This window comes from Stenotrophomonas sp. AG209, assembly GCF_003550055.1.
Lineage (GTDB): Bacteria > Pseudomonadota > Gammaproteobacteria > Xanthomonadales > Xanthomonadaceae > Stenotrophomonas.
The window spans coordinates 108441-166111 of sequence record NZ_QXDB01000006.1; the positions used below are offsets into that span (position 1 = coordinate 108441).

The window sequence follows — 57671 nt, forward strand, 5'->3', positions numbered from 1 at the left end:
GTTCGTTTGAACTGCCGGCCTCGCGCGGTGAAACCGCCCTGCTGCAACAGCTGGTGGACACCTGCATCGCCCGTGATTTCCCCGAGCTGGAGGGTCAGGGCGAGGCGCTGTACGGCGACTGGTTTGCGCAGGTCGCGGTGCGCACCGCCGAGATGATCGCGCACTGGATGCGCGTCGGCTTCGTGCATGGCGTGATGAACACCGACAACCTGTCCGTGCTCGGCCTGACGCTGGATTACGGCCCCTATGGCTGGGTCGAGGACTTCGATCCGGACTGGACACCGAACACCACCGACGCACAAGGTCGTCGCTACCGCTTCGGTACCCAGCCGCAGGTGGCGTACTGGAACCTGAGCCGACTGGCGCAGGCGTTGTCGCCATTGTTTGCCGATGTCGCACCGCTGCAGGCGGGCCTGGCGGCGTACCAGTCCACCTTCGTGGCCTGCACGCGCCGCGACGCTGCAGCGAAGCTGGGGCTGGGTGCGGCCGACGATGACGACCTGCAGCTCTACCAGCGCTGGCAGCAGCTGATGCAGGAGGGTGCGATGGACATGACCCTGGCCTGGCGCGCGCTGATGCGTATCGATCCGGCGGCACCGGATGCAGCGCTGCTGGACGCGGTGTACTACGACCAGGCGCGCCAGCAGGCGGTGCAGGCGCCGTTGCAGCACTGGCTGCAGGATTACGCGGCGCGCCTGCGCCGCGATCCGCTGTCGGCCAGCGAACGCCAGGCGAAGATGGCCGCGGCCAATCCGCTGTATGTGTTGCGCAACTGGCTGGCGCAGGAAGCCATCGATCGTGCAGAGCAGGGCGACCTCGATGGCGTTCACGCACTGCAGGACGTGCTGCGCGACCCGTACACCGAGCGCGCCGGGCTGGAGCACTTCGCCGGCAAGCGCCCGGCGTGGGCGGACAATCGGGCCGGTTGCTCGATGCTGTCCTGCAGCTCCTGAGGGTGGGTTTCGGCAGGGCTGCGCCCTGCACCCGCAGAGGCCAGGTCAACGACCAGAGCAAAAGCTGGATTCCGTGGTTTGGCGGGGCGGTGTCGGAGTGCGGGGACGCCGCAAGTACGTCCCTGTAGGCTTGGCAGCCGCATCCATGCGGCTGACACCCCGCACTCCGACACCACCCCACCTCCGACAGATTCCCGCTGCTGTGGGTGGGTGTCGACCTTGGTCGACACGGTAGATCCACGCCATGCGTGGATGCTTTTCGTTCAATTCTCGAAATATTTGATTTCGATAGAGACCCATCCACGCATGGCGTGGATCTACGACAGATCGCAGAAAACTGTCGAAGGCGGGGTGGGTCCGGTTGCGGGGGCGTGAGCCGCATGGATGCGGCGACCGAGCCTACATGGATGTATTTACGGCGTCCCCCGCAACCGGACCCACCCCGCCATCCCTCAGGAAACCTGCTCTTGCCGTTGCCGTTGCCTTGGCTTGAAGCCTCTGCAGGCGCCGGGCGCAGCCCGGCAGACACCCCCCATCAGGCAGGCGGCGCCCGGAACAGGTACCCTATGCCGCCATCAGATAGCCAATGTGACATGACCGACGCCATCGTCGCTCCGCAGTGGGCCTCCCGCCTGCGCGACATCGCCGACTTCCCCAAGCCCGGCATCCTGTTCAAGGACATCATGCCGCTGCTCGCCCACGGCGAGGACTTCCGCGGCGCGATCACCGCGATGGCCGACCGCTGGCGCGACCAGAAGCTGGACGCAGTGGTCGGCATCGAATCGCGTGGGTTCATCCTCGGTGCCGCGATGGCGCTGGAGCTGGGCGTGGGCTTCGTGCCGGTGCGCAAGCCGGGCAAGCTGCCGGGCCAGGTGCTGCGCGAGGAATACACGCTGGAATACCGCAGCGACTGCATCGAAGTGCATGCCGATGCGCTGCCGGCCGGTGCCCGCGTCGCGATCATCGATGACGTGCTGGCCACCGGCGGCACGCTGGTCGCTGCGCTGTCGCTGGTGCGCCGCCTGGGCGTTGAGGTGGTCGGTGCCGGCGTGCTGGTCGAGCTCGACGGCCTCGGCGGCCGCGCCCGCTGGGAAGCGGAACTGCCGCTGCATACCGAACTGGTGTTCTGATCGAAGGGCGGGTGCCAACCAAGGTTGGCATCTACCAGAGCGAATGGCCGGGAGCCGGTGGTTGCCAACCTTGGTTGGCATCGCCTTTCGCAACCGACGCCATGGACGGGCCAGCCAAGGTTGGCCGCTACCAGGCCAGGTCGTTGCCAGCCGTGGCTGGCAACGCTGCTTCAATCACATCATCCGCACGCGGAAACGACGGCCCTTGATCTTGCCGGCTTCCAGTTTCGCCACGGCCTTGTTGGCCTGCTCACGCGCGATCGCCACATAGGAGCGGGTCGGGAAGATCGCGATCTTGCCGATGAACTTGCTCGACAGCCCGGCGTCGCCGGTCAGTGCGCCGAGGATGTCGCCCGGGCGCAGCTTGTCGGTCTTGCCGCCGTCGATGCGCAGGGTGCGCATCGCCGCCTGCGGCAGCTCGGCCGGGCGCGAGGTCGCCAGCGGCGTCTTCTGCCAGTCCAGCGGCTGCCCCATCTGCGCTTCGATGGCTTCGGCGCGGGTCTTCTCGCGGCCGGCCACCAGGCTGATCGCCAGGCCACTGGCACCGGCACGACCGGTACGGCCGACGCGGTGCTGGTAGCTCTCCACATCGGTCGGCAGCTCGTAGTTGATCACCGCCGCCAGCTCTTCCACGTCCAGGCCGCGTGCGGCGACGTCGCTGGCCACCAGCACGTTGCAGCTGCGGTTGGCCAGCAGCAACAGCACTTCCTCGCGGTCGCGCTGTTCCATGTCGCCATGCAGGGCCAGTGCCGAGAAGCCGAACTGCTGCAGCGAGTTGGCCACTTCGTCCACGTCCTTGCGGGTGTTGCAGAACACCACCGCCGATTCCGGCGTGTACTTCAGCAGCAGGCCAGCCAGCGCCTTCTGGCGGTGCGCCGGTTCCACCTCGCAGAACAGATGGCGGATGGCCGGGGCCTGGTCGGCACCCTCCACGGTCACTTCCACTGCGTCGCGCAGCAGGTCACGCGCCATGGCGCGGATGCTGTCGGGGAAGGTGGCGGAGAACAGCAGGCTCTGGCGATCCTTGTGGGTGCGGCCGGCGATCTCGCGGATCGGCTCTTCGAAGCCCATGTCGAGCATGCGGTCGGCCTCATCCAGCACCAGCGTGCGCACCGCGCCCAGGTTCAGCGCGCGCTTGCGTGCCAGTTCCTGCACGCGGCCGGGCGTGCCGACCACCACATGCGGATCGTGGCCTTCCAGCGACGCCAGCTGCGGGCCCAGCGGCACGCCGCCAACCAGCAGCAGCAGCTTCAGGTTGGGAATGCCGGTGGCCAGCTTGCGGATCTGCTTGCCGACCTGGTCGGCCAGTTCGCGGGTCGGGCACAGCACCAGCGCCTGCACGCGGATCAGGCTGGGGTCGATGGCCTGCAGCAGGCCCAGGCCGAAGGCGGCGGTCTTGCCGCTGCCGGTCGGCGCCTGTGCGATCACATCGCGGCCATCGAGGATGGCCGGCAGGCTCTGCGCCTGCACGGGGGTGAGGGTGGTGTAGCCGAGGGCATCCAGGCCGGGCTGCAGGGCCGGGCTCAGCGGCAGGGTCGAGAAGTCAGTCATGGCGCATTGTACCCGTCCGGAAGGCTGGTCCCCTCGGCCTTTTTCACCCGCTCAGGGCGTGCGATCCAGTAGATCCACGCCATGCGTGGATGACACTGTCCATCCTTCAGTGCAGCCCGAGGGCCACCAGCCGTACGGCCATCGCCTGCAGCTGCTCCTGGGTGGCCGGTTTTCCGGCGACCCGGGGTTCCAGCAGCAGCTGATGGAACCACGGGTTGGCGTGCCGCGTGTCGAAGTCGAACGAACAGGTTGCCTGCTCGCCCATCTCCGCCTGCACGATCCCGATCAGCATGTCTTCGGCTTCATCGACATTGCCTGGCCCGTAGCGGTCATCCAGCAGGCGCAAGGGGATCTGCAGCAGGGCGGCGGAGGCGGGCATGCCTCAAGTCTAGCGGCCCATGTCGGGCCTGCGCAGGAGAAGGTTCAGGCCGAGTCAACATGGAACTGAACCAGGCCACAGTGCAGGCACTCGAACATATAGAAGCCGATATCTGCACCGGGCGTGTAGTCGCTGGCCAGATCCCACCAGGCCGCCTCGTCGGCGTCGTTGATCGCGCACCATGCCGCGATGCTCGCTGCCGAGGCCTGAGTCACCTGCTCCAGGGTGGCGTCGCCCAGGAATCGGCAGACATCGCTGCAATGTGCCAGCCACGTTTCCCCCTGGAAACTGGCATAGCCCGGCGTGCGCAGGGACAGCTCTTCCAGCGCGGCTTCAGGGACGCTTTCGTCGATATCCAGGCGGCAGGCAAACGCCACATGCAACGCCGACGCGGCGCGGCCATCGGCAATGCACCAAGGGCAGATCTGCTCTGAGTAATCTACGCGCCCTGCGTGGATGGCATCGTGCAGATACACATACCCACGCGCCTGCTGGCAGACCCTGCAGGTGGTAGTGGAGGGCGCCACGTTGCCCGTCGCAACCGGGTCCGGATGGTAACGGAAGCTCGGAAGGTGATGGATGGTCATGTCGTCCGTGTCGACCAGCGCAGGGTGCGTTCTTTTACGATCTGCGGATGGATTCGGCAAGCGGGGAGTGGCGATCAGCCAAGCACCGCCAACACACCCTGATGGGTCGCCAGGCCACCGAACAGCAGCCAGGCGAACAGGATCAGCGCCAGCAGCAGCGGCTTCAGCCCGGCCTGGCGCAGCGCCGAGACGTGGGTGGTCAGGCCCAGCGCGGCCATCGCCATCGCCAGCAGCACGGTATCCAGCTGCACCAGCCCCGCCTGCAGGCCGGCCGGCAGCAGGTGCAGCGAGTTGAACCCGGCCACCGCCACGAAACCGAACGCGAACCACGGCACCACGATGCGCGCCTTGCTGCCATCGGCACTGGCCTTGCCGCCACGCGCCAGCCACAGCGACAGCGCGACCAGGAACGGCGCCAGCAGCATCACCCGCACCATCTTGGTGATCACCGCGGTATCGGCCGCCGTTTCGTTGACCGCGCGGCCGGCCGCCACCACCTGTGCCACTTCATGCACCGTCGCACCGGTGAACAGGCCGTACTGCTGCGCGTCCATCGCCAGCCAGCCGTGCGATTGCACCAGCGCATACAAGGCGGGGTACAGGAACATCGCCAGCGTGCCGAACACCACTACCGTAGAGACCGCGACGGTGACCTGCGCAGCGCGGCCGCGCACCACCGGTTCGGCGGCCATCACCGCCGCCGCGCCGCAGATCGCACTGCCGGCGCCGATCAGCATGGCCGCTTCGCGCTCCATCTTGAACACGCGCATGCCCAGCCAGCAGGCCAGGCCGAAGGTGCTGGCGACCACCAATACGTCCATCAGCACGCCTGTGACGCCGACATGGCCGATGTCCTGGAAGGTCAGGCGCAGGCCGTACAGCACGATGCCGGCGCGCAGCAGCCAGTGCTTGGAGAAGCCGACACCGGCCGCGCTGCTCGGTGCCAGCCGCGGGTAGAAGGTGTTGCCGACCACGATGCCGGCGACGATGGCCACGGTCAGCGCGCTCAGGCCGTGCGCCTGAAGCCAGGGAAGCTCGGCCAGGTACAGCGACGCCGCGGCGATCAGGCCCACCAGCAGCAGGCCGGGCAGGCGCGGCTGCCAGCGTTGGCGCAGGGCGGGCAGGGACCAGGAGGAGAGAGCGGGGGCGTTCATGGCAAGGGTAGGGCTGGAGTGATAGGGCAAGCGTGCACCTGGGACGATGACCTGTAAAACGAATAATATGGGTGAAACCTACCCATCAAGAAGGTAAGCGCCATGCGCCTGACCTTGCGCCAGTTGCAGGTCTTCGTCGCTATCGCCGACCACGGCAGCACCACTGCCGCCGGCCAGGCCATCGCCCTCTCGCAGTCGGCCAGCAGCGCCGCCCTGCAGGAGCTGGAGGCGCACTTCGGCACGCCGTTGTTCGACCGCATCGGTCGCCGCCTGGCCCTGAACGGCCACGGCCGCGCGCTGCTGGAACCGGCGCGCACGTTGCTGGTCAATGCTGCCGACCTGGAGCGGCAGCTGGCCGCTGGCGGCGACCCGTCGCAGGGTGCACCGCTGCGGCTGGTGCTGGCGGCCAGTACCACCATCGGCAACTACCTGTTGCCGCCGCGCATCGCCGATCTGCTGCGGCAGGCGCCGCAGGCCGAAGTCGACCTGCGCATCGACAACAGTGCCGGCGTGGTTGCCGCCGTGCAGCGCCTGGACGTCGACGCCGGCCTGATCGAAGGCCCGTGCCATGAACGTGGCCTGCAGGTGACCGCCTGGCAGCAGGATCCTCTGGTGATCGTCGGCGCCGCCGACGCTGCCGCGCGCTGGTCGCTGGACGAACTGCGCCGCGCCCGCTGGCTGCTGCGCGAGCCCGGCTCCGGCACCCGCGAAGCCGTGGAGCAGGCGCTGTTGCCGCACCTGCGCGGCTTCGCCCAGACCCTGCAGCTGGGCAATACCGAAGCGATCAAGCAGGCCGCCATCGCCGGCCTCGGCCTGGCCTGCCTCTCCCGCCACGCGCTGGAAGAGCCCCTGGCCCTCGGCCGCCTGCGCGTGTTGGAGACCCCGCTGCCCGCCCTGCAGCGCACCCTGTGGCTGGTACGCCACCCCGGCAAGCAATGGCTGCCGGGGTTGCAGGCGTTGCTGGGGGAGGTGGGGTAAGCCATCAGATTCCCAGTCGATTCCCTCCATCGACCCTTCTTGTAGCGCTCATCCACGCATGGCGTGGATCTACCGTGTCGACCAAGGTCGACACCCACCAGAGCAGAATGCCGTTCCGACAGACCAGCTTCTGCCGTTGCCGTTGAGGTTGCCGGCCAGCGGCCGGCACTACCGCGGGTGCCGGGTGCAACCCGGCCGACGCCCCCAACCCGTACAATATCCGGATGCCTCTGATTACCCTACAGAACGTCGACTTCAGCGTCGGCGGCCCGTTGTTGCTGGAAAAGGCCGAACTGTCGATCGAGCCGGGCGAACGCATCGCCCTGATCGGCCGCAACGGCGCCGGCAAATCCACCCTGCTCAAGCTGCTGTCCGGCGACCACAAGCCCGATGACGGCGAAGTCCGCGTGCAGCAGGGCGTGCGCGTCACCCGCCTGGAGCAGGAAGTGCCACACGGCGCCGCCGGCTCGGTGTTCGACGTCGTCGCCGATGGCCTCGGCGAACTGGGCCAGTGGCTGGCCGAGTTCCACCACCTCAGCCATGCCGAGGTCTTCGACGGCGAAGCGCTCGGCAACGTGCAGGCCAAGATCGACGCCGCCAACGGCTGGGGCCTGGACCAGCGCGTCAGCGAAACCCTGACCAAGCTCGACCTCGACGGCGAGGCCGAGTTCGGCCGCCTGTCCGGCGGCATGAAGCGCCGCGTGCTGCTGGCCCGTGCGCTGGTGTCCAGCCCCGACGTGCTGCTGCTGGACGAACCGACCAACCACCTGGACATCGAGGCCATCGACTGGCTCGAGGCGTTCCTGAAGGGCTGGAGCGGCAGCGTGGTGTTCGTCACCCACGACCGTCGCTTCCTGCGTGCACTGGCCACCCGCATCGTCGAGATCGACCGCGGCCAGGTCACCAGCTGGCCGGGCGACTGGGCTAACTACGAGCGCCGCCGCGAGGAACGCCTCAATGCGCAGGCGCAGGAAAACGCCCGCTTCGACAAGCTGCTGGCGCAGGAAGAAGTCTGGATCCGCCAGGGCATCAAGGCGCGCCGTACCCGCGACGAAGGCCGCGTACGTCGCCTGAAGGCGATGCGCACTGAACGTTCGCAGCGCCGTGACCTCAGCGGCAACGTCAAGATGGAAGCCGCGCAGGGCGTCAGCTCCGGCAAGAAGGTCATCGACGTCAAGGACATTTCGTTCGCCTTCGGCGAGCGCACCATGGTCCGCGATTTCACTACCACCATCCTGCGTGGCGACCGCATCGGCCTGATCGGTCCCAACGGCAGTGGCAAGACCACGCTGCTGAAGCTGCTGCTGGGCGAACTGCAGCCGGCCAAGGGTGAGGTCAACGCCGGTACCAACCTGCAGATCGCGTATTTCGATCAGTACCGCGCGGTGCTGCGCGAAGACTGGAGCGCGATCGAGAACGTTGCCGAAGGCCGTGATTTCCTCGAGTTCAACGGCAAGCGCAAGCACGTGCATGCCTACCTGCAGGACTTCATGTTCACCCCCGAGCGCGCGCGCGCGCCGATCACCCGCCTGTCCGGCGGCGAGCGCAACCGCCTGCTGCTGGCCAAGCTGTTCGCGCAGCCGTCCAACCTGCTGGTGATGGACGAACCGACCAACGACCTCGACGTGGAAACCCTGGAGCTGCTGGAAGAGCTGCTGGGCGAGTACACCGGCACCCTGCTGCTGGTCAGCCACGACCGTGACTTCATCGACAACGTGGTGACGTCCACGCTGGTGATGGAAGGCGACGGCGTGATCGGTGAGTACGTCGGTGGCTACAGCGACTGGCAGCGCTATGCAGCCAGCGTGGCTGCGCCTGCCGCGGCCCCGGCAGCCAAGCCGGCGGCTGCTGCACCGGCCGCCACGGCCGCTGCTCCGGCTGCGCCCAAGCGCAAGCTGGCCTACAAGGAAGCGCGCGAACTGGAGCAGCTGCCGAAGACCATCGAGAAGCTGGAAGGCGATGTCGAAGGGCTGACCTCGGCGATGAACGACCCGTCGTTCTACACCCGCAGCAGTGCCGAAGTGACCGCGCACACCCAGCAGCTGGCCAAGGTGCAGGCCGAGCTGGATGCCGCGTACGCGCGCTGGGAAGAACTGGAAGGCTGAGCGTCTGCCACGGCCGTCTCGCCCGGCGGGCGGCTGTGGCTTTTGATCTGATTCCGCCTTGAAGCGAGCCGAGCACCGCAGGTCCGGCGAGGGCGAAGAGGCGCGGGTGTCTGAGCGCAGCGAGTTCCCGCGGCGTTTCTCGGTGGGCCGAGGAGCGCAGGGTACCGGTGCGTAGCATCGGCTCGCGGGCGGCGGAGCGTTTCTTTTGGTTACTTTTCTTTGCGCGCACCGCACTGCAGGAGCAGGGTGGAACGGCATAGCCGGCCCGCAGGGTGACGCACAAGGATGTGCGTCATCAAGAAAAGTAACGCCCATGAACGCATCAGATTGCAGCAGTCATGATCCGCGCAGAGCGGTCATTTGACCCCGTGCAGATCCCGCAGCTGGCTCGGCCGGCTGCCGAAATACGCGGCCAGATCGGCGATGTCCTGATCACTCAGGTCCTTCGCCTGCGGCGTCATCAGCGCATGCTGGCGGTCACCGGCGCGGTAGGCCTGCAGCGCATGCGCCAGATAATCGCCGTACTGGCCACCCAGTTTCGGATAGGTCGGATCGATCGGCGCATTGCCGTCGGCCCCGTGGCAGTCGATGCAGCTCTGGTTGGTGGCCTTGCCCTTCACCTTGGCGCGGGCTTCACCGGCGGCTTCGCGGCCTGCCGGCAGGCCAGCGGAGGACGAAGAACCGTGTTCGCCGCTGGCATGGCCCGGGTCGGCGGCGGATTTCTCGCTGTTTTCCACCTGCGACTGTGAACAGGCCGCCAGCAGCAGGGCAACGGACAGGGCGATGGCGTGACGCATCGGATGCGCGGCTTTCGACATGGGCGGGCCTTACTTGACGGTGGACAGGTAAACAGAGAGATCGGCGATCTCCTGTTCGCTGAAACTCATCGACTGCGCCTGCATCGTCGGATGCCGGCGCTTGCCCTGGCGGTACTCGGTCAGGGCCTGGGCCAGGTACTGCTGGGTCTGGCCGCCGATCTTCGGCACCCGGTAACTGGGGTAGGCGTTCTTGTAGCCGGTGATGCCGTGGCAGCCCTGGCAGGTGTAGGCCAGCACGCGGCCATTGTCGAAGTTGCCGGTGGGTGCGACGGGCGCCGGCGCAGCGGCGGGAGCCGGGGCCGGGGAGGGTGTGGCAGGAGCAGGAGCGGGCTGTGCGGCGGCCCCAAGGGGCAGGAGGACGGCCAGAGCGAGACAAGCGGCGAGCGGCTGCGGGCGCATGGTGTCGTTTCCGGGGATTCGGGTCTGGTCGTTCCGGCGTGGGGTACGGAACGCCCCGAGTATAGCCTCAGGTTTCATCTAGCTGAAATGGGGGTGGGCCGACCAGCGGCGTGAAGACACCATGACCTTTGGGATATGGTGTTGCCGTGAAGTGGTGCATTACTTTGCTACCACACCTGTCCACGCATCCTCCAGGGATCTGACGATGTCGCACCCAACCTTCCTGTCCGGCCGTCGCAGCGGAATCTGCGCTGCCGCACTGCTGATCTCCACCTCCCTGCTGCTGGGCGGTTGCGCCGCAGGGCCCAATTCCGAAGCCAAGGCTGCCGAGACCAAGGAGGAGAAGAAGGTCGACGCCGTCCCGGTCGAAGTCGCGGTGGCCAGCCATCGTGCCGTCGCGGCCAGCTACACCGGTACTGCGGCGCTGGAGCCACGCGCCGAGTCGCAGGTGGTCGCCAAGACCTCCGGCGTAGCCCTGGCGGTGCTGGTCGAGGAAGGGCAGCGGGTCACCGCCGGCCAGCCGCTGGTGCGGTTGGACCCGGACCGCGCGCGCCTGGCCGTGGCACAGAGCGAAGCGCAGATGCGCAAGCTGGAAAACAACTACCAGCGCGCACAGAAGCTGGTTGGCCAGCAGATGGTCAGCGCCGCCGATGTCGACCAGCTGCGCTACGACCTGGAAAACGTCCGCGCGCAGTACCGCCTGGCCACGCTGGAGCTGTCCTACACCACGGTGGTGGCGCCGATCTCCGGCGTGATCGCTTCGCGCTCGATCAAGACCGGCAACTTCGTGCAGATCAACACGCCGATCTTCCGCATCGTCGACAACTCGCGGCTGGAAGCCACCCTCAACGTACCCGAGCGCGAGCTGGCCACCCTGCGCGCCGGCCAGCCGGTGACGCTGGCGGCCGATGCGCTGCCGGGGCAGAGTTTCACCGGCACCGTCGATCGCATCGCGCCGGTGGTGGATTCGGGCAGCGGCACGTTTCGCGTGGTCAGCGCCTTCGACGGCGCCGCACACGCGCTGCAGCCCGGCATGTTCGGTCGCATCCGCATCGACTACGACCAGCGTGCCGATGCGCTGGTCGTACCGCGCCTGGCGTTGCTCGACGACGGTGAGCCGGCGGTGTTCCGCGTGCGCGAAGGCAAGGTCGCACGCGTTCCGGTCAAGCTGGGTTACGCCGAGGGCCCGTGGGTGGAGATCCGTGATGGCCTGGCGGCCGGTGATCAGGTGGTCACCGCCGGCAAGGTCGCCCTGCGCGACGGCACCACGGTGCAGGTGATTGCCGACCCGAAGGCGAAGACGGTCGCTGCGGCCGCCAAGCCGGCAGACAAGGCCGGGAGCAAGCAATGACCGCGCCGGGCCACGACCACGGTGCCTCGCCGGCGAGCGACGGCGCCGCCGCCAGCATGCGCGGCGGCCTGGTGGAATTCGCCACCCGCCGCCGCGTGACCATCGCCATGTGCACGGTCACGCTGCTGCTGTTCGGCCTGATCGCGCTGGGCAACCTCAAGGTCAACCTGCTGCCCGACCTGAGCTATCCGACGCTGACCGTGCGCACCGAATACACCGGTGCAGCGCCGACTGAAATCGAAACCCTGATCACCCAGCCGGTCGAAGAGGCGGTTGGCGTGGTCAAGAACCTGCGCAAGCTGAAGTCGGTCTCGCGCACCGGCCAGAGCGATGTGGTGCTGGAATTCGCCTGGGGCACCAACATGGACCAGGCCAGCCTGGAGGTGCGCGACAAGATGGAAGCGCTGAACCTGCCGCTGGAGGCCAAGGCCCCGGTGCTGCTGCGCTTCAATCCGTCCACCGAGCCGATCATGCGCCTGGTGTTGTCGAACAAGGCGGCGCCGACCAGCGATGCCGATGCGGTGCGCGAGCTGACCGGCCTGCGCCGCTATGCCGATGAAGACCTGAAGAAGAAACTGGAGCCGGTCACTGGCGTGGCAGCAGTGAAGGTCGGCGGTGGCCTGGAGGACGAGATCCAGGTCGACATCGACCAGCAGAAGCTGGCCCAGCTGAACCTGCCGATCGACACCGTCATCAAGCGCCTGAAGGACGAGAACATCAATATTTCCGGTGGCCGCCTGGAGGAGGGTTCGCAGCGCTTCCTGGTGCGTACCGTCAATCAGTTCGCCGACCTGGAGGAAATCCGCAACCTGCTGGTCACCACCCAGGCCGCCAATGGCAGCGCGGCGGACTCGGCGCTGCAGCAGATGTTCAACATCGCCGCGTCGACCGGTTCGGCGGCCGCCATCGCGGCGGCGTCGGCGGCACAGAGCGCATCGTCCGGTGGTGGCTCCAGCGTGGTTGCCAACGGCGTGCCGGTGCGCCTGAAGGACGTGGCCACGGTGCGCCAGGGCTACAAGGAGCGTGAAGCGATCATCCGCCTGGGCGGCAAGGAATCGGTCGAGCTGGCCATCTACAAGGAAGGCGACGCCAACACCGTGTCCACCGCCGAAGCGCTGCGCAAGCGCCTGGAGCAGATCAAGGGCACGTTCCCGTCGGACGTCGAGCTGACAACCATCGAGGACCAGTCGCGCTTCATCGAGCACGCCATCGCCGACGTCAAGAAGGATGCCGTGATCGGTGGCCTGCTGGCGATCCTGATCATCTTCCTGTTCCTGCGCGATGGCTGGAGCACGTTCGTGATCAGCCTGTCGTTGCCGGTCTCGATCATCGCCACGTTCTTCTTCATGGGCCAGCTCGGCCTCAGCTTGAACGTGATGTCGCTGGGTGGCCTGGCATTGGCCACCGGCCTGGTCGTGGATGACTCGATCGTGGTGCTGGAGAGCATCGCCAAGGCCCGCGAGCGTGGCCTGGGCATCCTGCAGGCGGCGATTGCCGGCACCCGCGAAGTGAGCATGGCCGTGGTCGCCTCGACCCTGACCACCATCGCGGTGTTCCTGCCGCTGGTGTTCGTCGACGGCATCGCCGGGCAGTTGTTCCGCGACCAGGCGCTGACCGTCGCGATCGCCATCGCGATCTCGCTGCTGGTGTCGATGACCCTGATCCCGATGTTGAGCTCGCTGAAGGGACGGCCGCCGCTGGCGTTCCCGGAAGAAGCGCCGAACGCAGCGTGGCAGCCGCAGAAGCGCTGGCAGAAGCCGGTGGCGCTGGGTCGCCGTGGCGTGGTCGCCAGCGTGCGCTGGAGCTTCTATGCGCTGGCCTGGCTGGTGGTGCGCCTGTGGCGCGGCGTGGTCGCGGTGATCGGCCCGGTGATGCGCAAGGCCAGCGACCTGGCGATGAAGCCCTATGCCGGCGCCGAGCGTGGCTACCTGCGCCTGCTGCCGAGTGCGCTCGCGCATCCGGGCAAGGTGCTGGGCGTGGCCGCCATCATTTTCGTAGCGACCATGGCGCTGGTGCCGATGCTTGGTGCGGACCTGATCCCGCAGCTGGCGCAGGACCGTTTCGAAATGACGGTGAAGCTGCCGGCCGGCACGCCGCTCAAGCAGACCGATGCGCTGGTGCGCGAGCTGCAGCTGGCACACGGCAAGGGCGAAGGCGTGGCCTCGCTGTATGGCGTAAGCGGCAGCGGCACCCGGCTGGATGCCAGCCCGACCGAAAGCGGTGAGAACATCGGCAAGCTGACCGTGGTGATGGAAGGCGGCGGCAATGCGCACACGGAAGCGGCGATCACCGAGCGCCTGCGCGGTACCATGAGCCAGCACCCGGGTGCCCAGGTCGACTTCGCGCGGCCGGCATTGTTCAGTTTCTCCACGCCGCTGGAAATCGAGCTGCGCGGGCAGGACATGGCCACCCTGGAAGTGGCCGGCCAGCGCCTGGCAGCGATGCTGCGCGGCAATGCCCACTACGCCGACGTGAAGTCGACGGTGGAAGAGGGCTTCCCGGAAATCCAGATCCGCTTCGACCAGGAGCGTGCCGGTGCACTGGGCCTGACCACCCGCCAGATCGCCGACGTGGTGGTGAAGAAGGTACGCGGCGACGTCGCCACCCGCTACAGCTTCCGTGATCGCAAGATCGACGTGCTGGTGCGGGCCCAGGAAGGTGATCGTGCCAGCGTGGAGAGCATCCGCCGGCTGATCGTCAACCCGGGCAGCACCCGTCCTGTCACCCTGGACGCGGTGGCCGACGTGGTCGCCACTACTGGCCCCAGCGAGATCCATCGTGCCGACCAGACCCGGGTGGCGGTAGTGTCGGCCAACCTGCGCGACATCGACCTCGGCGCAGCCATGCGCGAAGTGCAGCAGATGGTCGCCGAGCAGCCACTGGGCGCGGGCGTCGGCCTGCACATCGGCGGCCAGGGCGAGGAGCTGGCGCAGGCGGCGAAGTCGCTGATCTTCGCCTTCGGCCTGGCGATCTTCCTGGTCTACCTGGTGATGGCCTCGCAGTTCGAATCGCTGCTGCACCCGTTCGTGATCCTGTTCACCATCCCGCTGGCGCTGGTCGGCGCGATCCTGGCGCTGATGCTGACCGGCAAGCCCATCTCGGTGGTGGTGTTCATTGGCCTGATCCTGCTGGTCGGCCTGGTGACCAAGAACGCGATCATCCTGATCGACAAGGTCAACCAGCTGCGCGAGGCCGGCGTGGCCAAGCACGAGGCGCTGGTGGAAGGTGCGCGCTCGCGCCTGCGCCCGATCATCATGACCACCCTGTGCACGCTGTTCGGCTTCCTGCCGCTGGCGGTGGCGATGGGCGAGGGCGCCGAAGTGCGTGCGCCGATGGCGATCACCGTGATCGGTGGCCTGCTGGTGTCGACGCTGCTGACGCTGCTGGTGATCCCGGTGGTGTACGACCTGATGGACCGTCGTGGCGATGCGTATTACCGCGAACGTGGCCGCAAGCATGCCGGCGAAGGCCTGCACGGCGACGAGGGCGGCACGGCAGGTGTGGAGGAACCGGCATGAGTGTTGCCGAGTTCTCCATCCGCCGCCCGGTCACCACCATCATGTGCTTCGTGTCGCTGGTGGTGATCGGCCTGATCGCTTCGTTCCGGCTGCCGCTGGAGGCGCTGCCGGACATCTCCGCGCCGTTCCTGTTCGTGCAGATTCCGTACACCGGCTCGACCCCGGAAGAAGTGGAACGAACCATCATCCGCCCGGTCGAGGAATCGCTGGCGACGATGACCGGCATCAAGCGCATGCGCTCGTCGGCCACCTCCGAGGCGGCGCTGATCTACATCGAGTTCAGCGACTGGGACCGCGACATTGCGATTGCCGCGTCCGACGCGCGCGAGCGTATCGATGCGATCCGCAGCGACCTGCCCGACGACCTGCAGCGCTACAACGTGTTCAAGTGGTCCAGCAGTGACCAGCCCGTGTTGAAGGTGCGCCTGGCCAGCACCACCGACCTGACCACCGCCTATGACATGCTCGACCGTGAGTTCAAGCGGCGCATCGAGCGCATCCCGGGTGTGGCAAGGGTCGACATCACCGGTGCGCCGCCGAACGAGGTCGAGATCGCCATCGATCCGAACCGGCTCAACGCGCATGGGTTGAGCATCAACGAGCTGAGCGAGCGCCTGCGCACGCTGAATTTCTCGATCTCGGCCGGGCAGATCGACGACAACGGCCAGCGCGTGCGCGTGCAGCCGGTGGGCGAGATCACCGACCTGCAGGAAATGCGCGACCTGGTGATCAACGCCAAGGGCCTGCGCCTGGGTGATATCGCCGATGTCCGCCTGAAGCCGGCGCGGATGAACTACGGGCGCCGCCTGGACGGCAACCCGGCGGTGGGCCTGGATATCTTCAAGGAGCGCAGTGCCAACCTGGTGGACGTCTCGCGTGCGGCGCTGGCCGAAGTCGAGGCGATCCGCGCGCAGCCGTCCATGCGCGACGTGCAGATCAAGGTGATCGACAACCAGGGCAAGGCGGTGACGTCCTCGCTGCTGGAACTGGCCGAGGCCGGCGCGGTCGGCCTGATCCTGTCGATCACGGTGCTGTTCTTCTTCCTGCGCCATTGGCCGTCGACGCTGATGGTGACCCTGGCCATTCCGATCTGCTTCACCATCACCCTCGGCTTCATGTACTTCGTCGGGGTGACACTGAACATCCTGACCATGATGGGCCTGCTGCTGGCGGTGGGCATGCTGGTCGACAATGCCGTGGTGGTGGTGGAGAGCATCTACCAGGAGCGCGAGCGCATGCCGGGGCAGCCACGGCTGGCCTCGATCATCGGCACCCGCAACGTGGCCATCGCGCTCAGCGCCGGTACGCTGTGCCACTGCATCGTGTTCGTGCCGAACCTGTTCGGCGAGACCAACAACATCAGCATTTTCATGGCGCAGATCGCGATCACCATCTCGGTCTCGCTGCTGGCCTCGTGGCTGGTGGCGGTCAGCCTGATCCCGATGCTGTCCGCACGCATGGCCACGCCCAAGCTGGTGCACTCGCAGACCGGCCTGATCGCGCGCCTGCAGCGGCGCTACGCGCAGCTGCTGGACTGGTCGCTGCATCACCGCGGTTGGAGCCTGTTCGGCATCCTGCTGGTGGTGCTGGTCAGCCTGGTGCCGATGAAGCTGACCAAGATCGACATGTTCGGTGGCGAGGGTGGCAAGGACATCTTCATCGGCTACATGTGGAAGGGTGCCTACACCTACCGCCAGATGTCCGAGGAAGTGGCGCGGGTGGAGAACTGGATCGACCAGAACCGCGAACGCCTGCACGTGAAGCAGGTGTACTCCTGGTACAGCGAGCAGGAAGGCAGCTCCACGGTCGTCACCCTGGACGAAAAGTACGCCAAGGACATCAAGGCGCTGCAGGAGGAACTGCGCAAGGGCCTGCCGAAGTCGGCCCGCACCGATTACTTCGTCGGCAACCAGGGCGGCGATGGCGGCGGCAGCAACCAGGGCGTGCAGGTGCAGCTGGTGGGTGATTCCAGCTCGATGCTGCAGGAGATCGGCCAGGAAGTGGTGCCGTTGCTGGCGCAGCGTGCCGAACTGCGCGACGTGCGCATCGACAACGGCGAGAAGGGCGGCGAGCTGAAGGTGCGTGTCGACCGCGAGCGCGCCGCGGCATTCGGCTTCAACGCCGAGCAGGTGGCCAGCTTCGTCGGGTTGGCGCTGCGCGGCGCACCGATGCGCGAGTTCCGCCGCGGTGACAATGAAGTGCCGGTGTGGGTGCGCTTCGCCGGCGCCGAGCAGAGCAGCCCGGAAGACCTGGCCGGTTTCAGCGTGCGCACCGGCGATGGCCGCAGCGTGCCGCTGCTGAGTCTGGTCACCGTGGACGTCGGTTCGTCGGCCACCCAGATCGGACGCACCAACCGCCAGACCACGCTGACCATCAAGGCCAACCTGGCCGAGAAGGTCACCGCACCGGACGGGCGCAAGGCGATCGAAGCCGTGCTCAAGCCGATGAACTTCCCGGCTGGTTATGGTTTCACCTTCGACGGTGGCGACTACGGCAATGATGACGAAGCCATGCAGCAGATGGTGTTCAACCTGCTGATCGCGCTGGTGATGATCTACGTGGTGATGGCGGCGGTGTTCGAGTCGCTGCTGTTCCCGGCGGCGATCATGAGCGGCGTGCTGTTCTCGATCTTCGGCGTGTTCTGGCTGTTCTGGATCACCGGTACCTCGTTCGGGATCATGTCCTTCATCGGCATCCTGGTGCTGATGGGCGTGGTGGTGAACAACGGAATCGTGATGATCGAGCACATCAACAACCTGCGGCGCAGCGGCATGGGCCGCACCCAGGCGTTGGTGGAAGGCTCACGCGAACGCCTGCGCCCGATCATGATGACCATGGGCACGGCAATCCTGGCGATGATCCCGATCTCGCTGACCGATACGCAGATGTTCGGCAATGGCCCGGAGTATTCGCCGATGGCGCGTGCGATTGCCGGCGGCCTGGCGTTCTCGACGGTGGTCAGCCTGCTGTTCCTGCCGACGATCTACGCGGTGCTCGATGACCTGCGCACTGCCGTGACGCGGCTGATCCGCCGTGCGCGCGGCCTGGAAATGGTAGCGCCGGGCGCTGCCCGGCTGTAATGCGCGACAACGTGTTGTGGTGTGGGGGAGGCCGGTCGTAGTGGGGCGGCCTCCCCCTTTTTTTTCGCCGGGCCATGCCCGGGGGGACCATCAGCCCGCCACCTTGCCCCAGACCTTGAACGTGGTCAGCCACAGGCCCAGCATGCTGCCCAGGTTGGTCAGCATGAAGGTCAGCACCACGCGGGTGACACGGTTGCGGTACCAGCCCTTCAGGCTCTGCGCATCGTCGCGCAGCTTCAGGAAGTCCTCATACGCTGGCTTGCGCAGCCGCGCTTCCACCAGTGCCGAGAACGCGCCGGTCGGGATGCTCAGGCGGAACGGCTTGAACGGGGCCACCGCGATCGCGGTGAGGATGCTCAGGGGATGGCCGCCGGCCAGCAGGCAGCCCAGGCCCGCCAGGCCGCCGGTATACATCGCCCAGGTTGCCAGCAGTTCGGTGCCCACGCCCAGGCCGCCGCGGTAGAAGCCCACGCCGATGCCGGTCGCTACGATCGCCAGGATGCCTAGCGTGAACCACGGAATGTTGCGCTTCTTCGGCACCGCCTCCAGCTCGGCACGCAGCGGCGCCGGCGCCTCGGTGTCGGTTTCCAGGTAGCGGGCCAGCCCGGCCAGGTGACCGGCACCGACCACCGCCAACACCTCACGCTGCTGCGGATCGTGTTCTTCGCGCAGGCGCGTGGCCATGTAGCGGTCACGCTCGCCGATGATGGTCTCGTACAGCGCCGGGCTCTCGCTGGCGAACTCGCCGAAGCTCGATTCCAGCATGTCGCCCTGCTTGAGCTTCTCGATCTCGTTCTCGCCCACTTCCTCGGACGAGAACAGGCCGGCGCCAAGCCCGGCGACCAGCTTCAGCTTGCCGAAGAACCCCAGCCGCTGCGAGGCACGGCGGAAGGTCAGGCCGACCTCGCGGTCGATCAGGTGCACGGGCAGGTTGCGCTCGCGCGCCAGTTCCACCGCACGCTTCAGTTCGGCACCGGGCTCGATGTCGAGCTGCTCGGCCAGGCGGCGCTGGTAGGCGGACAGAGCCAGGTTGGCGGCGAACAGGGCGACGCGGCCCTTGCGGATCACCTCGACCAGGTCGAGCTTGGCCAGTGTGTCCGGGTCGCTCAGCGCCTGCAGGCGCTGCGGGTCCAGCTCGACGGCCACCGCATCGAAGCGGCCGCTGTCGATGGCCTTTTCAACGGCCTCGACGCTGGCGCGTGAGACGTGGGCGGTGCCCAGCAGGGTGTAACGCACGCCGTCGCGTTCGACGACGCGCACCGGCTGGCCGGCGAACAGGTCGTCGCCGGTTTCGGGAAGGGTTTCAGTCATGGGTTCATTCATTGGAAGGTGCGGTGTCGGCGCCATCGCCGAGCGCGCGCTGCATCTGCACGGTATCCAGCCAGCGGCCGTGCTTGCGGCCAAGGCCACGGAACACGCCCACCAGCTCGAAGCCGAAGCGTTCGTGCAGCTTGATCGACGCGGTGTTGGTCGGTTCGCCGATCACCGCCACCATCTGCCGGTAGCCACGCGTCACGCAGGCATCAATCAAGGCCTGCAGCAGGCCAGTGCCGACGCCTTTGCCCTGGAATGCGGCATCGACGTAGACCGAGTTCTCCACGGTCCACTGGTAGGCGACGCGGGTGCGGTAGGTATTGGCGTAGGCATAGCCGGCGACCTGGCCGTCGATCTCGGCGACCAGGTAGGGGAAGCCGCGATCGACGATGTCGCGCATGCGGCGCAGCATCTCGGTCGCGTCCGGGATGTCGTACTCGTAGGTGTTGACGAAGTCGGTCACTTCCACCGCATAGATCGCGGTGATCGCGTCGATGTCGGCCGGGCCGGCATCACGGATGAGGACGGCCATGCGCGGGCTCCGGCTCAGTCGATGTAGCGCTTGAGCAGGTCGCCGTAGGCATCGATGCGGCGATCACGCAGGAACGGCCAGATGCGGCGCACATGCTCGCTGCGCTGCAGGTCGACGTCGCACAGCAGCACGGTGGCGTCGGTGCCGGCCTCGGCCAGGAATTCGCCCTGCGGGCCCAGCACGTGGCTGTTGCCCCAGAACTGGATGCCCGACGCGCCCAGCGGCGAGGCTTCGTGGCCGACGCGGTTGCAGCTCAGCACCGGCAGGCCGTTGGCCACGGCGTGGCCACGGTGGCTCAGCACCCAGGCGTCGCGCTGGCGGGTCTTCTCGTCCTGCACATCGTCCGGGTCCCAGCCGATCGCGGTCGGGTACAGCAGCAGTTCGGCACCGGCCAGCGCCATCAGGCGTGCCGCTTCCGGGTACCACTGGTCCCAGCACACCAGCACGCCAAGGCGGCCCACCGACGTATCGATCGGCGTGAAGCCGATGTCGCCCGGGGTGAAGTAGAACTTCTCGTAGAAGCCCGGATCATCCGGGATGTGCATCTTGCGGTACTTGCCGAGCAGGGTACCGTCCTTCTCGAACACCACGGCGGTGTTGTGGTACAGGCCGGCAGCGCGGCGCTCGAACAGCGAGCCGACCAGCACCACGCCATGCTTCTTCGCCAGCGCGCCCAGGCGCTCGGTGCTCGGGCCCGGAATCGGCTCGGCCAGGTCGAACTCGTCCACCGACTCGTGCTGGCAGAAGTACGGGCCGTTGTGCAGTTCCTGCAGCAGCACCAGCTTGGCACCCTGGGCAGCCGCCTCGGCCACGCGTGCTTCGATCACCGCCAGGTTGGCGGCGGCATCACCGTGGTTGCGCTCCTGGATCAGGGCGACGGTAAGGGGGCTACGCGAGTTCATGCGGGGCGTTCCTGCGGGGGAAAACCTGCATGTTAGCGCGGATGGACGGCGACGGCGTGTTGCGCGCTGAATGGGTGCTGGTAGTGCCGGCCGCTGGCCGGCAATCCCGTGGATCCATCAGGCATTGCATGGTTGCCGGCCAGCGGCCGGCACTACCGCTTACGCCTTCAACAGCCCGGCCGGCAGCTGCATGGTGATGCAGTGCAGGCTGCCGTTCTGCCAGATCAGCGAGCGGCAGGGTACCTGCACGATCTCGCGGCCCGGGTGTGCCTGGGCCAGTACATCGCGGGCCAGGTCGTCGGCCGGGTCGCCGTAGGCCGGCATCAGCACCGCGCCATTGACGATCAGGTAGTTGGCGTACGACGCAGCCAGCCGGCGGCCTTCGTCGATCACCGGCTGTGCCCACGGCAGCGGGAACAGGCGGTACGGCTGGCCATCCTTGGTGCGCAGCGCGGCCAGCTCATTGCCCATCGCCTGCAGTTCGGCGTAGTGCGAGTCGCTCTCGTCGTCGCAGGCCTGGTAGACGATGCTGTCAGCCGAGGCGAAGCGGGCGAGGGTATCGATGTGGGCGTCGGTGTCGTCGCCTTCCAGGTAGCCGTGGTCCAGCCACAGCACGCGGTCCTGCTGCAGCCAGTCGGCCAGGTCGGCGCTCAGGCTGGCGCGGTCGCGGTCCGGGTGGCGCTCGTGCAGGCACTTCCAGGTGGTCAGCAGGGTGCCTTCGCCGTCGGTCTCGATGCCGCCGCCTTCCAGCGCGAACGGAATGCTGCGCACCGGTGCGTCATTGAACACGCCGGCCTGGTCGAGCACGCCCACCAGCTGGTCATCCAGGGTGGCATCGAACTTGCCGCCCCAGCCGGTGAAGCGGAAATCCAGCAGCTGGAAACCGCCGTCGGCACGGCGCAGGGTGATCGGGCCGGAGTCGCGCAGCCAGGTATCGTCGTAGGCCGCCGTGGTGAAGTGGACCTTGTCCATGTCGATGCGGTTGGAACGCAGCCGCATCTCCGCATAGGTCTCCACATCATCGTCGGCCACGCAGATCAGCACCGGCTGGAAGCGGGTGATGGCCGCGACCAGGGCGATGTAGGTCTCTTCCACCTGGCCCAGGCGGTCGGCCCAGTCGGTGTCGGCGGTGGGCCAGGCAATCAGGACGCCGCTCTGGGCTTCCCACTCGGCAGGAAAACGAAGGGTCTGGTTCATGGTCTCGCTACACAGGCCCGCCCACGGCGGGTAAAGGGATCAACGGATCGGCGGTTTCGGGCCGATTTCGTTCGGGTCCGCCTGGTTGGCCACCACGTTGATCACCTTCTGCTTCTCGAAGTAGACGGTGAACTGCGGGTACACCCAGCGGTTGATGGTCGGCCACTGCCGCTTCTGCCCGCCACGCGGCTGCAGCTGCTCGTTGGGCGCGCCGAACTGCGCCTGCACCTGCTGCATGCTCTGGCCGCGCACGGGCACGGCACCGGCCGGCTTCTCGCGGGCACGATCGACAAGCAGGGTATCGGCCAGTGCCGGTGTGGCGGCGGCCAGGGTGGCCATCATGGCCAGGGCGGACAGGTAACGCTTCATCTCGATCTACTCCCCAGTGGTCAAGAAAGGCGATTACAGCAAAAACGGCAGGAAAAAGCCGCATAAACAAAAAACCGCCCGAAGGCGGTTTCTTGCATCGGGTCGGCCCCGCGTAGGGCCAGCCGCAGCCGGAAGGCTGTGAGGCTTAGCGCTGACGCGCCTTGAAACGCGGGTTCGACTTGCAGATGACGAAGATCTTGCCACGACGACGCACGACCTTGCAGTCACGGTGACGGGCCTTCGCCGACTTCAGGGAGGACAGGACTTTCATGGCATACCTCGGCGTAAACAGTAGTTGTTCGGGTGGAGCGTGGCCGCGATATGCGAAAGACAATCGGCAGTTGACGCTCGTTCAAGCCCGCCATTCTACCGGGCTTTTCCTCATGGTTTCAAGTGGTTGCACAAAAGATCCCGCTGGGGGCGTCTGGCAGGGGCTAGAATGGCCTCTTCACACGCTCTGGGACCCCCATGAATCCACTCGCTCCCGTCCTGACCATCGACGGCCCATCCGGGGCCGGCAAGGGTACCATCAGCCGCATCATCGCGCGCAGGATGGGCTGGCATTACCTGGATTCGGGCGCGCTGTACCGGGCAGTGGGCGTCGCCGCAAGCTGGGCCGACATCGATACCTCCGACGCCTCGGCGCTGGTCCGCTGCACCTTCGACACCCACGTTCAGTTTGTCGAGCAGGGTGATGCCATGCGGGTCATGGTCAACGGCACCGATGCCACCGACGAACTGCGCCTGGAGACCACCGGTGCGCTGGCCTCGGCCATTGCCGCCATTCCGGAGGTCCGGGCTGCCCTGAAGGAGCGCCAGCGCGCATTCAGGGAGCTGCCGGGGCTGGTTGCCGATGGCCGCGACATGGGCACGGTGATCTTCCCGGACGCCTCCTACAAGGTCTTCCTGACCGCCAGTGCCGAGGAGCGCGCCGAGCGCCGGCATAAGCAGTTGAAAGACAAGGGGGTTTCTGTTAACTTTGATGACCTCCTGCGCGAGATCATGGCCCGCGACGCCCGTGATGCTCAGCGTACCGTGGCGCCCCTGAAGCCGGCAGACGATGCTGTCCTCATCGACACCACAGGCATCGGCATCGATGATGTCGTTGCCAGAGTGATGGATCTGCTTCCGGTTCCGGCTGCCTGATCCGTTCGCGCGGGAGCGCTGCCAGCAGCATCGGCGGTGGTCGCGCATAGCAGTGCTGTACCAGCTCCGTCGCGCAATGATGCGTGGCGGTTTTCCTACTACACACGACCTGCTTTTCCGGGGTCGACCAACAGGCGGGCGGTCGCCATTCCCCTGAAGGGGACGCCACCGACCCATGTGTCCAACAGAGTAAATCTAATGACCGAATCATTTGCCGAACTGTTTGAAGCCAGCCAGGCCAACCTGGCCAAGCTGAAGCCGGGCGCCATCGTCAGCGGTACCGTTGTTGAAGTCCGCGGCGACGTCGTGGTGATCAACGCTGGCCTGAAGTCCGAAGGCATCGTGCCGATCGAACAGTTCCGTAACGACGCTGGCGAAATCGACGTCGCCGAAGGCGACATCGTCAAGGTCGCCCTCGACTCGATCGAGAACGGCTTCGGCGAAACCGTCCTGTCGCGCGAGAAGGCCAAGCGCGCGATGGTGTGGGACGAGCTGGAAGAAGCGTTGGAAAAGAACGAAACCATCACCGGCCGCATCAGCGGCAAGGTCAAGGGTGGTTTCACCGTGGACATCAAGGATGTCCGCGCCTTCCTGCCGGGTTCCCTGGTCGATGTGCGCCCGGTGCGCGATCCGGCCTACCTGGAAGGCAAGGAACTCGAGTTCAAGCTCATCAAGCTGGACCGCAAGCGTAACAACGTCGTGGTCTCGCGCCGCGCTGTCGTCGAAAGCGAGCACTCGGAAGAGCGCGAGCAGCTGATGGACAAGCTGCAGGAAGGCGCGATCCTGAAGGGTGTCGTCAAGAACCTGACCGACTACGGTGCATTCGTGGACCTGGGCGGTATCGACGGCCTGCTGCACATCACCGACATGGCGTGGAAGCGCGTGCGTCACCCGTCGGAAGTCGTGAACGTCGGCGACGAGCTGGACGTCCGCGTGCTGAAGTTCGACCGCGAGCGCAACCGCGTTTCGCTGGGCCTGAAGCAGCTGGGCGAGGATCCGTGGGACAACATCGGCCGTCGTTACCCGGCCAACAGCCGCGTCTTCGGCAAGGTCTCCAACGTCACCGATTACGGTGCGTTCGTTGAGATCGAGCCGGGCGTCGAAGGCCTGGTGCACGTCTCCGAGATGGATTGGACCAACAAGAACGTCAACCCGTCCAAGGTTGTCCAGGTTGGTGATGAAGTCGAAGTGATGGTGCTGGACGTCGATGAAGAGCGTCGCCGTATCTCGCTGGGCATGAAGCAGGTTGCCGCCAATCCGTGGGAAACCTTCGCTGCCACCCACAAGAAGGGTGACAAGGTGTCGGGCCAGATCAAGTCGATCACCGACTTCGGCATCTTCATCGGCCTGGACGGCGGCATCGACGGCCTGGTCCACCTGTCCGACATCAGCTGGAACACCACCGGCGAAGACGTCGTTCGCAACTTCAAGAAGGGCGATACCCTGGACGCCGTCGTCCTGGCTGTCGATCCGGAGCGCGAGCGCATCTCCCTGGGCGTGAAGCAGCTGGAGCAGGATCCGTTCGGCCAGTACATGGCTGCCAATCCGAAGGGCTCCAAGGTCGAAGGCGTGGTGAAGGAAGTCGACGCCAAGGGCGCGATCATCGAGCTGGCTGACGGCATCGAAGGTTACGTCTCGGCCCGCGACATCGCCAACGAGCGCGTTGACGACGCCACCCAGCACCTGAAGGTCGGCGACAAGGTCGAAGCCAAGTTCGTGGGCATGGACCGCAAGGGCCGTACCCTGCAGCTGTCGATCAAGGCCAAGGACGACGCGGAAATGCGCGAAGTGCTGGAGGAATACCAGTCCTCTTCGGCTTCCAGCGGCACCACCCAGCTGGGCGCGCTGCTGCGTGCACAGCTGAACGGCAACAAGTCCGAGTAATCGGCCTTACGCTGTTCGTTGTTTCCTGGACGGCCCGGGCATTGCCCGGGCCGTTTCAGGCTGAGATGCCCCTGATGTGAGCCGGTAATGACCAAATCCGAACTGATCGAAATCCTTGCGCGCCGCCAGGCGCACCTGAAGGCCGATGATGTCGATCTGGCGGTGAAGTCGTTGCTGGAAATGATGGGCGGATCGCTGGCCGCCGGGGATCGCATCGAAATCCGCGGTTTTGGCAGCTTCTCGCTGCACTATCGTCCGCCGCGCCTGGGCCGCAACCCGAAGACCGGCGAATCGGTTGCCCTGCCGGGCAAGCATGTCCCCCATTTCAAGCCGGGCAAGGAACTGCGCGAGCGGGTCAGCAGTGTGCTGCCGCTGGACGCCGATCCGGCCTGAGCCTTCCGTCGCGCCACCGCGTGCGAATCCAGCCGCGAGTCGGATAAGCTACGGACTCCTGCCACTGGAGCTGTTGCATGAAGGTTTTTCGTCTGCTGGTCCTGCTGGCGGTGCTGATCCTTGGATTGATCATCGGTGCGGTCAACATGACCGCGATGTCGATCAACCTGCTGTTTACCCAACTGCACACCTCGGTGGGCGTGGCCCTGATCGCCGCGCTGCTGGTCGGTGTCGTGGTCGGTGCCGGGCTGGTGCTGGTGAGCGTGGTCATTCCGCTCTATGGCCAGCTGCGCCGCGCCAACAAGTCCGCTGTCGCCTCGCCGGCACCGGTTGCTTCCCCCCAATCTTTTGATGGACGTTGATCGAAGATGGATTTCGTCACCGAGTGGTTCTGGTTCTTCCTGTTCGTTCCGCTGGCCGCCCTGGCCGGGTGGGTGATCGGACGGCGTGGTGGTCAACGCCACGGTGACAGCCAGGTCAGCCGCCTGTCGAGCACCTATTTCCGTGGCCTGAACTACCTGCTCAACGAGCAGCCGGACAAGGCCATCGAACTGTTCCTGCACATCGCCGAGCTGGACAAGGAAACCTTCGAGACCCAGGTCGCGCTGGGCCATCTGTTCCGCCGCCGTGGTGAAGTCGACCGCGCCATCCGCCTGCACCAGGGGCTGGTCAATCGCCATGACCTGAGTGATGCGCAGCGCGTACAGGCCCTGCTGGCCCTGGGCGAGGACTACATGAAGTCCGGCCTGCTGGATCGCGCCGAGACCGTGTTCACCGAGCTGGCGCAGCTGGATCAGCGTGCACCGCAGGCGCTCAAGCACCTGATCGGCATCTATCAGGCCGAACGCGACTGGGAAAAGGCGATCGACAACGCGACCCGTTTCGAGGACGTCACCGGCGAGCCGATGGGCAAGCTGATCGGGCAGTTCGAATGCGAACTGGCCGAACGTTTCCGTGGCGCCGGCAAGCTGGAAGAGGCGAGGGCGGCGATCGCCCGGGCCTACCAGGCCGACGCGATGTCGGTGCGCGCCGGCATCATCGAGGGCCGGCTGGAAACCGACGCGGGCAATCCCGAGGCCGCCGTCCGCGCCTTCGAGCGTGCCGCGCGCAACGACCCCGAATACCTGCCGGAACTGCTGCCGGCGCTGATGCAGAACTATCGCAAGGTTGGCGATCTGGCAGGCGCACGCGCGTTCCTGTCGGAGATGACCGAGCACTACCGCGGAATCGCCCCGGTACTGGCGCTGACCCGGCTGATGGAAGAGCAGGAAGGCGTGGCGCCGGCCCGTGCCTACCTCGGCCGCCAGCTCAAGGATCGCCCGTCGGTCCGTGGCGAATCCGCGCTGATCGACCTGACCCTCGCCGAGGGAGCCGATTCCACCGCCACCCTGCATGACCTCAAGCACATCACCGACCAGCTGCTGGTGCGCAACCCGGCCTATCGCTGCACGCGCTGCGGCTTCGGTGCGCGTACCCACCACTGGCAGTGTCCGAGCTGCAAGGAGTGGGGGACGGTCAAGCCGCTGCTGAACTACGCGGTGCTCTGATCCATGCCCTGGCTTGTAATGGGCGCGCTGCTGGGGCTCGCCCTGCTGAGTGCGTTGCTGACCTGGGCTGCACGCGGCTATGCGCTGCGCCAGCAGTTGATGGACCAGCCCGGCGAACGCCGCAGCCATAGCGTCGCCACCCCACGCGGTGGCGGCATCGCCATCGTCATCAGCCTGCTGGTGACTGCCGGCGTGGCCATCTGGGCCTGGCCCGAAAGCACGCCGACGGTGCTGGTGGCCAGCCTTGGGCTGGTGCTGGTGGCCGGCATCGGCTGGTGGGACGATCACAGGCCCCTGCCGGCGATGCGTCGCCTGCTGGTGCATTTCATCGCCGCAGCGCTGCTGGCCGGCCTGGTCAAGATGAATGGTGGCAGCTGGCTGCTGGCGGTGCTGGTGCTGCTGTTCACCGCCTCGCTGATCAACATCTGGAATTTCATGGACGGCATCAATGGCATTGCTGCCAGCCAGGCCGTCGTGGCGATGCTGGGGCTGGCGCCGGTGCTGCCGTGGCCGTACTCGCTGGCCGCCGTGGCCCTGGGCCTGGCCTGCCTTGGATTCCTGCCGTTCAACTTCCCTCGGGCCCGGATCTTCATGGGCGATGTCGGAAGCGGCGCGCTGGGGTATGCGGTCGCCGCCGTGCTGGCGCTCGCCAGCGTGCGCACCGATATCAACTGGATCCTGCTGCTGGTGCCGGTTTCGCCGTTCCTCGTGGACGCCGGCTTCACACTGCTGGCGCGCATCATTTCCGGACAACGCTGGATGGAACCCCATACCCAGCACGTCTACCAGCGCGCGGTGCAGGCAGGAGCCAGTCACCCCCAGGTGACAGGGATGTACTTTGCTTTGGGCCTGTTCAGTATTACAGTGTTCAATGTCTGCTCCAATTTGCAGCCGAGGTGGGAGGCTGCCGTGGCGATCACGTGGTTCATCGCGTTGAGCGTCCTCTGGCTCCTCCTGCGCAATGGAATGCGCCACCGACAAGGAAATACCTGACTTATGGCTTCACCCTGGCGGGACAGAATCCTCGGCCTGATGCCGCGTTCGGCCATCGTCTGCCACGACCTCTTCATGGTCTGGGCATGCTGGCAGTTGCTCCATGCAGGGCGCTACTCGATCCTGCCCAACGCCCCGGCACTGCCCCTGTGGAACGTCGATACCACCCTGGTCCTGTTGCTGCAGGGCCTGGTGTTCTGGCGCGTGGGCCTGTACCGCGGCCTGTGGCGGTTCGCCAGCGTCAGCGACCTGCTGAACATCTTCAAGGCCAGCTTCATCGGCATGGTGGCGATCGTCCTGGTGCTGATGTGGAAGCGCTTCGACGGCGTGCCGATGTCGGTGCTGGTGATCTATCCGTTCGCGCTGTCGGCACTGCTCGGCGCGCCGCGCCTGCTGTACCGCGCCTGGAAGGACTACCAGGCACTGCAGTCCGATTCCAGCGCCCGCCGCGTGCTGATCCTCGGCGCCGGCCAGGCTGCCGAAACCCTGGTGCGCGACCTGCGCCGTTCCGGCAACTTCGAGCCGGTCGGCCTGCTCGACGATGCACCGCACCTGCGTGGTGCCAAGCTGCAGGGCCTGCCGATCCTCGGCACCCTGGATGACGCGCCGACGGTGGTCCGCGAGACTGCTGCAAAGCTGCTGGTCATTGCCATGCCGTCGCTGGACGCCGCGGGCATGCAGCGTGTCGTCGCGATTTGCGAAAGCACCGGCGTGCCGTTCCGTACCGTGCCCAAGCTCAGTGACATCCTGCAGGGCCAGTCGCTGCCGGGCCAGTTGAAGGAAGTGGCGATCGAGGATCTGCTGGGCCGCAAGCCGATCATGCCGGACTGGAACCTGATCCGCGGCTGGTTGGGCGGGCGCACCGTGATGGTCACCGGTGCCGGTGGTTCGATCGGCTCGGAGCTGTGTCGCCAGTGCGCGCGGCATGGCGCCGGTCGCATCATCCTGCTGGAGATCAGTGAACTGCTGTTGCTGACCATCGAAGGCGAGCTGCGTCGCAGCTTCCCCGATGTCGAGATCGAGGCAGTGCTGGGCGATTGTGGTGACCCGGCGGTGATCCGCCATGCGCTGTCGCTGCACCCGGTCGATACGGCTTTCCATGCGGCCGCCTACAAGCATGTACCGGTGCTGGAGCGCCAGCTGCGCGAAGCGGTGCGCAACAACATCCTGGCGACCGAGAATGTGGCCCGCGCCTGCCTGGAAGCGCGCGTGGAGCATTTCGTGTTCATCTCCACCGACAAGGCGGTCGACCCGGTCAATGCGCTGGGTGCCAGCAAGCGCTACGCCGAGATGATCTGCCAGAGCCTGGACCAGAAGTCCACGCATACCCGTTTCGTCACGGTGCGCTTCGGCAACGTGCTGGCGTCGGCTGGCAGCGTGGTGCCGCTGTTCCGCGAGCAGATCCTGCGTGGCGGGCCGGTCACTGTCACCGACCCGGAAGTCAGCCGTTACTTCATGACCATCCCCGAGGCCTGTCAGCTGATTCTGCAGGCGGCCGCCTCGGCGTCGCATGGCGCGATCTACACCCTCGACATGGGCGAGCCGGTGCCGATCCGCGTGCTGGCCGAACAGATGATCCGCCTGACCGGCAAGCAGCCGTACAAGGATATCCAGATCATCTATACCGGCCTGCGTCCGGGCGAGAAGCTGCACGAGACGCTGTTCTATTCGGACGAAGACTACCGCTCGACCGCGCACCCGAAGATTCTCGAGGCCGGCGTGCGTACATTCTCTCGGGATATGGTGCTGGGCAACGTCCCACGCCTGCGTGAGGCGATTGCCAGCTACGACACCGCCAGCATCCAGGAAATCCTGTTTGCGACGATGCCGGAGTTCTCGCCAATCGAACAGGATGCTTACATTTCATCCGCTAAAGTCGTGCCTTTTCCGGCACGTGAGGCCAACAGGCACCAATGAGCAAGCGAATTCGCAAAGCAGTTTTCCCGGTGGCAGGGCTGGGGACGCGTTTTTTGCCAGCAACCAAGACTGTGCCGAAGGAGATGCTGCCGATCATTGATCGGCCGCTGATCCAGTACGCCGTGGATGAGGCGATCGAAGCCGGCTGCGACACGCTGGTGTTCATCACCAACCGCTACAAGCACGCGGTCGCCGACTATTTCGACAAGGCCTACGAACTGGAGCAGAAGCTCGAGCGCGCCGGCAAGCAGGAGCAGCTGGAGCTGATCCGCCACGTGCTGCCCAATGGCGTGCGCGCGATCTTCGTGACCCAGGCCGAAGCGCTGGGCCTCGGGCACGCGGTGCTGTGTGCCAAGGCGGTGATCGGCGACGAGCCGTTTGCCGTGCTGCTGCCCGATGACCTGATCTGGAATCGGGGTGCCGGTGCGCTGAAGCAGATGGCCGACCTCAACGAGGCCAGTGGTGCCAGTGTGATCGCGGTAGAAGACGTGCCGCACGAAAAGACCGCCAGCTACGGCATCGTCGCCACCGAGGCCTTCGATGGCCGCAAGGGCCGCATTTCGCAGATCGTGGAAAAGCCGAAGCCGGAGGACGCGCCGAGCGACCTGGCCGTGGTGGGCCGCTACGTGCTGAGCCCGAAGATCTTCGAGCTGCTGGAGCAGACCGGCAGCGGTGCCGGCGGCGAGATCCAGCTGACCGATGCGATCGCGCAGCTGCTGAAGACCGAAGAGGTGGATGCCTATCGTTTCGAGGGCACCCGTTTCGACTGCGGCACGCATCTGGGGCTGGTGGAGGCGACGATCCGCTTCGCGCTGGACAACCCGAAGCTGGCTGGCCCGGCGCGGGAGAAGCTGGCGGCGATGCTGGCGGAATAAGGGTTCTATCAAGCGCTCCGTCAGCGCCTTCCTGCCAAAGTGGGGGAGGCGTGGGCAGGCCGCTGCAGGACACGCCGTAAACCCCCCTCCGGGGTCCGGCCCAGCCGCTGGCGGCTGTGCGTTCGGGCGCTTGCGAAGCAGTGCTTCGCAAGCAAAGCGCCCTCACCCATGGGGGCTCGATGGCGCCATCCATGGCGCCAACGGTCCTGCAGCGGCCTGCCCACGCCTCTCGACAGTTTCCTGCGGGCGCGGACGGGAAGGGCGGAATCAAGGTCAAGAGCAAAAGCAAAAAGGCAGCCGGTGGCTGCCTTTTTTGTTTCCGCGAGCGTCGAGTCGGGGTCGGATCTCTTTGCGTAGCAAAGGGCTCTGACCCCAGCTCTTGATCCTGCCTTTGCTCACCCCTCCGCCGCGCGGAATGATGGATGGCGCGGGTGGGTGAGGCTGACCGGGACTGTCAGCGGCATGGATGCCGCTGCCAAGCCCCCAGGGACGGGTTCACGGCGTGTCCCGGGCAGCCTCACCCACCCGGGCCCCACAGCCAACCAGCAATCAGCCGGCAACGCTTTGAACCTTACAGCGCCTCGAAAATACCCGCCGCGCCCATGCCGGTGCCGATGCACATCGTCACCATGCCGTACTTCTGCTGGCGACGACGCAGGCCGTGCAGCAGGGTCGCGGTACGGATCGCGCCGGTCGCACCCAGCGGGTGGCCCAGGGCAATGGCGCCGCCCAGCGGGTTCACCTTGCTCGCGTCCAGGCCGCAATCGCGGATCACCGCCAGCGACTGCGCGGCGAATGCTTCGTTCAGTTCAATCCAGTCCAGCTGGTCCTGGGTCAGCCCGGCCTGCTTCAGTGCCTTCGGAATCGCGGCAATCGGGCCGATGCCCATCACTTCCGGGCGCACGCCGGCCACCGAGAAGCTGACGAAACGGGCCAGCGGGGTCAGGCCGTAATCCTTGATCGCCTGTTCCGAGGCCAGCAGCACGGCGCCGGCGCCATCGCTCATCTGCGAGGAGTTGCCGGCGGTGACGGTGCCGCCGAACTGGCCGTTGCGGAACACCGGGCGCAGCTTGGCCAGGCCTTCAGCCGAAGAATCCGGGCGGGGGCCTTCGTCGGTGTCGGCGATCTTGTTGCGGGTGATGATGCGCTGGCCGTCGGCCAGGTCCGGCAGGTGCGAGACGATTTCGTACGGGCTGATCTCGTCCTTGAACTCGCCGTTCTGGATCGCGGCCATGGCCTTCTGGTGCGAGGCCAGGGCGAAGGCGTCCTGGTCTTCGCGCGAGACCTTCCACTCTTCAGCCACCTTCTCGGCGGTGATGCCCATGCCGTAGGCGATGGCGACGTGGTCATTGTCGAACACGCTCGGCGCCATGGCGATCTTGTTGCCCATCATCGGCACCATCGACATCGACTCGGTGCCACCGGCCAGCATCAGGTCGGCGTTGCCCAGGCGGATCGCGTCGGCGGCCTGCGCCACGGCCTGCAGGCCGGAAGAGCAGAAGCGGTTCACGGTCTGCGCCGCGATGGTGTTCGGCAGGCCGGCCAGCAGCACGCCGATGCGCGCCACGTTCATGCCCTGCTCGGCTTCCGGCATGGCGCAGCCGATGATCGCGTCATCGATGCGGTTGACGTCCACGCCCGGGGCCTGGGCGACGACGCTGCGCAGCACGTGCGCAAGCATGTCGTCGGGGCGGGTGTTGCGGAACATGCCCTTGGGCGCCTTGCCGACCGGGGTACGGGTGGCGGCGACGATGTAGGCGTCCTGGATTTGCTTGGTCATTGCAGTGATCTCTCGAATTTTTTAGCCGGAGTGCCGACCAACGGTCGGCACCCACCAGAGGCAGAGGAGTGCCGACCAAGGGTCGGCACCCGCCATCAATCAGTTACGCAGCGGCTTGCCGGTCTTCAGCATGTGCGCGATGCGGGCCTGGGTCTTTTCCTGCTGGGCCAGTTCGACGAAGTGCTTGCGCTCCAGGGTCAGCAGCCACTCTTCGTCGACCAGGGTGCCGCGGTCGACCTTGCCGCCGCACAGCACGGTGGCGATGCGCTCGGCGATCTCGTAGTCGTACGGGCTGATGAAACGGCCTTCCAGCATGTTGACCAGCATCATCTTGAAGGTGGCGATACCGACGTCACCGGCGACCTGGATGCGGCGTGCCGGCAGCGGCGGACGATAGCCCGCTTCGGCCAGGGCGCGCGCTTCGGCCTTGGCGATGTGCAGCGCCTCGTAGCTGTTGAACACCACCTTGTCGGTGCTGCGCAGCAGGCCCAGTTCCTTGGCGTTGACCGCCGAGTTGGACACCTTGGCCATCGCCACGGTCTCGAAGGTCTTCTTCAGTTCGGCGAACACGTCGCCGCCCGGGCCCGCGGCCTGCGAGGCGCGCACGGCCAGTTCCTTCAGGCCACCACCGGCCGGCAGCAGGCCGACGCCAGCCTCGACCAGGCCGATGTAGCTTTCCAGGAAGGCCACGGTCTTGGCGCTGTGCATCTGGAACTCGCAGCCGCCACCCAGGGCCAGGCCACGCACGGCAGCCACCACCGGCACCAGCGAGTACTTGATGCGCTGGCTGGTGCGCTGGAAGTTGGCAACCATTTCTTCGAACTGGTCGACCTTGCCGGCCTGCAGCAGGCCCAGAGCGCCGGCCAGGTCGGCACCGGCGGAGAAGGGTTCCTTCTGCTGCCAGATCACCAGGCCCTGGAAGTCCTTCTCGGCGCGGCTGACGCATTCCTGCAGGCCGTCCAGCACCTGGTCGGACACGGTGTTCATCTTGGTCTTGAAGCTGACCACGGCGATGCCATCACCGTCGTGCCACATGCGCAGGCCGTCGTTCTCGAACACGGTCTCGCCCGGCGCGAACTTCTCGCCCAGCAGCGGATCCGGGAAACGCTGGCGCTGGTACACCGGCAGCGACGAGCGCGGCAGCTTGGCGTTGCGCGACGGGCTGTAGCTGCCTTCGGCGGCATGCACGCCGTCGCGGCCATCGAACACCCAGTCCGGCAGCGGGGCGTTGCTCATGCTCTTGCCGGCGACGATGTCATCGGCGATCCACTGCGCGACCTGCTTCCAGCCGGCGGCCTGCCAGGTTTCGAACGGGCCCAGCGACCAGCCGTAGCCCCAGCGGATGGCCAGGTCGACGTCGCGCGCGGTCTCGGCGATGTCGGCCAGGTGATAGGCGCTGTAGTGGAACAGGTCGCGGAAGGTCGCCCACAGGAACTGCGCCTGCGGGTGCTGGCTCTCGCGCAGCTTGGCGAACTTCTCGGCCGGGTTCTTGATCTTCAGGATCTCGACCACTTCCGGTGCAGCGGCGCGGTCGGCCGGGCGGTAGTCCTGCTTCTCCAGGTCCAGCACCACGATGTCCTTGCCGACCTTGCGGAAGATGCCGGCGCCGGTCTTCTGGCCCAGCGCGCCCTTGGAAATCAGCGCGTCCAGCCACTTCGGCGACTTGAAGAATTCATGCCACGGGTCATTCGGCAGGGTGTCGCCCATGGTCTTGATGACGTGGGCCATGGTGTCCAGGCCGACCACGTCGGAGGTGCGGTAGGTGGCCGACTTCGGGCGGCCGACCAGCGGGCCGGTCAGGCCGTCCACTTCATCGAAGCCCAGGCCGAACTGCTGGGTGTGGTGGATGGTGGACAGGATCGAGAACACGCCGATGCGGTTGCCGATGAAGTTCGGGGTGTCCTTGGCGTACACCACGCCCTTGCCCAGGGTGGTGACCAGGAATTCTTCCAGGCCTTCCAGCACGGCGGCGTCGGTGGTGGTGGCCGGGATCAGCTCGGCCAGGTGCATGTAGCGCGGCGGGTTGAAGAAGTGCACGCCGCAGAAGCGGTGGCGCAGCTGCTCGGGCAGCACGTCGGCCAGCTTGTTGATGCCCAGGCCCGAGGTGTTGGAGGCCAGCACCGCGTGGTCGGCCACGAACGGCGCGATCTTCTTGTACAGGTCCTGCTTCCAGTCCATGCGCTCGGCGATGGCCTCGATGATCAGGTCGCAGTCCTTCAGCTGCTCCAGGCCGGACTCGTAGTTGGCCGGGGTGATGGCTTCGGCCAGCGACTTGCTGGCCAGCGGTGCCGGGCTCAGCTTGCCCAGGTTGGCGATCGCCTTCAGCACGATGCCGTCGGCCGGACCTTCCTTGGCGGGCAGGTCGAACAGCACGGTGTCGACGCCAGCGTTGGTGAGGTGGGCGGCGATCTGGGCACCCATGACGCCGGCACCCAGCACGGCGGCGCGGCGGACTAGCAGGGAATTGGACATGGTGTAGGGCCTTTGTTGGTCAGCAGTTACTGGGTGGAATCAAAGGGAAGCGGGCAGGGCGCTGGCGCGAGCGGCGGCGCGGAACCCGGCTTCGGCGAAATGGATCAGTTCGTGGGCGGCATGGGCACGATGCGCCGCTTCGGTGACACCGGCGGGACGCTTGATCAGCCCGAAGTCGGCCATGGCATAGGTAAGCGAGCCGGCCAGGAAGTCCAGGCGCCAGTACAGCTCTTCCTTGCTCAGGTCGGGCACGCACTCGCCGATGGCTTTGCCGAACGCGCGCAGCACGTGGCCGTAGTGGTCGGACAGGAATTTGCGCAGGTTGTCGTTCTTCTCGGCGTAGGCGCGGGCGATCACGCGCACGAAGGCGCCGCCGTTCTGGCGGTCCTGGGCCAGCGCCAGTGCCGGTTCGACGAAGGCGGCCAGCACCGGGCGCAGCTGCCCGGGGTGTTCGCTGCGGGCGCGCTCGAGCTGCGACAGGCGGGCGCCGGTCATCTCGTCCATGCGGCGGCGGAACACCTCGTTGACCAGGTTTTCCTTGGAGCCGAAGTGGTAGTTGACCGCAGCGATGTTGACGTCGGCCTGGCTGGTCACCTGGCGCAGCGAAGTGCCGGCGAAGCCGTGCTGTGCGAACAGCTCCTCGGCCGCGCCGAGAATGCGGTCCTTGGTCGAGAAGTGGGCGGGTTTGGCCATCGGCGGGCAGACCTTAATCAAACGATTGTTTGATACTAGGACCAGACGGTACCGTATGGCATTTTGCAGTGCAGCAAAATCCTGTCGCCCGGTTACAAGGGATTCAGTAGTGCCAGCCCATGGCTGGCAACGCATGATCCTGAATGGGCAGGCTCCGGCGCTCGATATCCCGCATCCTGCCTGCCAGCCATGGGCTGGCACTACTGCACGGGATCTTTTACAATTCGCCTACGTTTATCAGGCTAAGCCCGCGTCCCGACGCGGGTTTTTTTCATGTTACCCTTCGGGCCATCAGCGGCCCGATTCCATTGGAGACATCCCATGGCGCTGGAGCGCACCCTTTCGATCATCAAGCCGGACGCCGTTGCCAAGAACGTCATCGGCGAAATCTACGCCCGCTTCGAGAAGGCCGGCCTGAAGGTCGTGGCCGCCAAGTACAAGCAGCTGTCGCGCCGTGAAGCCGAAGGCTTCTACGCCGTGCACCGCGAGCGTCCGTTCTTCAACGCGCTGGTCGAGTTCATGATCTCCGGCCCGGTGATGATCCAGGCTCTGGAAGGCGAGAACGCCGTCCTGGCCCACCGCGACCTGCTGGGCGCCACCAACCCGAAGGAAGCCGCTGCGGGCACCATCCGCGCCGACTTCGCCGAATCCATCGATGCCAACGCCGCCCACGGCTCGGACTCGGTCGAGAATGCCGCGATTGAAATCGCCTACTTCTTCGCCGCCACCGAAGTCGTCTCGCGCTGAGAGTAATGCCGTGAACGAGGTCGTACAGTCCCCCGCCATCCAGCCGCTGCCGAAGTCGGCACCCACGGCTGGCAAGCAGAACCTGCTCGACCTCGATCGCGCGGGCCTGGAGAAGTTCTTCGTCGAGGTTCTTGGCGAAAAGAAGTTCCGTGCCCATCAGGTGATGAAGTGGATCCACCATCGCTACGTCACCGACTTCGATGAAATGACCGACCTCGGCAAGGTCCTGCGCGCCAAGCTGCAGGCCCATGCCGAGGTGCTGGTTCCCAACATCGTGTTCGACAAGCCCTCCGCCGACGGCACCCACAAGTGGCTGCTGGCGATGGGCGTGGATGGCAAGAACGCCATCGAGACCGTGTACATCCCGGACAAGACCCGCGGCACGCTGTGCGTGTCCTCGCAGGTCGGTTGCGGCCTGAACTGCACGTTCTGCTCCACCGCCACCCAGGGCTTCAACCGCAACCTGACCACTGCCGAGATCATCGGCCAGGTGTGGGTTGCCGCACGCCACCTGGGCAACGTGCCGCACCAGATGCGCCGCCTCACCAACGTGGTGATGATGGGCATGGGCGAGCCGCTGATGAATTTCGATAACGTCGTGCGCGCCATGAGCGTGATGCGCGACGACCTGGGCTACGGCCTGGCCAACAAGCGCGTGACCCTGTCGACCTCCGGCCTGGTGCCGCAGATCGATCGCCTGTCCGCCGAAAGCGACGTGTCGCTGGCGGTGTCGCTGCACGCGCCGAACGATGCGCTGCGCGAGACCCTGGTGCCGCTCAACAAGAAGTACCCGATCGCCGAGCTGATGGCCTCGTGCGCACGCTACCTGCGCGCCAACAAGCGCCGCGAATCGGTCACCTTCGAATACACCCTGATGAAGGGCATCAACGACAAGCCCGAGCATGCTCGCGAGCTGGCCCGCCTGATGCGCCAGTTCGACAACGCGGTGCAGGCCAAGGATTCGGGCAAGGTCAACCTGATCCCGTTCAACCCGTTCCCGGGCACCCGCTACGAGCGTTCGGAAGAGGCGCACATCCGTGCCTTCCAGAAGATCCTGCTCGACAGCAACGTGCTGACCATGGTCCGCCGCACCCGTGGCGACGACATCGACGCCGCCTGTGGCCAGCTCAAGGGCCAGGTGATGGACCGCACCCGCCGCCAGGCGGAGTTCAACAAGACGCTGCAGGCGGGGAAGGGGAGCGATGCCGCGGCCTGACCGCCTCTGGCTGGTCCTTCTCGCAGGCGTGCTGGCCGTTGCGGTCGGCGGCTGCAAATCCCATCCCAAGGCCAAGCTCGGGCCGAGCCAGGCGCCGGTCTATTCGGTGGGTGATCCGGAAAGCGTGCGGCGCGAAGTGCGTTGGCGCGATCTGTTGACCCTGGCGACCCGCGACATGCAGGTCGGCAATCTCGACGCTGCCGAGCGCAAGGTGCGCGAAGCACTGAAGCTGGCGCCCGAGGCTCCGGATGCGCTGGTGCTGCAGGCCGGCATCGATGACCGTCGTGGCCGCACCCGCCAGGCGGGCGAGAATTTCCGCAAGGCCGCCGAACTGGCGCCGCAGCGCGGAGACGTGCTCAACAACTACGGGGCTTGGCTGTGCCAGCAGGGCCAGTCGGCCGAATCGCTGGCCTGGTTCGACCGGGCGCTGCAGGCGCCGGGCTATGCCACCCCGGGCGAGGCGCAGGCCAATGCCGGCAGCTGCGCCCTGGACGCGGGCCAGCTCGAACGTGCCGAACGCGACCTGCGTGCGGCCCTCGTCGCGGCGCCTGCCAACCCGGTCGCGCTGGAGTCGATGGCCCAGCTGAGCTTCCGCCAGGGCCGCTTCATGGAGGCCCGGGCCTTCGCCGAACGTAGGATTGCGGCTGCACCCGCAACACGTTCCGTGTTACAACTTGCGTCTCAAATCGAAGCGAGGCTGGGCGATCGGGCGGCATCTGATCGTTATCTGCAGCGGATTCGACAGGAATTTCCGCAGGAAGCGGGCTCCTAACTCCAGGGTTGATGCATTGTGATTGATGACCAGACTGTGAGCGCTCTCGAGACTGCGGCCGGCTGCGGCACCCGCCTGCGCCAGGCCCGCGAAGCGGCCGGACTGACCCTCGAAGATGTCGGCTCGCGCCTGCGCATGCCGGTCCAGGTGGTCAAGTCGCTGGAAGAGGAACAATGGCAGAAGCTGGGGGCGCCGGTGTTCGTGCGCGGCCAGCTGCGCAGCTACGCGCGCCTGCTGGACGTGGACGTGGGCCAGCTGCTGGAACAGGCCCAGGTCGGCCCGGTGGTTCCGCCCACCCTGGTCAGCCATACCCATACCCCGCGTGCGCGCCGCATCGCCGAGAACCTCGGCCGGCGCGTGCTGTACGTCGGCATCACCGCCGTGCTGGCGGTGCCGGTGTGGTTCGCCACCCGTGGTCACTTCGACGGCAGCGCGACCCCGTCGCCGAGCACCGCCTCGCTGGACGTGATCCCGGCCGCCGTGCCGGTCACCCCGTCCGCGGCCGGTGCCGAGGCTGTCGCGCCGGCCGAAGCGACCACTGCCCCGGCCAGCAAGCCGGCGGCGACCCCGTACGTGGCCTCGCTGGCCCCGGTGCCGCGCCCGGCGCCGGCACCTGCGGCGGCCGGCAACGCGCTGGAAATGCAGTTCAGCGGCGACAGCTGGGTCGACATCGGCGGCCCGGACGGCAGCACCGTCGAGAAGGCGCTGATCAAGTCCGGCGAGACCCGCAGCTTCACGCCGGGCCAGGTGACCCGGGTGACCCTGGGCAACGCCTCGGCGGTCCAGGTTCAGCAGAACGGCGCTATCGTCGATCTGACCCCCTACCAGCGAGCCAACGTGGCACGCTTTCAGGTATCCTCTGAAGGCTCCGTAGTCCCGGTTTCGCACTGAGGCGCGGTTTCACCACCTTCGATTAATCCCAATGGTCCCTCCCGACGGGCGGGGCGAGAGTACGCATGGCGATCGACGATCTGCTCGACGAGCACGAACAAAGTGAACGCGTCCGCAGCTGGCTGCGGAAGAATGGCGCCAGCATCCTCGGTGGCGTAGTCATCGCCATCGGTGCCATTGCCGGCTGGCAGTGGTACCAGAAGGATCAGGGCGGCAAGCTGGCCTCGGCCAATGTCGAGTACCAGAAGGCCCTGCAGGGCCTGCAGCAGAACAAGCTTGACGACGCCGCCAAGGCGGTCAAGGCGCTCGAAGCGGGCCCGTCCAGCATCTACGGCGACCTCGCGGCGCTGCAGCTGGCCAAGGCCCAGGTCGACGCCGGCAAGAACGAAGAAGCACTGGCCACCCTGCGCAATGTGAAGGTCGAGGGTGACCTGCAGCGCGTGGTCGACCAGCGTGTGGCCCGCCTGCTGGTGGCTACCGGCAAGAGCGACGAGGCGATCAAGCTGCTGGGCAGCGCCACCGACAGCAGCAGCCTGGAAATCCATGGCGATGCGCTGATGGCGCAGGGCAAGCGCGATGACGCCCGTGCACAGTACGAGAAGGCGCTGAAGACGCTGGACGTGGCAGCGCCGCAGCGGCGCCTGCTGGAAACCAAGGTTATGGACGCCGGCGGCACCGTCGCCGCCCCTGCGGAGTCGGTTTGATGAGTCAGAAGGTCATGATCACCCGCGTCGCCACCGTGCTCCTGATGGGCATGGCCCTGACCGGCTGCAGCACCATGAAGGGCTGGTTCGCTGGCAAGGACGCGGCCGCGAAGAAGGCACAGGAACCGGCTGAGCTGGTCAAGTTCGAGCCGACCCTGAAGGTCAGCAAGGCCTGGTCGGTCAACCTCGGCAAGGGCGAGCGCCGCATCGGCGTGCGCCAGGGCCCGGCAGTGGCCAACGGCCACGTGTTCGCTGCGGCGATCACCGGTGGCGTGCACGCCATCGACCTGCAGACCGGCAAGAAGGTCTGGACCTGGGAGCCGAAGAAGGAAAAGAAGAAGGCCAAGCTGCGCCTGTCCGGCGGCCCGGGTGTCGGTGAGAACCTGGTCGTGATCGGCACGCTGGATGGCCAGGTCATCGCGCTGGACATCAACGATGGCAGCGAAAAGTGGCGGGCCCGTGTTCCGGGTGAAGTCATCGCCGCGCCGGCCGTTGCTCAGGGCATGGTCTACGTGCGCAGCAACGACGGCCGCGTCACCGGCTTCGATGCCGGCAATGGCACCCAGAAGTGGTTCAACCCGAGCGAACTGCCGGCGCTGACCGTGCGCGGCAACGCGCCGGTGGTGACTGGTCCGGGCGTGCTGTTCATCGGCAAGGACGAGGGCGCGGTTGCGGCCCTGGCCCAGCAGGATGGCCGCACCCTGTGGGAACAGAACCTCGGCAACGGCGAAGGCCGCACCGAGCTGGAGCGCATGGCGGACGTTGACGGTGCTCCGGTGCTGGAGGGCAACACCCTCTACGTGAGCAGCTTCAAGAACCAGACCATGGCCATCGAAGGCCCGACCGGTCGCCCGCTGTGGGCGCGCGACCATGGCGGTGCCGGTGGCGTGGCGGTGTCGTCGGGCAATGTGTTCGTCACCGACAACAAGGGCGGCGTGTTCGGCCTGGACAAGGCCAGCGGCGCTGCCATGTGGTCGCAGACCGCGCTGGCCCGTCGTTCGCTGACCGGCCCGGCGCTGCACGGCGACTACGTGGTGGTCGGCGACTACAAGGGATACGTGCACTGGTTGCAGGCGTCCGATGGTGCGATGGCGGCACGGGCAAAAAGTGGCGGCGACGCCCTGCTGGCCCAGCCGATCGTCGCAGACGGGGTGCTGCTGGTGCAGAACGTTGATGGCAAGCTGACCGCCTTCCGGTTGGCAAATTAAAAATTGGAGTAATCGCGATGCTGCCTTTGGTCGCCCTGGTTGGACGGCCGAATGTCGGCAAGTCGACTATTTTCAATGCGCTTACGCGCACCCGTGACGCGCTGGTCCATGACCAGCCCGGCGTCACCCGCGACCGCAACTACGGTGTCTGCCGTCTGGACGAGGACAATCATTTCCTCGTCGTCGACACCGGCGGTATCGCGGAAGAGGAAGAGGGTCTGGCAGGGGCTACCACCCGCCAGGCCCGCGCCGCTGCGGCGGAAGCCGACCTGATCCTGTTCGTGGTCGATGCCCGTGAGGGTACCTCGGCGATGGACGACGAGATCCTGGCCTGGCTGCGCAAGCTGTCGCGCCCGACGCTGCTGCTGATCAACAAGATCGACGGCACCGACGAGGACACCGTGCGTTCGGAGTTCGCCCGCTACGGCTTCGGCGAGATGCTGACCGTGTCGGCCGCGCATCGCCAGGGCCTGGACGACCTGCTGGACGAAGTGATCCAGCGCCTGCCGGAAGAGGGCAGCGGCGAAGAGCTGGACAACGATCCGAACCGCATCCGCATCGCCTTCGTCGGCCGCCCGAACGTGGGTAAGTCGACGCTGGTCAACCGCATCCTCGGCGAGGAGCGCATGATCGCCTCCGACGTGCCGGGCACCACCCGCGACTCGATCGCCGTGGACCTGGAGCGTGACGGCCGCGAGTACCGCCTGATCGACACCGCCGGCCTGCGCCGTCGTTCGCGCGTGGACGAGGTCGTCGAGAAGTTCTCGGTGGTCAAGACCATGCAGTCGATCGAGCAGTGCCAGGTGGCCGTGCTGATGCTCGACGCCACCGAAGGCGTGACCGACCAGGACGCTACCGTGCTCGGTGCCGTGCTCGACGCCGGCCGTGCACTGGTCATTGCCATCAACAAGTGGGATGGCCTGACCGAGTACCAGCGCGAGCAGGCGGAAACCATGCTGTCGCTGAAGCTGGGCTTCGTGCCGTGGGCCGAGTCCGTGCGCATCTCGGCCAAGCATGGCTCGGGCCTGCGTGAGCTGTTCCGTGCGGTGCACCGCGCCCACGAATCGGCGAACAAGACCTTCACCACCAGCGAAGTGAACAAGGCGCTGGAAGTGGCGTACGAGACCAACCCGCCGCCGACCATCCGCGGCCACGTCTCCAAGCTGCGTTATGTGCATCCGGCCGGGGCCAACCCGCCGACCTTCATCGTGCACGGCACGCGCCTGAAGGAGCTGCAGGAATCGTACAAGCGCTACCTGGAGAACTTCTTCCGCAAGCGCTTCAAGCTGATCGGCACGCCGGTGAGCTTCATCTTCCGCGAGGGTACCAACCCGTACGAGGGCAAGAAGAACGTCCTCACCGAGCGGCAGGTCAAGGCCAAGCGGCGCTTGATGAAGCACGTCAAGGGCAAGTGATGCAGAAGAAGGCGGCCGCAGGGCCGCCTTTTTCGTTGTGGTGCATGGGCGGCCGCCTTGCTCAGGCGTGGCCCCACGGCAACAGCACGCCACGGAACCTCATCTGTCCCGACGACAGGCGGTCATACGCCTCGGTCGCGCGGTCCAGGTCAAAGGTCTCGACCATCGGCTTCACCTTGCCGGCGGCGGCAAGCTGCAGCACTTCGCTGAGATAGTGCTGGCCACCATGGGTGGCGCCGATCACGCGCTGGCGCATCATGTGGAATGGCACGCCTTCGGACGAGATCGAGAAGGGCTGGCTGAAGTCCAGGCCGCACAGCACAACGCGCCCGTCGACACGCAGGCCGGTCATCGCTTCTTCGGCCGAGCTGAATTCATTGGTGGTCACCAGCAGTACGTCGGCGCCACCGATGGCCTTCAGCTCCTTGCCGTTGGCCACGACCTGGTCAGCGCCCAGCTGCTGGGCGAGCGCATGCTTGTCTGCGGAATGGGTGATGGCGATGGTCTCGAAGCCGCAGGCCTTGGACAGCTGCAGGGCGACGTGGCCCAGGCCACCGATACCCAGTACCGCGATCTTCTCCCGTGGCTGGGGCGCCGCATCACGCAGCCCGCTCCAGGTGGTGTAGCCGGCACACATCATCGGCGCCGCGTCCACGTAGGAAAGGCCGTCAGGCAGCAGTACCGTGCCTTCGGCGGAGATGGCGATGTACTGTGCGTGTCCACCCTGCGCGGCGAAGCCGGTGGTGCGGGGTGCATCGCAGTTCATCGCGGTCTGCCCGGACAAGGGGCGGCTCTCGCGGCAGTAGGGGCATCGGCCGCATGCGGATTGGACCCATGAGGTGCCCACGCGATCGCCCACCCGGCGCGTGTGCACGCCCGCGCCCACTTCCACGACCTCGCCGACCACTTCATGCCCTGGTGTCTGCGGGTAGATGTCGCCGCCATAGCCCTGGGTTGCCCACACGTCCGTGTAGCACATGCCTGATGCGTGGACCTTGACCAGCACCTGGCCCGGTTCGATCACGGGCATCGGGACGTCCTGTACCTGCCACGGCGCATTCGGCCCGGTCATCACAACCGCTTTCATCGTTTTCATCGTCTTGATCCTGTCCCGGTGGGTGAGCGCCGAGGGCGTGTGCCCGCGGACACCCCGGAGCGTAGAATCGGTTGACTATCAAGACAATCGCTTCAATATTTAACGACATGGTGAGTAGTATTCAACAATCCGGCGGAGGTGATCTGGCCGCCTTCACTGCGTTCCTGGCGGTGGCAGCGCATCGGAGCTTCCGCAGCGCGGCGGCGGAGTTGAACATCACGCCGTCGGCGATCAGTCATGCGATCAAGGCGCTCGAGCAGCGGCTGGGTGCGCGCCTGTTCAATCGCACCACGCGCAGCGTCTCGCTGACCGACGCCGGGGAGCGGCTGGCGGAAAAACTGCGTCCGGCCATGGCCTCGATCGAAGAGGCCCTGCAGTCGGTGGATACTGAGGCTGGCACGCCGCGCGGTACGGTCCGCATCAACGCCAGTGAAGGCGCCATACGGCTCGTGCTGAAGCCCGTGCTTGCGCGGTTCCTGCGCCAGTACCCGCAGATCCACCTGGATATCGTCAGTGACGGCCGGTTGGGCGATATCGTTTCGGAGGGATTCGATGCGGGTATCCGCCTGACCGAAGCCGTGCCCCAGGACATGGTCGCGATTGCAGTGACCGCGCCCATGCGGTTCGCGGCGGTTGCCTCGCCGGCGTACCTGCAGGCGCGTGGGCGGCCACTGCGGCCGCTGGATCTGCATCAGCACGACTGCATCCGTTTCCGCTTCGAAAGTGGGGCGATCTACCGGTGGGAGTTCGAGCATCAAGGCACCACCGAGCGGGTGAACGTCTCCGGGCCGATCACGCTGACGGACCAGCCGTTGATGGTCGACGCGGCCATTGAAGGTATCGGCATTGCCTTCGTTCCCGAGCATCTGGCACTGGAGCCATTGGCCGATGGCCGCCTGCTGCGGCTGCTCGAGGACTGGTGTCCCGAGTTTCCCGGTCTTTCGCTGTACTACCCGGGCCATCGGCATGTGCCGCCCGGGCTGAAAGCGCTGATCGGTCTTCTTCAGGAACAGCACGGCGGGCGCGGGTAGTCCGGGTAGCGCCGGGCATTGGTCAAGGCAAGGCAGAGCGGCCTGCGTGATAATGCGGCCATGAGCATCCAAGAGCTTTCCCCCGCGCAGGCACGCGAGCGCCTGGCCCATGGCGCGGTGCTGATCGATGTGCGCGAGGCGCACGAACGGGCCGGGGGCATGGCCGAAGGCGCGCATGGCGTGGCCAAGGGCGAGCTGCAGGCCGACCCGGCCGCGCATCTGCCGCGGCACGACCAGGAAATCCTGCTGATCTGCCAGAGCGGCAAGCGCTCGGCCGATGCCGCGCAGTTCCTGCTGGAGGCCGGCTACACCCGCGTCGCTTCCGTGATGGGCGGCACCGTGGCCTGGCGCGAGCAGTCGCTGCCGCTGGTACAGCCCCTGGCCAGCGCTGCCGACCGCGACTTCTACGATCGCTATTCGCGCCACCTGCTGCTGCCACAGGTGGGCGAGGCCGGCCAGCGCCGGCTGCAGCAGTCGCGCGTGCTGGTGCTGGGTGCAGGTGGCCTGGGCGCGCCGGCGGGCTTCTATCTGGCCGCGGCCGGGGTAGGGCATCTGCGCTTCGCCGACCATGACCGCGTGGAACGCAGCAACCTGCACCGGCAGATCGTGCATACCGAGGCCAGCGTCGGCCAGCTCAAGGTCGATTCCGCGCGCGAGCGGCTGCTGGCGCTGAACCCGTCGATCGAGGTCGAGGCGGTGCCGGAACGGGTCACGTCCGAGAACGTGGATGTGCTGCTGGAGGGCGTGGACGTGGTGCTGGATGGGTCGGACAACTTCCCGCTGCGCTACCTGCTCAACGACGCCTGCATCAAGCACGCCAAGCCACTGGTGTATGCCGCCATCGAGCGCTTTGACGGCCAGGTAAGCGTGTTTGACGCCGGCCGCCAGCGTGGCGTGGCGCCGTGCTACCGCTGCCTGTTCCCGGAGCCGCCGCCGCCGGAGTTCGCGCCGAACTGTTCCGAGGCGGGTGTGCTGGGTGTGCTGCCGGGCCTGGCTGGTGTGCTGCAGGCCACCGAGGTGCTGAAGCTGCTGCTGGGCATCGGCGAGCCGCTGGTGGGGCGCCTGCTGCGCTTCGATGCGCTGGGCATGCGCTTCCGCGAGACCGGCATCCGGCCGGACCCGTACTGCCCGGTGTGCGCGCCGGGCGTGCCGTTCCCGGGGTATATCGATTACGCCGCGTTCTGTCGGGGTGGATGAGCCTAGCCGGGCGTCATCCACGCATGGCGTGGATCTACTAATGCGTCGGTAGATCCACGCCATGCGTGGATGGATGTATCGGGTTTCGGGATGATGCTGGGGGTCGCTCCCAGCATCGTTCCACATCCAAGACAATCCGGCGCAACATGCGTGCTATTGCCGTCATCGGCATTGCTCTATTGTTGAACCCGATTCTGGATCTTGGGGAAAACACCGCATGGCGGTAGAAGCAGCGACCAGCGAGCTGGTCAAGGTCGTCGCCCTGTTGGGCGCGGCGGTGGTGATGGTGCCTTTGTTCCGCCGGGCCGGCCTGGGCTCGGTGCTGGGCTACTTCGCTGCCGGCCTGGCGATCGGACCGTTCGGGCTGGGCTGGTTCTCCGACCCCCAGGCGATCCTGCATACCGCCGAGCTCGGCGTGGTGATGTTCCTGTTCGTGATCGGCCTGGAGATGCGGCCCTCGCACCTGTGGAGCCTGCGCAAGGAAATCTTCGGGCTGGGCACGCTGCAGATCGTCACCTGCGCGGTGGTGCTGACCAGCATCGCCAAACTGTTCGGCCTGCCGTGGCAGGTGGCCTTCATCGGCGCCACCGGCTTCGTGCTGACCTCCACTGCGGTGGTGATGCAGCTGCTGGCCGAGCGCGGTGACATCGCGCTGCCGTCGGGGCAGAAGATCGTCTCCATCCTGCTGTTCGAAGACCTGTTGATCGTGCCGTTGCTGGCGCTGGTGGCGTGGATGGGTCCGAGTGCGGGCAGCGCCGATGGCGAGGGTTCGCGCTGGCTGTCGGTGGCGATCGGTGTGGGTGCCATCGTCGGCCTGGTGCTGGTCGGCCGCTTCCTGCTCAACCCGCTGTTCCGCGTGCTGGCCGAATCGAAGGCGCGCGAGGTGATGACTGCCGCCGCGCTGCTGGTGGTGCTGGGTGCGGCGCTGCTGATGCAGCTGTCCGGCCTGTCGATGGCGATGGGCGCGTTCCTGGCCGGCGTGCTGCTGAGCGAGTCGACCTTCCGCCACCAGATCGAGGCGGACATTGAACCGTTCCGCGGCATCCTGCTCGGCCTGTTCTTCCTCAGCGTGGGCATGGCGCTGGACCTGAGCGTGGTGGCCGCGCACTGGCAGCTGATCCTAGGCCTGGTGCTGGCGCTGATGGCGGCCAAGGCGCTGTGCATCTACGTGGTGGCGCGCGTGATGGGCAGCGACCACGCGCAGGCGCTGGACCGTGGCGTGCTGATGGCGCAGGGCGGCGAGTTCGCCTTCGTGTTGTTCTCCGCCGCCGCATCGGCCGGCGTGATCGACCTGGAGATCAATGCCAACTTCACCGCCGTGGTGGTGTTGTCGATGGCACTGACTCCGCTGGTGGTGCTGGTCTACAAGCGCATCGCGCCGAAGCCGACGGTGAACATGGACGGCGTGGACGAGGCCGACGGCCTGTCCGGCAGCGTGCTGCTGATCGGTTTCGGTCGCTTCGGCCAGGTCGCCAGCCAGTCGCTGCTGGCGCGCGACGTGGACGTGACCATCATCGACAACGATGTGGAGATGATCCAGAGCGCGGCGCGGTTCGGTTTCAAGATCTATTACGGTGATGGCACGCGTCTGGATGTGCTGCATGCCTCGGGCGCCGCGACCGCGCGTGCGATTGCGGTGTGCGTGGACAAGGCCGAGGCGGCCGACCGCATCGTTGAACTGGTGGCGCATGAATTCCCGCAGGCCAAGTTGATGGTGCGCTCGTTCGACCGCGAGCATTCGCTGCGGCTGATCCATGCCGGTGTCGATTTCCAGATTCGCGAGACCTTTGAATCGGCAGTGCTGTTTGGCCAGGCCGCGCTGGTGGAACTGGGGGCGGATGAGGACGACGCGGTGGAGATTGCCGAGCAGATCCGTCGCCGCGATGCTGAGCGCTTCGAGCTGGAGATTGCCGGTGGTGGTCTGAATGCCGGCGCGCGGATGATCTACGGCAACAGCCCGCAGGGCGTGCCGACGCCGACGCCGTTCACCGCGCCGAAGCGGGAGAGCAAGACGCTGAACCCGCAGGATGTGCCGGAAGAGGAAGAATAAAGCCCGGTAGTGCCGGCCGCTGGCCGGCAGATACGGGAACGTTCCGACGTCATGAGGTTGCCGGCCAGCGGCCGGCACTACCAGGTGGGGAATTACCCAAGCCGTGGCGGTGGGCGAGGGGGCCTGAATCGGGGACAATAGCGTCCCCGCCGCCCCACGCCTGCTCCCGATGACCGATTCCGCCCCCCAGCTTCCTGCCCGCATCCTTGATGGCCGCCGCATCGCCGAGGACCTGCTCGACAGCCTGAAGGTGCGCGTCGACGCCCGCGTGGCCGCTGGCGGCAGCCGCCCGGGCCTGGCCGTGGTGCTGGTCGGTGGCGACCCGGCCTCGACCGTGTACGTGCGCAACAAGCGCCGTGCCGCCGAGAAGGTCGGCATCGAAGCACATGACTACGACCTGCCGGCCGGTACCACCGAAGCCGAGCTGCTCGACCTGATCGACCAGCTCAACGCCGATCCGAAGATCAACGGCATCCTGATCCAGCTGCCGCTGCCGGGCATCCCCGACGCGCGCCGGCTGATCCAGCGCATCGACCCGCGCAAGGACGTGGATGGCTTCCACCCGGAAAACGTCGGCCACCTGGCCCTGCGCGAGTTCGGCCTGCGCCCTTGCACCCCGCGCGGCATCACCACGCTGCTGGGCCACACCGACCAGCCGGTGCGCGGCCGCAACGCCACCATCGTGGGTGTGAGCAACCACGTCGGCCGCCCGATGGGCCTGGAACTGCTGATTGCCGGCTGCACCGTGACCAGCTGCCATAAGTTCACCCCCAAGGACGTGCTGGAACAGGCCGTGCGCAACGCCGACATCCTGGTGGTGGCGGTGGGCCGCCCGGGCATCGTGCCGGGCGAGTGGGTGAAGCCGGGCGCGGTGGTGATCGACGTCGGTATCAACCGGTTGGATGACGGCCGCCTGGTGGGTGACGTTGGGTTTGAAGCCGCTGCCCAGCGGGCGAGCTGGATCACCCCGGTGCCGGGCGGCGTGGGTCCGATGACCGTGGCCACGTTGATGCAGAACACGTTGGAAGCGGCGGAAGCGCTTAGCTGACGGCGGCTGGGGCTGGTCTCAGATGTCTGAGGGATAGTGCGGACCAACGGTCCGCACCCACCTAAAGCGGCTGGATCTGGCCCTTGGGTCTGCTCGCGAGATGTGCTGCTGGTGGGTGCCGACCGTTGGTCGGCACAATGCCAGAGGGGTGGGGCTCCTGCTGGGGCACTGGTGTCTGAGAGAGAGTGCGGACCAACGGTCCGCACCCACCACAGGCAGGCCGACGACCGGCTGTTGGTAGGTGCCAACCTTGGTTGGCACGATCCGTCCGGCGCTGGACTCCAGATGGGGTGAAGGCCTCTCCCTGTTTGTGCCAACCAAGGTTGGCACCTACCAAAGGCGGTTCCAGTGCGGACCAACGGTCCGCACCCACCGAGGGTAGGTTCCAGACCCTGAGAGCAGGTTGCAGCCCCCCTGAACCAATCGCCGCCCGCGCGACACTGCGTCGCATCTACCCCCTGCCACACGGCGCGAAAACAGGGTAAAATGTCGCGCTTCCCCACATCTCGGGTATGCCGATGCTGCGCATCCAGGCTGAAGCACTCACTTACGACGACGTCTCGCTCGTCCCCGCCCACTCGACCATCCTGCCCAAGGACGTCAACCTCGAAACGCGGTTGACCCGAGACCTGAAGCTGAAGCTTCCGATCCTGTCCGCAGCCATGGATACCGTCACCGAAGCCCGCCTGGCCATCGCCATGGCCCAGCTCGGCGGCATGGGCATCATCCACAAGAATCTCAGCCTGGAACAGCAGGCCGCGGAAGTGGCCAAGGTCAAGAAGTTCGAGGCCGGCGTCATCCGCGACCCGATCACCGTCGGCCCGGAAACCACCATCCGCGACGTGCTGGCCCTGACCCAGGCGCACAACATCTCCGGCGTGCCGGTGGTGGGCAGCGACGGCCTGCTGGCCGGCATCGTGACCCACCGCGACATGCGCTTCGAGACCGAGCTGGACGATCCGGTCCGCCACATCATGACCAAGAAGGATCGCCTGATCACGGTCAAGGAAGGCGCCGCGTCTGATGAAGTGCTGCAGCTGCTGCACCGCAACCGCATCGAAAAGGTGCTGGTGGTCAATGATTCGTTCGAACTGCGTGGCCTGATCACCGTCAAGGACATCCAGAAGAACACCGACTTCCCGAACGCTGCCAAGGATCTGTCGACCCGCCTGCTGGTCGGCGCTGCCGTCGGCGTGGGTGGCGATACCGATCGCCGCGTGGAAGCGCTGGTCGCCGCCGGCGTGGACGTGATCGTGGTCGATACCGCGCACGGCCACTCGCAGGGCGTGCTGGACCGCGTCAGCTGGGTCAAGAAGAACTTCCCGAACGTGCAGGTCATCGGTGGCAACATCTGCACCGGCGAAGCCGCACTGGCGCTGCTGGACAGCGGCGCGGACGCCGTCAAGGTCGGCATCGGCCCGGGCTCGATCTGCACCACCCGCGTTGTCGCCGGCGTCGGCGTGCCGCAGGTCACCGCCATCGACCTGGTGGCCGAAGCGCTGCAGGACCGCATCCCGCTGATCGCCGACGGTGGCATCCGCTACTCGGGCGACATCGGCAAGGCGCTGGCCGCCGGTGCCTCGACCATCATGGTCGGCGGCTTGCTGGCCGGTACCGAGGAATCGCCGGGTGAGACCGAGCTGTACCAGGGCCGTTCGTACAAGAGCTACCGCGGCATGGGTTCGCTGGCTGCCATGGAGAAGGGGTCGAAGGACCGTTACTTCCAGGACGCCGCCACCGCCGACAAGCTGGTGCCGGAAGGCATCGAAGGTCGCGTGCCGTACCGCGGCCCGGTGGGCGGCATCATCCACCAGCTGATGGGCGGCCTGCGCGCCACCATGGGCTACGTGGGCTGCGCCACCATCGAAGACATGCGCAGCAAGCCCAAGTTCGTGAAGATCAGCGGCGCCGGCCAGCGTGAGAGCCACGTCCACGACGTGACGATCACCAAAGAGCCGCCGAACTACCGCGCCTGATGCGCTTGCGAACTGCTCTTGCGATTACGGGCAGCCTGCTGATGGCAGGCTGTTCGTTGTCCGAACCGCCGCCGCGCTCCGGGTCTCCGGGCGCGGCGGTTTCGCAATTGCAGGACGTGCAGGCGTGCCAGAACGCGTTCTCGCTGCCGAAGGGCTGGCAGGTGCAGGCCGCTGGCGAGCAGCGCTGGCTGCTGAAAGGCACCGGTGAGCGCCCGCTGCAGGTCACCCTGCAGTGCATTACCGAACTGCTGCACGGGCCGGATGATCCGGTGCTGACGCCGGTACTAGGCGCGCTGGAGCCCGCACGGATGAGCGTGCGCTGGGCGTCCTGGGGCGCTGCGGATTCGGGCTTCTCGATGGCGGCGCTGCAACGGCGCATCGTGCCCGGCACCGAAGTGCAGGAAATCGCCGAGCTGCCGCGCGCCGACCGCTCCAACCCCAACGCACCGCATGGCCTGCTGATGCTGCGCTGGGACGAGGAAGACCCCTCACATATTCAACAACGCGAGGCGTTCATCGCCACGCTGACGCAGAGCCTTGAAGCGCCGGGCGCTGCGAAAAACACCACTGGAACGGCACCATGACCAACATCCATAACGACAAGATCCTCATCCTCGATTTCGGCGCGCAGTACACGCAGCTGATCGCCCGCCGCATCCGCGAGCTGGGCGTCTACTGCGAAATCTGGGCGTGGGACCACAACCCGGCCGAGATCGCTGCGTTTGGCGCCAAGGGCATCATCCTGTCCGGTGGCCCGGAATCGACCACGCTGCCGGGTGCCCCGGCCGCGCCGCAGGAAGTGTTCGACAGCGGCCTGCCGATCTTCGGCATCTGCTACGGCATGCAGACCCTGGCCGCGCAGCTGGGCGGTGCCACCGAAGCCGCTGACCAGCGCGAGTTCGGCCACGCCGAAGTGAACGTGATCAACCCGGATGCACTGTTCAAGGGCCTGAGCGACCACGGCGGCGAGCCGAAGCTGAATGTCTGGATGAGCCACGGCGACCACGTCTCCGTTGCACCGCCGGGCTTCACCATCACCGCCACCACCGACCGCATTCCGGTGGCCGCCATGGCCAACGAAGAAAAGCGCTGGTACGGCGTGCAGTTCCACCCGGAAGTGACCCACACCCTGCAGGGCCAGGCGCTGCTGCGCCGCTTCGTGGTGGACGTGTGCGGCTGCCAGACCCTGTGGACCGCCGCCAACATCATCGACGACCAGATCGCCCGCGTACGCGAACAGGTGGGCGATGACGAAGTGATCCTGGGCCTGTCCGGCGGCGTCGATTCGTCCGTGGTGGCCGCGCTGCTGCACAAGGCCATCGGCGAAAAGCTGACCTGCGTGTTCGTGGATACCGGCCTGCTGCGCTGGCAGGAAGGCGACCAGGTGATGGCGATGTTTGCCGAGCACATGGGCGTGAAGGTGGTGCGCGTGAATGCCGCCGACCGTTACTTCGCCGCGCTGGAAGGCGTGAGCGACCCGGAAGCCAAGCGCAAGATCATCGGCAACCTGTTCGTTGAGATCTTCGACGAAGAGTCGAACAAGCTGAAGAATGCCAAGTGGCTGGCGCAGGGCACCATCTACCCGGACGTGATCGAGTCGGCCGGCAGCAAGACCGGCAAGGCGCATGTGATCAAGAGCCACCACAACGTGGGCGGCCTGCCGGAGCACATGAAGCTGGGCCTGGTGGAGCCGCTGCGCGAGCTGTTCAAGGACGAGGTGCGCCGCCTGGGCGTTGAGTTGGGCCTGCCGCGCACCATGGTCTACCGCCATCCGTTCCCGGGCCCGGGCCTGGGCGTGCGTATCCTGGGCGAAGTGAAGCGCGAATACGCCGAGCTGCTGGCCAAGGCCGATGCCATCTTCATTGATGAGCTGCGCAAGGCCGACCTGTACGACAAGACCAGCCAGGCGTTTGCCGTGTTCCTGCCGGTGAAGTCGGTGGGCGTGGTGGGCGATGCGCGGGCGTATGAGTGGGTGATTGCGCTGCGGGCCGTGGAGACGATCGACTTCATGACCGCGCATTGGGCACATCTGCCGTATGAGTTCCTAGGGACGGTGAGCAACCGGATCATCAATGAGTTGCGGGGGGTTTCGCGGGTGGTTTATGACATCTCGGGGAAGCCGCCGGCTACTATTGAGTGGGAGTGAGTTGAGAGAACTAGGGCGCCGAGAGGCGCCCTTTCTTTGACCACGGTAATTCTTTTAGTACCCGCAAGTCTTGGCGAGCTTGGCAAACGATTCAAATAGGACTTATCGCGATCGGCTCTTCGCAATTCGGAGTCCCGTGGAGGGGCATCCGTTGTCCGCTATCACAGGAAGTTAAGAGTCGAGCTCTCTAAATATGTCGCGAAGGCACAATCCTAAGGAGCGCTCTTCCGCGCTTCTTTCCAGAAATCCGAGCACAAATCTCTCTCGGCAAACGATGGAGCGAATGTTTCTATCAAGCTCCTTGTGGCTATCGTTTCTATCAATTAAGTCCTTGATTTCGTGGCGATACCATTTGTATCGATCTTGCAATCGGAATGCGTTTAGGTGATTGGAAGAGGGTTGATCCAAGCCAGTTAAGGAGAGCACGATGTCGCTGGATTCAATTGGTCCGTTAATGCTTTTTCGAATTGTTCCCTGAATGGAGAATTTCACTAGTAATTTCGTCGAATCTAGTGGATGCGGAATCCCTTTGTCGAGGGGGTCATCCGCTGTCTTTACTCCGGAATTGCATTGAGTACAGCAAGGTATTAGGTTGCTGACGGATACTGAAAGATATGGATACAACGACCTTGGTAGATAGTGATCCAGTGGTGGTCGTAACTTAAAACTGGGTGAGCCTTTGCGAGGACGATTCTTCTCAATATGCAGATTTACATGATTCGCCTGACAGTATGGGCACGTTCTTAGGTTGTACGCCTGAACCAGTGCGTACGCTCCCCAATCGACCTGGGTCGAAAACCATTCGTAGTCGAAACACTCGTTAATTATATTCAGCGTGTTCTTATGCTTGATATGGTTTTTGTCATTGGGCTTTCTTTTGAGTGCGGCGTATGCTGAGAACTCGGGGAAATTAGTTACTGTATTCCTTGCAAAGTTTGCTATTTCTATATAATCTCCGATAAGAATTGTCTGAATTGATTCTTTGATTTTTTCAATTAGCTTAGATTCATAATCTTTTTCCTTTAGCCCTTTGGTAGATTTGAGAATTTTCTCGTCGAATCTAGATTTGAGAGCCTTGTAGTGCCGCTCCTTCTCTGTGGATTTTAGCGGTGGTATCTTAATCACTATCTTGCAGTCCTCATATGTAGTTCTGTGAGAAGGTATTCCCTTAGCTCCCGTGAGGCGATCTGGTCGATCAAGCTTCTTATTTCTATCTCGGCTTCTGCGGAGTCGTTGGATCGAGGTTGGCTGAGGAAATTGGTTATTATCTTGTATAGATTTTCAGCCATGCTGCCTGAAAAGTCTTTTACTCCATAGACCCTGTCGAGAAGCTCCTTGGGGCCAAGGGCAAACCCGTTCTGCATACTTCCGGATTTGACATCAAATAATCTATTTGGAGGCGTGTCGCCCGCAACGATCAAGGAATGCGTTGCCAGAATAAGATGAATATGATCGAAGTCTCTACGATATCTTGAAATGAAGTTAAGAATGTCACGGAGATACTGGCGCTGCCAACTAGGGTGCATAAACATCTCCCCCTCATCAATGGCTATCAGAGCTGAGCGGATATTCCTATCTGCAAAATTGTTAAGTGCGCTGCTCAATGAGGCAAATAAGAGTAGAAGTGCAACTTGGCCGCTGCTAAGCTCAATGAATTTCCAGTTGATCAGCCCCAGTCGCTCTGCTTCCTGAAGTATTGGAGAAATGTTGGGTGATACAGAACGAAGCGTGCGTGCGTACTCCGACAATCCCTTTGGCGCAGTGGCGGAAATTGATCGCCTAAGCTTGATTAGTATGCTGAGGATTTGATTTGCTGTTGGGCGTTTCTCGTAGGCGCTTGCATGGTAGCGAAGGAAGCGGCTGATCGAGCGATTGTCGGCCATGGGCTTTTCTTTTCGATCAGAAAGCTCGTAAAGGAGCATATCCAAGGCCTTTGCGCCATCCAGCCTGGCGCGTCGGAGTTCAATTGCTAGTAATGTCCTGGATCGAGGACTCAAATCGAAGGCATCTTTTCTAAGTCTATCCAGCGCCATTCCCAGACTTGAGACTTTACTTGACCTTCTTCCTTTCGGGTGGTTGGACGACAAGAATGTACTGACACTTTCTATTTCAGTCTGTATATTAACTGAGGTTTCAATGTCAATACCAATTTTCGCGCGACGAATGAAAGGAATGTTTTTTGGCAACGACCCAGCCGCTAGGCACAAGGCTGCACCACTGTAAGATGCCGTGCCAGATTTTGGGGTTGAGTCTATGGTTCCGCTCGACTGAAGGCGTAGGCGCCGGTTCGATTCAAATGGAGATGTTGTATAAAAAATTGCCCCAAATTTATGGCTAAATTGCTTCTTCTTCTGTGAAGTTTCCGGACCTTCAAGTCGAAAGGCTTTTCGCACGCCCTCGTCATCAAGGTGGATTATTCCGGATTCATCTCTCCAGATTATTGAAAGCTGTCTTTGGTCGTAAAATTTCTTAACTACTGATTGGCACGCATCCAGAAGGAGTGCAGTCTTGCCTTCTCCGTTCTCTCCATAAACTACAGTTATCGAATCTACTGGTAAATCGGATGTGCGGCTATGTATGTGAGGGATTTTGCGAACTTTAATTGCCGTTGTTGAACTGGATTTATGGTTGCTGCCATCTACAGTGAATTCATAGTCGTCTGTAAGTGAAAGGACTGCTGGTGCCTTTCCTTGCCTTCGTTTGAAAGCCAGTGCCAAGATTATAGGAGGAGCCATAAGTTTGTTTGGTCTGCGCTGTGTTCAGCGTAATAAAAAGTGCTCTGGTTGATCGGCGGGTGCGATGGGTGGGTATACGTCATTGCTATATATGGTGAATTTCTCTCCACTTAGAAAGCGTGCTGTCAATGGAGGGCCGCTCGCAGGTGGAAATCGATGTAATTCTCGCGCAATTGGATTTAGCTCTTCTGCCAAGATGTCCTAAGGGTGAGCAAAGTGACATTGTTCTTGCCAGCACTAACGTCTCAATCATCGCAACCATCGGCATTCGGCCCGACTGTGAATTCCTTGCCGCTTTCGCCCCACCCTCGCCTTGTTTCGGCGGTGCAGGGGCGATTGGGTCAACAACAGGTCTACGGCTAGGGTTCCTCCAGTGGCGGCAGCGGGGAAAGCAGCGAAAATTGCTCGATGTTGCCTTGTTCATCTTGGCGGCGGTGTCCGCTCTCATCGGAGCTGGTCTCGGTAGCGCCGGCGAACAGGCCGATGATCGCAAGCGAAAAGCTAGGATCAAGGGAGTTACTCTTTACAAAGAGTGCAAGAATGTCAGAGGCCATCTTCGCCGAGAGGTTTGAATCATTACCGCCCAGGTGGCGTGGCAGAGCGCCTGCACCTGCCGCAAAGTAGTGCAATGCCAGATCTGTGATGCGCACCGCATCATTCAGAGCATAGCGCCTGATCAATAAGCGATTCACTTCTTCAAGCAATAGCGGAAAATCCTCATGATCGATGGCTAGCTGCGAATCGACTTCCCCCGTCAAGCGACGGATGGCATCGGCAAATCTGACCTTCTGCGCCAGAGACTCGGGACCTCCATGGAGCTCCTCGCGTAGACGCGCTTCGACGTTCAGCACATCCACAACATTCAACTCGCTGATCAGCAGGCCTAGGCTGATAGCCAAGGCGCGCGTTGCGAACAGGACGAGACACACGTGCGCCCTATTGTCCGCGCGCAGCTTTCTATGCAAGCCATTCTGTCTTCCAAGATTGAGCAAGGTCAGCACCCGATGCGCCGGTTGAAGTGTCCACAGTGTCGTGCGCAGGAACTGCAGAAGGGTGCGATATTCGCTTCCCTTTGGGAAGGTCAGCAATGCTTCGATCCCTTCGTACCCGCAGCCATCAAAATAAGGACCTTTGAGACGGTTTAGTCCAAGACGACTGTCAAGCTCGTGCAGTTGGCTCTCATCAAGACAGTTGACCTTGAGTTCGTGAGCCAGCCAGCGCGCATTCTCTGGGAGCTTCTTCTTGAACAGATAGAGTTCGTCGAGATGTAGGACGTCTTGCAGGCCTCTGACCCACAACACCCGATCAACAGCCCTGCCTGAGGTGGTTTTGCAATCAATCAGCAGCCGCGAGACATCGCCACTGGGGCTGAAGCGAAAGCCATACACGTCCGCGTCCGTCAGATCTGTAGCTGCGCGCCAT

The 57671-nt window shown here is 65.2% G+C and carries 47 protein-coding genes (2 of these 47 cut by a window edge); 29 read left to right on the forward strand and 18 right to left on the reverse strand.

The genetic code is table 11. From position 1 onward, the window contains the following. Positions 1-953, forward strand: partial view of a YdiU family protein gene (locus DFO63_RS21300; protein ID WP_119007833.1) — the 3' portion only. Its footprint begins 613 nt before the window's first position; 953 of the gene's 1566 nt are visible here — the last part of the coding sequence; its start codon lies off the left edge, out of view; it ends in the stop codon at positions 951-953. A 593-nt stretch (positions 954-1546) separates the two neighbouring features. Beyond that, complete coding sequence (locus DFO63_RS21305) at positions 1547-2083, forward strand: adenine phosphoribosyltransferase (RefSeq protein WP_014036878.1); 537 nt, start codon at positions 1547-1549, stop codon at positions 2081-2083. 174 nt (positions 2084-2257) lie between these two features. On the opposite strand, the gene dbpA is transcribed toward DFO63_RS21305, so the two are convergent. From dbpA to DFO63_RS21325, 4 genes are all read right to left on the reverse strand, one after another. After that, positions 2258-3634 (reverse strand): ATP-dependent RNA helicase DbpA, encoded by a 1377-nt coding sequence (dbpA, locus tag DFO63_RS21310; protein WP_049442802.1) that lies wholly within the window; start codon positions 3632-3634, stop codon positions 2258-2260. A gap of 106 nt (positions 3635-3740) precedes the next feature. Further along, the gene (locus DFO63_RS21315) at positions 3741-4013 is read right to left on the reverse strand and encodes a hypothetical protein (protein ID WP_014036880.1); all 273 of its coding nucleotides are present in this window, start codon (positions 4011-4013) and stop codon (positions 3741-3743) included. 44 nt (positions 4014-4057) lie between these two features. Beyond that, positions 4058-4660: a CbrC family protein gene (locus tag DFO63_RS21320; RefSeq protein ID WP_147416513.1), complete on the reverse strand. Its 603-nt coding sequence runs from the start codon at positions 4658-4660 to the stop codon at positions 4058-4060. Positions 4661-4674: 14 nt separating this feature from the next. Continuing rightward, a complete protein-coding gene (locus DFO63_RS21325) occupies positions 4675-5754 on the reverse strand; it encodes a YeiH family protein (RefSeq protein WP_119007834.1) in 1080 nt (359 codons plus the stop codon). A 102-nt stretch (positions 5755-5856) separates the two neighbouring features. Between DFO63_RS21325 and DFO63_RS21330 the strand changes: the two genes are divergently transcribed. Both DFO63_RS21330 and DFO63_RS21335 read left to right on the forward strand, forming a co-directional pair. Continuing rightward, positions 5857-6732, forward strand: coding sequence for a LysR substrate-binding domain-containing protein (locus DFO63_RS21330; protein WP_049442799.1), 876 nt, complete (start codon positions 5857-5859; stop codon positions 6730-6732). Positions 6733-6956: 224 nt separating this feature from the next. Next, on the forward strand, positions 6957-8837 hold the full coding sequence (locus tag DFO63_RS21335) for an ATP-binding cassette domain-containing protein (RefSeq protein ID WP_101765312.1): 1881 nt from the start codon (positions 6957-6959) through the stop codon (positions 8835-8837). 356 nt (positions 8838-9193) lie between these two features. On the opposite strand, the gene DFO63_RS21340 is transcribed toward DFO63_RS21335, so the two are convergent. Both DFO63_RS21340 and DFO63_RS21345 read right to left on the reverse strand, forming a co-directional pair. Further along, entirely contained in the window at positions 9194-9655 is a 462-nt protein-coding gene (locus DFO63_RS21340) for a cytochrome c (RefSeq protein WP_005416218.1), read from the reverse strand. A gap of 9 nt (positions 9656-9664) precedes the next feature. Then, on the reverse strand, positions 9665-10054 hold the full coding sequence (locus DFO63_RS21345) for a c-type cytochrome (RefSeq protein WP_049442797.1): 390 nt from the start codon (positions 10052-10054) through the stop codon (positions 9665-9667). A 205-nt stretch (positions 10055-10259) separates the two neighbouring features. Here DFO63_RS21345 and DFO63_RS21350 point away from each other — a divergent pair, with 205 nt between their 5' ends. From DFO63_RS21350 to DFO63_RS21360, 3 genes are read left to right on the forward strand one after another with little or no spacing between them, the layout of a single operon-like run. Beyond that, a complete protein-coding gene (locus DFO63_RS21350; RefSeq protein ID WP_014036886.1) occupies positions 10260-11405 on the forward strand; it encodes a MexH family multidrug efflux RND transporter periplasmic adaptor subunit in 1146 nt (381 codons plus the stop codon). A gap of 56 nt (positions 11406-11461) precedes the next feature. Then, positions 11462-14923, forward strand: a complete 3462-nt coding sequence (locus DFO63_RS21355) for an efflux RND transporter permease subunit (protein ID WP_119007881.1) — start codon at positions 11462-11464, stop codon at positions 14921-14923. Then, the gene (locus tag DFO63_RS21360; protein WP_101765313.1) at positions 14920-18003 is read left to right on the forward strand and encodes an efflux RND transporter permease subunit; all 3084 of its coding nucleotides are present in this window, start codon (positions 14920-14922) and stop codon (positions 18001-18003) included. Before DFO63_RS21355 ends, DFO63_RS21360 begins: the two co-directional genes overlap by 4 nt. Positions 18004-18093: 90 nt before the next feature. Here the strand turns inward: DFO63_RS21360 and DFO63_RS21365 are convergent, their stop codons facing one another. The 6 genes from DFO63_RS21365 to ykgO form a co-directional block, all read right to left on the reverse strand. Beyond that, the gene (locus tag DFO63_RS21365; protein ID WP_049442794.1) at positions 18094-19326 is read right to left on the reverse strand and encodes a TraB/GumN family protein; all 1233 of its coding nucleotides are present in this window, start codon (positions 19324-19326) and stop codon (positions 18094-18096) included. After that, on the reverse strand, positions 19319-19849 hold the full coding sequence (locus DFO63_RS21370; protein WP_049442793.1) for a GNAT family N-acetyltransferase: 531 nt from the start codon (positions 19847-19849) through the stop codon (positions 19319-19321). Before DFO63_RS21370 ends, DFO63_RS21365 begins: the two co-directional genes overlap by 8 nt. A gap of 14 nt (positions 19850-19863) precedes the next feature. Beyond that, positions 19864-20751 carry a carbon-nitrogen hydrolase gene (locus tag DFO63_RS21375; protein ID WP_049442792.1) on the reverse strand — a complete coding sequence of 296 codons (888 nt, stop codon included), beginning with the start codon at positions 20749-20751 and terminating at the stop codon, positions 19864-19866. Positions 20752-20910: 159 nt separating this feature from the next. Continuing rightward, positions 20911-21948: an agmatine deiminase family protein gene (locus DFO63_RS21380; RefSeq protein ID WP_032130076.1), complete on the reverse strand. Its 1038-nt coding sequence runs from the start codon at positions 21946-21948 to the stop codon at positions 20911-20913. A gap of 39 nt (positions 21949-21987) precedes the next feature. After that, positions 21988-22317, reverse strand: coding sequence for a hypothetical protein (locus DFO63_RS21385; RefSeq protein WP_014036893.1), 330 nt, complete (start codon positions 22315-22317; stop codon positions 21988-21990). A 145-nt stretch (positions 22318-22462) separates the two neighbouring features. Beyond that, positions 22463-22588, reverse strand: coding sequence for a type B 50S ribosomal protein L36 (gene ykgO, locus DFO63_RS21390; protein WP_005409283.1), 126 nt, complete (start codon positions 22586-22588; stop codon positions 22463-22465). Between the two features lie 197 nt (positions 22589-22785). On the opposite strand from ykgO, the gene cmk reads away from it, so the two are divergent. The 8 genes from cmk (at position 22786) to galU (ending at position 31072) form a co-directional block, all read left to right on the forward strand. Then, positions 22786-23463, forward strand: a complete 678-nt coding sequence (gene cmk, locus DFO63_RS21395) for a (d)CMP kinase (protein ID WP_014036894.1) — start codon at positions 22786-22788, stop codon at positions 23461-23463. 198 nt (positions 23464-23661) lie between these two features. Then, positions 23662-25347, forward strand: coding sequence for a 30S ribosomal protein S1 (gene rpsA, locus DFO63_RS21400; RefSeq protein ID WP_005416230.1), 1686 nt, complete (start codon positions 23662-23664; stop codon positions 25345-25347). Positions 25348-25434: 87 nt separating this feature from the next. After that, a complete protein-coding gene (locus tag DFO63_RS21405; RefSeq protein ID WP_049445746.1) occupies positions 25435-25740 on the forward strand; it encodes an integration host factor subunit beta in 306 nt (101 codons plus the stop codon). 77 nt (positions 25741-25817) lie between these two features. Continuing rightward, positions 25818-26102 (forward strand): lipopolysaccharide assembly protein LapA domain-containing protein, encoded by a 285-nt coding sequence (locus tag DFO63_RS21410; protein ID WP_014036895.1) that lies wholly within the window; start codon positions 25818-25820, stop codon positions 26100-26102. A 6-nt stretch (positions 26103-26108) separates the two neighbouring features. Then, entirely contained in the window at positions 26109-27287 is a 1179-nt protein-coding gene (gene lapB, locus DFO63_RS21415; protein ID WP_005416232.1) for a lipopolysaccharide assembly protein LapB, read from the forward strand. A gap of 3 nt (positions 27288-27290) precedes the next feature. Next, a complete protein-coding gene (locus DFO63_RS21420; RefSeq protein ID WP_049445748.1) occupies positions 27291-28280 on the forward strand; it encodes a glycosyltransferase family 4 protein in 990 nt (329 codons plus the stop codon). Between the two features lie 3 nt (positions 28281-28283). Further along, positions 28284-30197: a nucleoside-diphosphate sugar epimerase/dehydratase gene (locus tag DFO63_RS21425; protein ID WP_049445750.1), complete on the forward strand. Its 1914-nt coding sequence runs from the start codon at positions 28284-28286 to the stop codon at positions 30195-30197. Next, a complete protein-coding gene (gene galU, locus DFO63_RS21430) occupies positions 30194-31072 on the forward strand; it encodes a UTP--glucose-1-phosphate uridylyltransferase GalU (protein WP_049445751.1) in 879 nt (292 codons plus the stop codon). Before DFO63_RS21425 ends, galU begins: the two co-directional genes overlap by 4 nt. 571 nt (positions 31073-31643) lie before the next feature. Here galU and DFO63_RS21435 read toward each other — a convergent pair. The 3 genes from DFO63_RS21435 to DFO63_RS21445 all read right to left on the reverse strand — a co-directional run bounded on the left by DFO63_RS21435 (position 31644) and on the right by DFO63_RS21445 (position 36017). Beyond that, a complete protein-coding gene (locus tag DFO63_RS21435; RefSeq protein WP_119007835.1) occupies positions 31644-32852 on the reverse strand; it encodes an acetyl-CoA C-acyltransferase in 1209 nt (402 codons plus the stop codon). A 99-nt stretch (positions 32853-32951) separates the two neighbouring features. Further along, entirely contained in the window at positions 32952-35324 is a 2373-nt protein-coding gene (locus DFO63_RS21440) for a 3-hydroxyacyl-CoA dehydrogenase/enoyl-CoA hydratase family protein (RefSeq protein ID WP_014036899.1), read from the reverse strand. Positions 35325-35363: 39 nt separating this feature from the next. Beyond that, positions 35364-36017, reverse strand: a complete 654-nt coding sequence (locus tag DFO63_RS21445) for a TetR family transcriptional regulator (RefSeq protein WP_014646856.1) — start codon at positions 36015-36017, stop codon at positions 35364-35366. A gap of 321 nt (positions 36018-36338) precedes the next feature. Here DFO63_RS21445 and ndk point away from each other — a divergent pair, with 321 nt between their 5' ends. The 7 genes from ndk (at position 36339) to der (ending at position 42970) form a co-directional block, all read left to right on the forward strand. After that, entirely contained in the window at positions 36339-36764 is a 426-nt protein-coding gene (gene ndk, locus DFO63_RS21450; protein ID WP_008265389.1) for a nucleoside-diphosphate kinase, read from the forward strand. 10 nt (positions 36765-36774) lie between these two features. After that, the gene (rlmN, locus tag DFO63_RS21455; protein ID WP_005409296.1) at positions 36775-37980 is read left to right on the forward strand and encodes a 23S rRNA (adenine(2503)-C(2))-methyltransferase RlmN; all 1206 of its coding nucleotides are present in this window, start codon (positions 36775-36777) and stop codon (positions 37978-37980) included. Beyond that, the gene (pilW, locus tag DFO63_RS21460; protein WP_049445755.1) at positions 37967-38752 is read left to right on the forward strand and encodes a type IV pilus biogenesis/stability protein PilW; all 786 of its coding nucleotides are present in this window, start codon (positions 37967-37969) and stop codon (positions 38750-38752) included. The genes rlmN and pilW overlap by 14 nt, the downstream gene beginning before the upstream one ends. Positions 38753-38770: 18 nt before the next feature. Beyond that, positions 38771-39643, forward strand: a complete 873-nt coding sequence (locus DFO63_RS21465; protein ID WP_049445756.1) for a RodZ domain-containing protein — start codon at positions 38771-38773, stop codon at positions 39641-39643. Between the two features lie 65 nt (positions 39644-39708). After that, on the forward strand, positions 39709-40347 hold the full coding sequence (locus DFO63_RS21470) for a tetratricopeptide repeat protein (RefSeq protein ID WP_032960761.1): 639 nt from the start codon (positions 39709-39711) through the stop codon (positions 40345-40347). After that, complete coding sequence (gene bamB / locus DFO63_RS21475; RefSeq protein ID WP_075674686.1) at positions 40347-41555, forward strand: outer membrane protein assembly factor BamB; 1209 nt, start codon at positions 40347-40349, stop codon at positions 41553-41555. The genes DFO63_RS21470 and bamB overlap by 1 nt, the downstream gene beginning before the upstream one ends. 17 nt (positions 41556-41572) lie before the next feature. Continuing rightward, entirely contained in the window at positions 41573-42970 is a 1398-nt protein-coding gene (der, locus tag DFO63_RS21480) for a ribosome biogenesis GTPase Der (RefSeq protein ID WP_014036905.1), read from the forward strand. 61 nt (positions 42971-43031) lie between these two features. On the opposite strand, the gene DFO63_RS21485 is transcribed toward der, so the two are convergent. After that, on the reverse strand, positions 43032-44066 hold the full coding sequence (locus tag DFO63_RS21485) for an alcohol dehydrogenase catalytic domain-containing protein (RefSeq protein WP_182474448.1): 1035 nt from the start codon (positions 44064-44066) through the stop codon (positions 43032-43034). Positions 44067-44173: 107 nt separating this feature from the next. On the opposite strand from DFO63_RS21485, the gene DFO63_RS21490 reads away from it, so the two are divergent. The 7 genes from DFO63_RS21490 (at position 44174) to guaA (ending at position 53514) form a co-directional block, all read left to right on the forward strand. Continuing rightward, entirely contained in the window at positions 44174-45097 is a 924-nt protein-coding gene (locus tag DFO63_RS21490; RefSeq protein ID WP_119007836.1) for a LysR family transcriptional regulator, read from the forward strand. Positions 45098-45157: 60 nt separating this feature from the next. Further along, positions 45158-46294 (forward strand): molybdopterin-synthase adenylyltransferase MoeB, encoded by a 1137-nt coding sequence (gene moeB / locus DFO63_RS21495; protein ID WP_119007837.1) that lies wholly within the window; start codon positions 45158-45160, stop codon positions 46292-46294. A gap of 217 nt (positions 46295-46511) precedes the next feature. Continuing rightward, on the forward strand, positions 46512-48344 hold the full coding sequence (locus DFO63_RS21500; RefSeq protein WP_101765321.1) for a monovalent cation:proton antiporter-2 (CPA2) family protein: 1833 nt from the start codon (positions 46512-46514) through the stop codon (positions 48342-48344). A 169-nt stretch (positions 48345-48513) separates the two neighbouring features. Further along, the gene (folD, locus tag DFO63_RS21505; protein ID WP_014036908.1) at positions 48514-49392 is read left to right on the forward strand and encodes a bifunctional methylenetetrahydrofolate dehydrogenase/methenyltetrahydrofolate cyclohydrolase FolD; all 879 of its coding nucleotides are present in this window, start codon (positions 48514-48516) and stop codon (positions 49390-49392) included. Between the two features lie 518 nt (positions 49393-49910). Continuing rightward, positions 49911-51368 carry an IMP dehydrogenase gene (guaB, locus tag DFO63_RS21510; RefSeq protein ID WP_005409308.1) on the forward strand — a complete coding sequence of 486 codons (1458 nt, stop codon included), beginning with the start codon at positions 49911-49913 and terminating at the stop codon, positions 51366-51368. Positions 51369-51475: 107 nt separating this feature from the next. Further along, a complete protein-coding gene (locus tag DFO63_RS21515; RefSeq protein WP_182474451.1) occupies positions 51476-51952 on the forward strand; it encodes a hypothetical protein in 477 nt (158 codons plus the stop codon). Continuing rightward, a complete protein-coding gene (gene guaA, locus DFO63_RS21520) occupies positions 51949-53514 on the forward strand; it encodes a glutamine-hydrolyzing GMP synthase (RefSeq protein ID WP_005413109.1) in 1566 nt (521 codons plus the stop codon). The genes DFO63_RS21515 and guaA overlap by 4 nt, the downstream gene beginning before the upstream one ends. 1124 nt (positions 53515-54638) lie before the next feature. Here guaA and DFO63_RS21525 read toward each other — a convergent pair. Both DFO63_RS21525 and DFO63_RS21530 read right to left on the reverse strand, forming a co-directional pair. After that, positions 54639-56231, reverse strand: a complete 1593-nt coding sequence (locus DFO63_RS21525) for an AAA family ATPase (RefSeq protein WP_182474449.1) — start codon at positions 56229-56231, stop codon at positions 54639-54641. Positions 56232-56608: 377 nt separating this feature from the next. Continuing rightward, a protein-coding gene (locus tag DFO63_RS21530) for a hypothetical protein (protein WP_147416515.1) crosses the window boundary here: on the reverse strand, positions 56609-57671 show its 3' portion. It continues 113 nt past the right edge of the window; 1063 of the gene's 1176 nt are visible here — the last part of the coding sequence; its start codon lies beyond the right edge, outside the window; its stop codon occupies positions 56609-56611.

Excerpts from the sequence above, each read along its gene's own strand:
- DFO63_RS21305 (WP_014036878.1), top strand. The coding sequence starts at position 1,547 with ATGACCGACGCCATCGTCGCTCCGCAGTGGGCCTCCCGCCTGCGCGAC.
- dbpA (WP_049442802.1), bottom strand. The coding sequence starts at position 3,634 with ATGACTGACTTCTCGACCCTGCCGCTGAGCCCGGCCCTGCAGCCCGGC.
- DFO63_RS21315 (WP_014036880.1), bottom strand. The coding sequence starts at position 4,013 with ATGCCCGCCTCCGCCGCCCTGCTGCAGATCCCCTTGCGCCTGCTGGAT.
- DFO63_RS21325 (WP_119007834.1), bottom strand. The coding sequence starts at position 5,754 with ATGAACGCCCCCGCTCTCTCCTCCTGGTCCCTGCCCGCCCTGCGCCAA.
- DFO63_RS21330 (WP_049442799.1), top strand. The coding sequence starts at position 5,857 with ATGCGCCTGACCTTGCGCCAGTTGCAGGTCTTCGTCGCTATCGCCGAC.
- DFO63_RS21335 (WP_101765312.1), top strand. The coding sequence starts at position 6,957 with ATGCCTCTGATTACCCTACAGAACGTCGACTTCAGCGTCGGCGGCCCG.
- DFO63_RS21340 (WP_005416218.1), bottom strand. The coding sequence starts at position 9,655 with ATGTCGAAAGCCGCGCATCCGATGCGTCACGCCATCGCCCTGTCCGTT.
- DFO63_RS21345 (WP_049442797.1), bottom strand. The coding sequence starts at position 10,054 with ATGCGCCCGCAGCCGCTCGCCGCTTGTCTCGCTCTGGCCGTCCTCCTG.
- DFO63_RS21350 (WP_014036886.1), top strand. The coding sequence starts at position 10,260 with ATGTCGCACCCAACCTTCCTGTCCGGCCGTCGCAGCGGAATCTGCGCT.
- DFO63_RS21355 (WP_119007881.1), top strand. The coding sequence starts at position 11,462 with ATGCGCGGCGGCCTGGTGGAATTCGCCACCCGCCGCCGCGTGACCATC.
- DFO63_RS21360 (WP_101765313.1), top strand. The coding sequence starts at position 14,920 with ATGAGTGTTGCCGAGTTCTCCATCCGCCGCCCGGTCACCACCATCATG.
- DFO63_RS21365 (WP_049442794.1), bottom strand. The coding sequence starts at position 19,326 with ATGAATGAACCCATGACTGAAACCCTTCCCGAAACCGGCGACGACCTG.
- DFO63_RS21370 (WP_049442793.1), bottom strand. The coding sequence starts at position 19,849 with ATGGCCGTCCTCATCCGTGATGCCGGCCCGGCCGACATCGACGCGATC.
- DFO63_RS21375 (WP_049442792.1), bottom strand. The coding sequence starts at position 20,751 with ATGAACTCGCGTAGCCCCCTTACCGTCGCCCTGATCCAGGAGCGCAAC.
- DFO63_RS21380 (WP_032130076.1), bottom strand. The coding sequence starts at position 21,948 with ATGAACCAGACCCTTCGTTTTCCTGCCGAGTGGGAAGCCCAGAGCGGC.
- DFO63_RS21385 (WP_014036893.1), bottom strand. The coding sequence starts at position 22,317 with ATGAAGCGTTACCTGTCCGCCCTGGCCATGATGGCCACCCTGGCCGCC.
- ykgO (WP_005409283.1), bottom strand. The coding sequence starts at position 22,588 with ATGAAAGTCCTGTCCTCCCTGAAGTCGGCGAAGGCCCGTCACCGTGAC.
- cmk (WP_014036894.1), top strand. The coding sequence starts at position 22,786 with ATGAATCCACTCGCTCCCGTCCTGACCATCGACGGCCCATCCGGGGCC.
- rpsA (WP_005416230.1), top strand. The coding sequence starts at position 23,662 with ATGACCGAATCATTTGCCGAACTGTTTGAAGCCAGCCAGGCCAACCTG.
- DFO63_RS21405 (WP_049445746.1), top strand. The coding sequence starts at position 25,435 with ATGACCAAATCCGAACTGATCGAAATCCTTGCGCGCCGCCAGGCGCAC.
- DFO63_RS21410 (WP_014036895.1), top strand. The coding sequence starts at position 25,818 with ATGAAGGTTTTTCGTCTGCTGGTCCTGCTGGCGGTGCTGATCCTTGGA.
- lapB (WP_005416232.1), top strand. The coding sequence starts at position 26,109 with ATGGATTTCGTCACCGAGTGGTTCTGGTTCTTCCTGTTCGTTCCGCTG.
- DFO63_RS21420 (WP_049445748.1), top strand. The coding sequence starts at position 27,291 with ATGCCCTGGCTTGTAATGGGCGCGCTGCTGGGGCTCGCCCTGCTGAGT.
- DFO63_RS21425 (WP_049445750.1), top strand. The coding sequence starts at position 28,284 with ATGGCTTCACCCTGGCGGGACAGAATCCTCGGCCTGATGCCGCGTTCG.
- galU (WP_049445751.1), top strand. The coding sequence starts at position 30,194 with ATGAGCAAGCGAATTCGCAAAGCAGTTTTCCCGGTGGCAGGGCTGGGG.
- DFO63_RS21435 (WP_119007835.1), bottom strand. The coding sequence starts at position 32,852 with ATGACCAAGCAAATCCAGGACGCCTACATCGTCGCCGCCACCCGTACC.
- DFO63_RS21440 (WP_014036899.1), bottom strand. The coding sequence starts at position 35,324 with ATGTCCAATTCCCTGCTAGTCCGCCGCGCCGCCGTGCTGGGTGCCGGC.
- DFO63_RS21445 (WP_014646856.1), bottom strand. The coding sequence starts at position 36,017 with ATGGCCAAACCCGCCCACTTCTCGACCAAGGACCGCATTCTCGGCGCG.
- ndk (WP_008265389.1), top strand. The coding sequence starts at position 36,339 with ATGGCGCTGGAGCGCACCCTTTCGATCATCAAGCCGGACGCCGTTGCC.
- pilW (WP_049445755.1), top strand. The coding sequence starts at position 37,967 with ATGCCGCGGCCTGACCGCCTCTGGCTGGTCCTTCTCGCAGGCGTGCTG.
- DFO63_RS21470 (WP_032960761.1), top strand. The coding sequence starts at position 39,709 with ATGGCGATCGACGATCTGCTCGACGAGCACGAACAAAGTGAACGCGTC.
- bamB (WP_075674686.1), top strand. The coding sequence starts at position 40,347 with ATGAGTCAGAAGGTCATGATCACCCGCGTCGCCACCGTGCTCCTGATG.
- der (WP_014036905.1), top strand. The coding sequence starts at position 41,573 with ATGCTGCCTTTGGTCGCCCTGGTTGGACGGCCGAATGTCGGCAAGTCG.
- DFO63_RS21485 (WP_182474448.1), bottom strand. The coding sequence starts at position 44,066 with ATGAAAACGATGAAAGCGGTTGTGATGACCGGGCCGAATGCGCCGTGG.
- DFO63_RS21490 (WP_119007836.1), top strand. The coding sequence starts at position 44,174 with ATGGTGAGTAGTATTCAACAATCCGGCGGAGGTGATCTGGCCGCCTTC.
- moeB (WP_119007837.1), top strand. The coding sequence starts at position 45,158 with ATGAGCATCCAAGAGCTTTCCCCCGCGCAGGCACGCGAGCGCCTGGCC.
- DFO63_RS21500 (WP_101765321.1), top strand. The coding sequence starts at position 46,512 with ATGGCGGTAGAAGCAGCGACCAGCGAGCTGGTCAAGGTCGTCGCCCTG.
- folD (WP_014036908.1), top strand. The coding sequence starts at position 48,514 with ATGACCGATTCCGCCCCCCAGCTTCCTGCCCGCATCCTTGATGGCCGC.
- guaB (WP_005409308.1), top strand. The coding sequence starts at position 49,911 with ATGCTGCGCATCCAGGCTGAAGCACTCACTTACGACGACGTCTCGCTC.
- guaA (WP_005413109.1), top strand. The coding sequence starts at position 51,949 with ATGACCAACATCCATAACGACAAGATCCTCATCCTCGATTTCGGCGCG.